Below are 53119 nucleotides of genomic sequence, written 5' to 3' on the forward strand. Positions count from 1 at the left end.
GCACCGCGGCCATAGCGTTCTGGGGAAGCAGTCCAGGACAGCACGGTCGCGCTCGATCGCAAGGCTACGCCTCATCCACTCTCACTGTTCCCCTAAAGGGCGCGGACGACACGCCCGCGCAGTTTACGTTCCTGCCCTTCGGGTGCGTTCGATCGTGGTGGCCCGTGCTTCTGGGACTACCCACCCCAGGAGAACACCATGAAACTCACCGCCGACGATATCCGCTGGATCGAACAAGTCCTCTCCAACGACGAGAATTCAACCGACGAGGAACTGGTCGCCTATTTCCAGCAGAACGGCCTGACCGCCCAGCAGGCGCAGGACGTAGTGGCGCACCGCGACGCCTACCTCAACGAGGTTGTGTTCGACGGGCAGGGCCCGCTGTGGGAGGCGCAGTAATGTTGCGCACCCTCACCGTCCAGCGGCACGGCGACGCCAAACCCCAGCAATGGCTGTTCGACGACGACACCTGCTACCGACGTGCCCGTGAGTTGGCCATAGCCACCGGGATCTATCGCACCGATGGCCAGGACTACATCACCGACTTCGACGAGTTCGCCGCCTGGGTTCGGCGCGATCCCTGATCGCGCTTTCAGAAAACTCTGACCCGAACACGGGTCAGTGGCCGATGACGTTGTATCCGCCCAAGGGAGACACTGTGTCCGCCACCTGCACGGACAGATCGGAACCATCGCCAGCCGGGATTTCACTTGTGAGGGCGCGTCGTCCTCACACCTTCAGGATGAAGAAGTGATCTTTCAGGCGCGACCGTGAAACGGGCCGTCTTCGGACAGGGTGGCACCCTCATTCTTACCGCGCTTCGCGCGGAGGTCTGGGCCATAGGCCCACCTGCCTTCGGCCTCAACCCGGGGCGTTGGTCATGCGCTGGCGGGCTTGTGCCGCCACAACCATTGCGCGCACGTCCTGGGGAAGATCCTGGATGATGACTTCGACCCCGAACGCCTGGGCGGCACGCGCCGCCCACGACTTGCCCAGCAGGAACGCTGCGGCCTCACGGTCCACGAAACAGAACACCACCCGCCAGTCCGGGCCGAGCAACTTGCGCAGGTAAGCCAGCTTCAAAAGATCGCCTTTCACTTTGTGCGCCTGTGCCGGCTTCAATCGCCCCACGCGGGCGAACACTTCCACGACCAGTTTGCGGTCCAGGTCCAAGCCGTCAGGCGCAACGCCCGCGTCGATCGTTAGCCGAGTGCCGGGCACGAAGGAGGCACCCCACAGCGTTTCCAGCGCCGTCAGGACATGGCGTTCGGCAAGCCGTTGATCAGCGCTGTCGGAAGGGTGGTCCATGGAACCGATCTTACGCGTCGACATGGTCTCCCGGGTTTCGACCCAAGTCCTGGCCCGGTCGCGATCGGGCGCAAGGCTACGCCTGATCCTCTCCACTGTTCCCCTAAAGGGCGCGGACGCCACGCCCGCGCAGTTCCGTTCCTCCCTATCGGTGCGTTCGCTCTTGCTCGCCCGAGCCCGTGGGGTCTTCCACCCAGGAGACGCACCATGACGACCTTCGATCAAGACGTATCCCACCTGCGCCAAACCGCCAACGCGGTCCTGTTGAACCGGATCATCGACGCCTGTCCCACCAGTGACGATATCGAGCCCTGGCACACCCTGGACAGCCTGCTGTGGCCCGACCTGTCCGAGAACGAAGACACACGGCGCGAGCAGATCCCCGCCACCTTGGACGAGTACGGCGACGAGTTGCGTCGCTATATCCGTCGCTTCGACGACCTGCGCGCCCGGCGCTTGGACGCCCTGTCGAACTACGACCTGGGTATCGCTTACGCCGGCATTGGCCCCGAGCGGGGCCTGGCGTCGGCACTGCAAGCCGTGGCCAACCATATCGGCCGCACGCGGGCCCAGGTCCTCTGGCTCCTGGGCGAGCAGGACCGCCTGCGGCTCCCGCAACTGGCCCTCTTTTGAGGGCCAATGGCGGCCCCGGGGGCGCCTTGGCTATCCTTGACCCATGAAAAGCGAGACTGCCCCAAGCGAGACCACTTATTGGGAGGATGGCAAAGCCCTTGCCATATCGAGCCTGGGGATCCGTTTGACGGACGCCGGCCAAGTCCGGGACTGGATTTCCAAGTACGTTCAACCCTACGGCATGTTGTCCACCACCGTGGCGGATTTCTGGCTCCGGATCCCGAAGCCCAAAGGGCAGGAGCGGAGGCTGGAACTGGATCCGCCCAGTCCTTTCACTTACCCAGGCCCCAACAATGCCATGCAAGGTCAGCGTGTCAGGATTGAGGAATGGCATGAAGCCTGGAACAAGCGGGTGGGCGTGGAAGCGCGGTACAAGGAACTGGAAGACAAGCACGATCCGGTCAGTCGGCGTATCCGGGCAGAACTGGAACGCGACCAACCCTACCTGGTCTTGAACAGCAGAAAGAGCAAGCGCCGGTACATCGTCGGCTGGGCCGAAGGGATCACGCCTGGACTCATGGATCGAGCGTTCACCGATCCGGATACGCTGGATCTGGAAGACTTGTCCATTGCGGCCGCCTTGCAGCGCCCTTGGTTTGATCGGGACGAGCAAGCCATGTGGCTGGAAATCCTGCGATCACTCCAAGACCAGGCGATCGACGAACAGAAGCGCGAATATGACGAGCGATACAGCGAATTGAAGCGGCAGGTGCTTCAAGGGTGGGTCGAACCCCCGGGTCAAAGTCAGGATTTCTAACTTTGGTTGATCGCGGGCGCCACTTCCACGCCGGTCGAGGCCTTCAAGCACGTTGAAAACTGCAGATCTTTCAATGCTGTAAGACCAACCTGAACCGTGTCCCCAGAGTCGGATTTCTAACCCCGGTTCGTGCAACGTAAGGATCACGATTTCTCCATCCCAACCGATGGAGGTATCACATGATCCACAACAACCTTGCTCCACACACCCCGGCCACTGGCGCGCAAGCGTCCGGTGGCTTTGTCATGGACCACGCTTATTTGGGCGTGCCCACGGCGATTGTTCACCGCCCTTCGATTGCGCCGGTCCTCACCGAGTTGCAGCGCGAACTCGCCTACCTGGTCAGGCAGTGTGGCTGGTCCGTCCTGTTCTTCGATCGCGCCGATCGAGAGTTGATCGTGATCGCCCGCGGTCACCGCGTGGTGGAGGTCAAGATCCCCAGGGGAACGGACTACTTGGTGCGTTCAACCATCCACGGCGTACTGATCCGCCTGAATAGTGAGGTGGGTCATGAGTAACAGAATGTTTAGCCACAAATGGTGCGTCAATGAACTCCTGCGTGGCCTTGATCTGAAAGGTGATGAGCCGGAGACGATCAGGAAGATTGCGGATCACCTGGCTATTTCTTGGGTCAACGCACCGTCATTCCCGCCGAAACAGCCGTTTTATCGTCTGAATGAGTGGTATCAGCAGTACATTTTTTCGGTGTACGGCGTGCTACCTGCAGAGAAAGAGGCGCGCGGTTTCCTGCTGCTGAACGCCTGTAAGGAAGCGGACGACGATCTGGCTATTCGGCTTCTCGAATGCGGAGTCGACCCGTTCGAGAAGGCACCGCGCTGTTGGTCGGCGGCCACCTATATCCGCAAGAACCGGGAAGACATGCCCCAATCCTGGGCCTGGCTGTGCCGGCATGAGTTGGCGAAGAAAGCGGAGGGCAAGCGTCGTAAGCGGGCGTGGGCCAGTGGTGCGTTCGTCGAACGGCGGGCGCTGTGAGTTGCGTATCCGTTCGCACAGGAAGGCTACGGCGAGTCCGGGGTCCGGGGTTGCAAAACCCCGGTTTCAACCCCGGACACCCCAAAAAAACCCTGGAAAACAGGCTTGAGTCCGGGGTGTCCGGGGTTGGCGCCGTTTTCAATCTATGCAAAGGAAAAAGTTTGCACAGGGCCAGGGAGCGGGTGGTGTTGAGTCAAGAAAGTGATTTTTGTTTCGAGAGTAGTCTCAAAAATCGCTTCAACCCCGGACACCCCGGACTCGAGGCTAAAAACAAGGGCTTTTTCTCGAGTCCGGGGTTGAAAAAGCCCGAAATGCAACCCCGGACCCCGGACTCGAGAACAGGTTTCAGGAATACGTTGTATCCGCTGGCTTGCCAGAAACGACAACCAGTGAAATCAAGAGGTTAGAAGTTTTTGCTGTTCGTCTCGCAGGTTTCGTAAACGCTTATTGACGACGAGCAGCCGCTGCATAAGTTCGTTAGACCACTTTCGGAGATCGAAGCAATGACCCAGAAACGTCGCGTTGGCCGTCCGTCCCTGTCCCAGGGTGAACCAACAGTGCCCACCATGATCCGCTTGCCGTCCAGTTTGCGGGAAGTCGTGTCCACCGAAGCCGAACGTCGGGACGTGCCGGTGGGGGCGCTGTTGCGCGAGATGGTGGAAAAGCAGATCACGGCCGAAGTCATGACCGAGGCGTTGCTGGCCCAGGGGCGGGCTAGGAACGAACGGATGAAAAGGCAGGTTGAGCAGGAGTGCGCCTGGGACGAGGCGTTGTTCAAGTCGATCGTGTCGGGCGAAGAACTTGAACTGCCAAAGCCTAAGTGGACCTTGCCGGAAGGCCAGCCATCACCAACTCGCTGGCGACGACACGCATAAAGAAAAACCCCGACGCGGAAACGTCGGGGTTTCGAGAACAACGGGTTCCTGGCTGGGCCCGCAACCAACTACTACGGAGCAGTTATGTCGCACGACCACCATACGAACCATGACGCAGTCGGTCAAGTCCGGCGCGGCGGCTGGCGCCCCAGGGGTGCTGGTGAACGACCTGTCGAACAGGTCGCGTCCAACGTCGTGGACATGACGGGAACGCCGTTGCCGGCGTCGTTTAGCCAGCACGATCTCATGCAGGCCATGGCGATGGCCTTGGAAGCCACGGAAAAGGCACGCCTGAAACGCGAACGCGCCGAAGCACGCAAGGCCGAGAGGCTGGCTGGAATACCGGCGTCCGCACAAGCCGCAGCCACCGCCACAGGACGCAAGCCTGGCTCACCCAGCCTGCCCGCGTTGTTCATTGACGCCGCCAAGGCCGGGAAGTTCGGCGAATGCGCAGCCGAAGTGAAGGAAGACACCATGCTGGTGCGCCGCTGGAACAACTCGTTCTGGGAACTGATGTTTGACACGGCGGGCGTGTCGGAAGCCGTCGATTGGTTGAAGAGCGAGTTCCCCGACGCCCTGGGCATGGGCAAGGCCAAGGACTGCTGGGGCACGCTGTCCCATCACCTGTACAAGCACAAGCCGTTCGTTGAACCCGAACGCGAAGACGACGACCCGGTGGTGTTTCCGCTCGAAGATGGATACATCCATATCACCGCCGAGAATGCGCAGATGAAGGCTCCAGACAAGACCCTGAACCTCACCTTCCAGGTCAAGGCCAAGAGTGGCGTGGCGGTGGGCGAGACGTTCACGCCCCAGGCCGTGCCCGAAGACAGCCGCTTTGGTCGGTATCTGGCCAGTTCCTTGCCCGATCCCGAACTGCGCAACCTGGTCCAGGAGCAGTGCGCCATGTCGTTCCTGCCCAACTCGCACCAGACGGTCGCCTGGTGGGTGGGCGAGGGTGGCGCTGGTAAGGGTACGCTCTCCAAGTTGATCGAAGCCTTCCACCACAAGGTGGCCACGCTCGATCTGCATAAGTTGTCCGAACCTCACCACCTGGAAGCCTTGGTGGGTGCCAGCGTGATCCGCGTCGACGAGGTTGCACAGAAGGGGGTCTGGGGCGAGAAGGAGTTCAAGTCGATCGTGTCGGGCGACGTGTTCATGATCAATCCCAAGCACAAGAAGAACTACACCCACCGCACCACTGCGTACTGGATCATCACCACGAACCAGCCGCCGCTCATTCGAGACGAAAGCGACGGCACGCGCCGCCGCATTATTCCGGTTCCGTGGCTGTCGTCGGCCCGCTTGCGTGGTTCCAGCGAGCAGAACCTGGATCGCAAGATCCTCAAACACGAAGCCCACCTGGTGCTGGGCTGGATCGTCGAAGGCCTGCAGCGCTACCTGCGCCGCGGTGGACCCGTGGCCACCAAGGACCTGCCGGCACCGGTCAAGGAATTGATGACCAAGATCCACCGCCAGAACGACAACGTCGAACAATGGTTCGAGGAATGTGAAGTGGTGCCTGCGGACGCCAAGTACGGGTTCGTCCACACCAAGAAGGAGATCTACGACGACTACGTGCGGTTCACCCAGCAGGACGGCGGCAACGTCCTGCTAGAGGCAAGCTTCTGGATCCGCTTCTGGCGTCGCCCAGGACTCAAGGCTAACGGTGTGATGGAAGGTAAGGGCACGGGACGCGACGAGGTGGGCCACAAGATCCGGATCAAGCAGATCCATAACTTGGCCCTCACGCCGCAGGAAATCGCACAGGTCAAGAAGGACGCCCTTGTCGACGAAGTAGTCCAACAGGGCCGGGTGCGCGTCGAGCAACAGACGGTGAGCGACGATCCGTTTGCTGACCAGGTGAAGACCAGGCAGGTGGACGTGCGGGTGCCCGAGTTCGAGGTGTGGGAGGTCAAGGAGTTGGAGCGCCTGGATCGACTGGCCACCATGACCCATTGATCCATGCCATACTCCAGACACACACTTGCTGGAAACGACAAATGGCCACGTCTGTTGTCGACACCGAAACCGGGCGCAAAACCGCTCGCGTTTCCCCCGCCGTCGCCCGGAAAATCGAACAGGTCTCCGACGCCCACCGGGCCTTGGACGAACGCAAGCCGCCTCGGGCCTGGACCAAGCCCATGGAGCGCGAACGGGTGGACCATGAAGTCCTGGGCCTGATCCAGCACTACGAACAGATCGCGCCCTACCTGTCGGCGCCCACGTTGAAGCTATCTGCCCTAGTTTGCGGTGGATATAAAGCCGACATGAGGTCCTGGCTGCAAATAAAAGGGCCGCCCAACGGACGGCCCCTCTTGCTTTGGGGGTGGTTCGGGCGAAGGTTATGAGGGCTCGGTTTCTTCCAGAAAATACTTGATCCAGCCCCTTACGGTTTGAAGGCGGCGTGGTTGCGTGCTGGCCCCAACCCCCCATCGTTTGAACATGCCTTCTACCAGATCCAGCTTGTGGAGGGTGTTGTAGAACAGAGGCTCACGAAAAATCACACGTGCCATCGCTTCAATCCGTTCTGCGTGTGTCATTCGGTTTACATCCACGCCAAACTCGGTCAATGAAATTGACCAGCCCTCACCATCGGAGCGGCGCCCATCTTCCTTGGAGACCAGACCAATCCAGCGTAGAGCGTTGGCGTAGTAATCAATCTGGCGCGGATCTAGGTCGAACTCCCCCAACAACTCATCTTTGGTCATGGTGGCGCCATCTTGTTTGGCCACCGTTGAAAACATGGCCAAGACTCTTGGGAAGCAGTCAGCCTGGGGGAATGGGGGTGGGTCTTTCAGGGGTGGTGCTGATTTGACTGGATCGACTTGAACTGAGCGGATATCAAAAGACGCGCTGTCAACGAATGTGTAATGCTTTTCATTGGCATGGTCAGGCAACCACAACCCTGGCGCGGAGACGACCGGAATGAAGCGAATGAGCGGTTCTTCGTAGAAACAGATAAAGGACTTTACGGCCTTGGTGTTGGTCTTCTTGGTCTCCCAGGCTAAGTGCGGGTAGGCAACCTGCCGTACACTGAGATTGCTGCGGAAACCAATCTTTGCCTCTACCAGATTGATACTACTGGCACCCTCATAACCTCCATCTACTTCGATCTGTACGCCATCAATAGGGAGATCGACGCCATTCAGGCCGAATGGAAACTTCGGGCTGTGAACGCGACCACGTATCGTCAAATGAACATCCTCGCCGAACACGTCGGCCAAGGCACCTGACGCCAACATGGCGTCGAGCATGACGGCTTCGTGCCGCAAATGCAGTGGATCGATGGTGGTAACGGTTTTGGGTAAATATAGGCGGGTTGCCTTGACGGCTGGGCGACTATTCAATGTCAAGAATGGGTCAAACCTGCCTATGCGATAGAGGCCATTTTTGATTGCCAGGATGGACAAGCCGTTTGAGCGCATGATGTTCGGGCGCTGTTCGTCGAAATCCATCTTGGTCATCAAGCGCGGCTCTTCCTTGCCGAACTTTTTGATATCGGTCGCAGAAATATCGTAGTAGTTGTTGCCCTGTCTATTGAGCGTTTGAAGTATGGGCAGTTGCTGGAAGATAGTATTCCAGGCCGTGTCCACCTTGGTTGTCTTGGACGGTTTGGTGGTGCCGCCTGTTGGGGCGGCACCATTACCATTCTTGGGACTTGATTTCTTGGCTGCCATGCGCTGATGGCTCAGTAGTTCGTAATCAGGACTTCGTTAGCCTCTTTGCCCCGGCGATCGCCCTTACAGTTGATGGCACGGGTGGCGTAGACAGTCTGAATGTTGAACTGCTTGTAGAGGCTGCGTATCAAGTCCGTGTTCGAGTTGGATTGCATGACCTTGACCCCACGCCTAGTCAGCTCGGCAACAGCGCTAGCCAGTTCTTGCTGGTCTTTGAGACCAAATCCGCTCTTGGTGTAGGAGGCAAAGTTGGCAGTCGACGACATTGGCGCATACGGCGGGTCGAGGTAGATGAAATCCCCAGCCTTGGCATTCTCCAGGACGTGCTGGTAACCAGAGTGGAGAATTTCAATATCGTTCTCAGACAGGTAACGATGGATGTTGAGCAAGTTCTCCCTGTCGACAATCTTCGGATTGTCGTAGCGGCCATAGGGCGCATTGAACTGCCCGGACTTGTTCTCCCGATACAGGCCGTTGAAGCACGTCTTGTTGAGGTAAATGAAACGGCTGGCCCGCTGAACGGGCGTCATGGTGGACAAACGCTTGGCGCGCACCGCGTAGAAGTGTTCTTCCGTGTTCTTATGGCGGCTAAGGCTGCGGATCAAGGCTTCCAGATCGTCCTTGATCACCTGATAGCAGTTAACCAACTCTGGATTGATATCAGAGATTGTTGCGTTGGCTGGTTGCTGCGAAAAGAGCAACGCGCCCCCCCCGATAAATGGCTCAAAGTAGCGGCCAGTCATGCTGTTTGGCATGGCGCTAGTGAGGATATCGAGCAGTTGGCGCTTGCCACCCACCCACTTCACGAATGGCCGAATGGCAGGAAGAGTTGTACCGGCCGGCGCAACTGTCTGGGCGGGTCGAGCATTGCCAGGAGTTGTTTGGCGCACAGCCCGCGCCGAAACTTTGTGGATGTGCTGTGAGTTGAGAAAGTCGACGCCTGGAACAAACGGAGAAACGGGTTCCAGGGTGAAGGTGTTTGGATCTGTGTATGACATGGGGGTGGAGGTTCTTTATGACCTCCACCCATACTTTCCATAAATCGAAATCGCGCAATGCGCTGGACTCGGATTTACTGCGAGCCTATACGAGAAATCAAAAACTGCTTACAGGCAACTCAATAAAATAGACTTTACAACGCATTTCAGCGTCGTCTAATGAGAGATCTTGCCTGTGATTTTTACCGGATGCATTGCATCCGTGCCTGCCCTTTCCGGGAGCGATATGCCGACTACGACATGCTGGCGACGCTATATCACATTCTAACAATCGGGCCAGAGTGCTAACGCAGTGGGTACTTGTTCGTCCACGCCACCCACAGCCAGAGGTGGCACCGTAGCCCCTCGATGGTCTTGCTTGTTGTCCATGTTTTCCGGGACAACCTGGCCAGGTCGTTTCTCATCTTCGCGTGCGTGTGGTTGATCTGGAACAGCGGGTCATACGCCGCAGGGTCTTTCTTCGGTGAGTGTTCTGCTTTGTGGTTTGCGCCCGGCAGGTGTCGACGGATCCACTTCGGGTAGGAGGCGTCGCCATCTGTTGTGATGGTGGCGCCAGGCTTCAAGTAGGACTGAAGGTTGGTCAGCAGTTTCGGGATAACCTTGTGCCGGTTGTCCGTCGTCCACCCGTTGGCTTGTCCCTTTGGCATGGTGCTCGAACGTCTCGCGATCGAGAACGCCAACACCTCGCCTGTCTTGGCTCGCAGCAGCACGGGCACGGACACTTGCGCCCAGCGGGCGTGAATGAAGGTTTCAAGTTCATCCATCATCACGTGGCTGGTACCATCGGCCAGCCACAGGTTTTCCATATGCTCCTGGTGGAGTCGTTTCGCCTCGCTGGCCAGGTACTCCACCTTGTCCTGGACGGTCTGTTGGGCGCAGCCCAGCAACACGGCCATACGGCGCATAGACACACCCGATACCGCCAGTTCCAGAATGCGAGCGTTGAGGTCTGGCCGGTGTTGTTGGCGAATGGGTTTGACCTGTGTGGCGCAGAAGTTCTTGCCACAGGCCCGGCATTGATACCGGGGGATGGGCTGGTGATTGTGCTTGGGGCGACGATAGCCGTTCTTGCGATAGAACCTGGCCGGCGGGTTGCGGTGGTTCACGCATTCCGGATTGGGACAGACCGGCCGAGGGTTGCGCATGGGCCGGAGCGTAGCCGAAATCCGGGCCAGATTTATCCCAGTTGGGATAAATAATGGCGTCTAGCGTTCAAATTACGGTGTAGATCGCAGGATGTTCCACCCTGAACTAGGGCAGATAGACGTTGAAGGCCTTGCGCCGCATGTTCCGCGCCCACCCGCACATGCGCTTGCGTGGCCAGGAATACAGCCAGGCCGAACCCAACTATCGCCTGCCCAATGGCAAGAAGTTCTACTGGGGCGGCGTGCGCCGCCTGGCCGATGGCTCGCTGCGCGAGGGTGGGGTGGGGCGCAAACCCCGGATCCTCCAAGACTACGAACAGTCCCCCGCAGGGCAGAAGCGGATCGCCAACGGTGAACCGACGTTCACGCCGATTGCGTAAGCATTCGCAGTAATCGCGTTGCGCTGGCCCGGGTTCCTCCCATGATGGTGGGAGCATAGAGGCTAGCCAATGACACCCGACCCCAACAGCACCGAAACCGAAACCCTCCTGGCCGCAGATCGCTTCTTGATCCAGCGCACCAAGACCGGGTTCCGCATGCAACTTGCCACGAACTTCATGGCAACGGGCAAGTTCTTGTCCACCATTCGGTCCTGCGAACAGTTGGTTGACGAGGCATTGGAGCGAGGGCACAAAGTGATTATCAGGGTGCCCAATGGATCTTCGAGAGTATCGTCAACGCCAAGCGCGTAGTTTCACCGCCAACCTGCGCAACGGAACCAACCCGTTGTACTGGAACTGGCAAGACCCCAACCAACCCATGCCTGATATCGGCGGCGAGCCGCGCGGTGCGTCGGGTTTCCCCTACCAGGGCGACAACGCCCTGCAGTTGCAGATGGCCGCGAAGGCCCAGGGCTTCCAGAGCCCGTACTGGTTCAACTACGACCAGGCCAAGGCGGCTGGCGCCACCGTGCGTCAAGGCGAAGTCGGCACCAAGATCCTGGACTGGATTGGTGGCAAGGACGGCAAGCCTTACGAGCAAGTCATCAAGACCGTGTTCAACGCCGACCAGATCCGGGGCTTGAACCTGCCATTGAACGCAGGCCTGTCCCCTGAACAGCAAGCCATTCGCCAGGAAGGCTTGGACGCGTTGATTGCACCGCGCAAGAAAACGCCCACGCCCCAGCAGTACAACGCACGTCTGGCCGAAGTGCTGGCCGAACAGTTCCCTGACGCCCAGGGCGAGCAGGAACAAGCCGACGTGGTGCTGCGCCGGGAGTTGGCCATGCTGACCGCCCAAGCCCGGCTGGGCTTGCCGCGCGAAGTGGATCCGTCCCTGGTCCACACCATGAAGCCCTTCATTGAGCGTCGCCCGCACTGGAAGAACGTGGATATGGCGATCGACGACGCCAACAAGGCCTTGAACACGATCGGGATCAAGCCTCTGGTGTTCGATAGGGTGCCGCGTAAGGAAGTCCAACCTGACGTGGCGCCCGCCGCCGAGCCGCGCGGCAAGGGTAAATCCAAGGTCAAGAGTCAGGAGAAGGCACAGGCGCAGGCGAAAGATCAGGACATTCCATTCTGACCTGGACTTGAAGTGGCGCGTCGCCACTTTACCTTCAGAAAAATATTGCCCCACCATTCGCAGAAATCAAAACAAGGGCTTGCCGAACATGGCAAGCCTTTTGTTTGTTCATACTCTGTTTAGGCGCGGGTTCGGTCGAGCCGGTTGCATTCGACTTACCGAGCCCTCCCATGAATACTCCCTCCCGCCAGGCCGGCTTCTCGCTGATCGAGTTGTTGCTGGTCCTTGCCATCATCGCGGCCCTTGCGGTCGCCGCCTTCATCATCTATCCCCGCGTCCAATCCGGTCGCAACGCCACCTACGAGAACCAGGTGTTGTCCTCGGCCCAGGCCGGCGTCAAGGCGTTGTTCACCACCAACAACTACGCCAACCTGTCCGCCACCGTTGCCGGTCAAGCCGAGATCTTCCCCAACGCCATGAAAATGTCGGACGGCACGATCCAGAACCAGTGGGGTGGCGTGGTGGCCGTTGGCCCCACCACCGCAGCCGGCGCAACCTCATCCGTCGTTCCCGCCCGCTACTTCTCGTTCGTCTATCCGAACGTCCCCACCGACGTGTGCATTCGCCTGGCCGGTGCGGCCGTGTCGAACTACGGCACTGTCCGCGTGGACGCGGCCAATGGTGGCGCCATCGGTTCGGGCACCGTGGTCCAAGACCTGTATTCCTCCACCCAGGTGGCCCTGGACGAAGCCGCGATCGCCACGGCCTGCCAAGGCACGGGTGGGCAAGCGTCCATCCAGTTCGTCTCGAACTGATCCCGAACTGTTCGGGGTTACGCAAAGGGCGGAATATCCGCCCTTTGTCATTTCTGACCTATCTGCCCTAGTTCAGTGTTGTTTGAACATGCGATCCAGACCGTAGATCAAGCACTCCGGGCCAGTTCTTTATCCCAACTTGAATAATTGGCCTTTTTCTCGGCTAGGCTGCGCACATGCGCAACCCCCGACCGGTCTGCCCCAATACGGCTTGCCAGCACCACCGGAACCCGCCGGCTGACTTCTATCGCAAGCACGGCACTTACCGCCCTCGGCACAACCACCAGCCCGTGCCCCGATACCAGTGCCGGGCCTGTGGCAAGACGTTCTCGGCCACCCAGACCAAGCCGATCGCCCAGCAGCACCGGCCCGCCCTCAACCGGCAGATCTTTCAGTTGGCCGTGTCCGGGGCGACCATGCGGCGCATGGCCACGCTCCTGGAATGTTCCCCACAGACCGTCCAGGCCAAGGTGGAGTATCTAGCCGCGGAGGCCAAGCGGCTTCACCAGGAGCGCATGGAAGCGCTCTGGCAGGCAGATGGCACCGGCCACGTGATGATGGACGAGTTGGAGACGTTCATTCACGCCCGTTGGGCGCAAGTCTCGGTGGCCGTGGTAGTGCGGGCCTGCACGGGGGAGGTGCTGGGATTCACCATCTCTCGCCTGTCCAGCACCATGCCCAAGGGCAAGGCCAACGGTTGGACGACAGACACCCGGGCCAGGCACGTGCCACGACTCCTGACCAGCCTGGCGCCTTACCTGAAACCAGGGGCGAGGTTCACGACCGATGGGGACGCGTCCTACGGCAAGTGGATCAGGGCCAACCTGCCCGGGATCCAGCATGTGCGCTCACACTCGCCCAAGAAAGACCCACATGCATTCGATCCGTTATTCCAGATCAACCTGATCCACGCCAAGATGAGAAACGACCTGGCCAGGCTGTCCCGGAAGACCTGGACGACCAGCAAGACGATCGAGGGGCTACGCAATCACGTCTGGCTTTGGGTGGCGTGGATCAATGGGTATCGGTTGAGGTAATAACAGCCTAGCCTTTTCTTGACCATCTCTGACAACCGATTACGTTGAGGGCTCTTTTCATGGCTCTCTCATTCCAATGTCAACCAAGAAACTACTCTTGTTAGTGTTATTGGTCGTAATCGTGGCGCCATTAGGGCTTGGCGTCGCTATCCATAGGCTGACTGCTGATGAAAGAGCAGCAAAAAAGGAGTATATGGAAAAGTTGAGAATGGAGGCGAATCGGCCGCTTACCCCAGAAGAACTGGATGCAGAGAGAGTTTCTGACATCGAGCGGGCCACCAAGGCCCGGCAAGTAGCGGAAACCAAGGCAACCAACGAAAATTTGGTTCTTGAAAATTGTAAGAAACTTGGGACCATCGCCTTTGCGGCGATGTCCGCCAAACAACAGGGATATAGCCGTTTGTGGGTTATAAACGGGCTAGTCCAGGCATATGGAACCAAAGAATTCAATCCGGCTGTGCCGCGTGTAGTCGATCTTGCCTTCACAGCCGAAAACCAGGATGCAATGCGGTTTGGCAGGAAAGTAATGGGGGACTGCCTAGTCGGCAAGTACGGGGCTAGAGAAGACATGTTCTGACCACAGGGAATCGTCAGAATTATTTTTTTGTTGTTTTTGCGTCTGGTTCGTCGTCTGACCGAGAGTTCTCTTGCTTTCTTCTTCCGACAAATATTCCAGCGAGAAGTGCTATTCCGGTAAGCCCGGCCATGAAGGCGGCAATATCCTTATCTTCCATCGCAAGATCATAGGCTCCACTCATGGCCGCTATTGCCAATCCTGCCGCCATCAACTGACCCAGCAGTCGAGTTGAAACCATGGAAATGGCGAGGATGCCTTCAATCATGCGGCCGTGCCTTCCGTTGCGTTCCGCTTCTTTCAGTAATCTATGTGTAGCGCCCGGGCAAAAGAACTCCAATTCGCGCAGCGTTTCTGGTGCCGGAAAGAATGATCTATGGATATTTTGTTGCACGATAAGTGCGGCAACACGTGGTTCATTCAGAACACCAGGTATCAACTCTGGTTTATCTACCAGAGTTTTCGCAATTTCAAGGGCCCGCCCATTTTCTTCTTGGTGTGCCGCAGGGCCAGGCTTGATTTGCTTATGATTTCTCTTCTTGTTTCTGCGCGACATCACTACCTTGCGGTTGGGATAGACTGGCGGCTTCAACCCCAAGAGCGTCGTTTAGATCCTTGGCTACCTGCGCCCACGAATAAGCACCGATGTTGAAGCGTTGGGATTTTAGCCGCCGAATGTCGTTTCGTAGGGCGTCTTCCTGGTTGAGTCCAATAGAAAGAAACCCTTCGAGAAACGATTCCTTCGCTGTAAAAAAGTCTAGGCGGCGATTTGCTCTGACTGATTGAGAAGTGTGAATTTTCATAGGGCGAAAACTTCGGAGGGTTTTCCCATCATACAAAACGACCCTCAGAAGCCACATGCGCTTACTAGATCTGCGTGCAAATTCGACAAACTGCGTCCATGGCGTTTTGCCTTTGATGGCTTGATCTTTTCTGGTCATGGCGGATCGCATTCGGGGTGGATGGGAGGGCTGGCCTGGGGCGGGGGCGGGAGGGAAATCAACACTAAACTGGGGCAGATGGATTTCTGACCACTTGCCAGAGACGACAACGCCACTAGCCTGGTGTGACCACCCCACCTGGCAAACACATGAAGCGCTCATTTCTCATTCTTTCCCTGGGTCTTGCCGCATTCGGCGCGCAAGCCCAAACGTTCGACCCGCAGTTGGAGTCTTACTCCTGCCACGCCAATGCGGTTGCTTCTGGTTCCAGTTCAACCGCGTGCGGCCCGTTCTCGGAGGCCAGTGGGAATGGGGCGACCGCCTATGGCGATCAAGCCAGGGCAACAGGCCAGGCGTCGACCGCCACCGGCAACTATGCCGAAGCGACTGCACGACAAGCGACCGCGACGGGCGCGGAAAGTGAGGCCACTGGCGAACAGTCAACGGCCACTGGTCATTCTTCATCTGCTTCCGGTTATGGCAGCACTGCGACTGGCGCCCAGGCCAATGCCTCGGGTCATAGCGCAACGGCAACAGGTGTCGCCACCGTCGCCTCTGGCGACGTATCCACCGCCTCGGGTGCCACTGCGCAGGCAACCGGCTACGCCTCGAATGCCTATGGCAATAACGCTCGCGCCACCGCGAACGGCGCGAATGCGTATGGATCGGCAAGCGTAGCGTCAGCCACCAATGCCGTTGCGCTGGGTCAAGGCTCCAATGCCAGTCACGCCAACTCGGTTGCCATCGGCGCAGGGACGCGTACCACCCAGGCCAACGAAGTGGCCATGGGCAATCGCCGTGTCACGCAAGTCGCCAACGGCTCCATTTCTCAGGGTTCGACCGACGCCGTCAATGGTGGCCAGGTCTGGGAGATCCTCCAGAACCTGCCCAACGGCTCCAACTTCGACGAGACCTTGTGGAACGATCGCTGGGACAACATCAACAACCGCTTCGGCGAAGTCGGCAAGCGTATCGACGGCTTGGGTGCGCAGATGGGCGCCATGTCCATGATGGCTGCAGCCCCCGGTGAAGGTGGCTTGTCCGTCGGTGTCGGCTACTCGGGCAGTTCGGCGGCGGTGGCCGTGGGCTGGTCCAAGCGCTTCAACGATCGCGTGTCCATGGCCGTGGGTGCCTCCTTCGGTGGCGGCAACAAGGCGGTAGTGGGCGTCGGCTTGCGGATCGGGGGGCGCTAATGAAAGCCTTCCTGCTCGCGCTCCTGTTGCTCCTGCCATTCGCTTCCCACGCGGGTCAACTCTCATCCGACTTCCGCGGCAAGGTGGTCGACGCTTCGGGTCAGGCCGTTCCCGGTGCCGTCATGCTGGTCGAGCATGTGGAGACTGGACGGATCACGCGTCACGTCGCCAACGCCAAAGGCCGCTGGCACGCGGTCGGCAGGCGATCGGATGGCACCTATCGGGTGTCCTGCTTCGCACCTGGCGCAGACGTTCCCGCTGTCCGCTTCCAGGGGCGCGTGGCCTTGGGACAGATCCATGTCCGCAACTGCGTCCTGGGCGAGTTGAACGCGTCATCGCCGCGCTGGCTGTCCGCCTGGCAGTGGCGGCAGGCCAAGGGCGATCGTTTCGTGTTGTAAGCCTATGAGGATGGGCTTCGAGGGGAAACGGCACCTTCGGGTGCCGTTTCTTTATCTGCGCGGTCATGTTGGCCGCGCCCTTTAGGACGACGAAGTGATTTTCCTGGCAGCGCCTAGCGGCACCGGGCACTTTGCCGTGTCGCGATCCAACGCAAGCCATTCGGCTTCTCCACTCTGTTGCGACCCTTCGGGTGCGTTGCCTCGTTGTGGCCACGGCGACTTGCCCTGCGCACGCCACTTCGGCGCGACCAGGAGAAGCAACATGCGAGTCCCCAAGCCACTGACCACCGAGCAGAGCCGCTTGATCGAGCAAGCCGAAACCCTCATGCGTTCGCGCATTCGCGCCGACAGCACCCAACTCTCCGACCCTTCGGCCGCAGGCAACATGTTCCGCTACCGACTGGCCAACCACGAACGCGAAGTCTTCTCCGTGGCCTTCCTGGATACGCGCCACAAGGTCATCGCCGTGGAAGACCTCTTCGCCGGTACCCTGGACGGCGCAGAAGTCCACCCCAGGGAAATCGCCAAACGCGCCCTGACGCTGGGAGCCGCCGCGATCATCTGCGCCCACAACCATCCCTCGAACAACAACGAGCCAAGCGGCGCCGACCGGGCCGTGACCGCCCGCTTGAAGCAATCGCTGGCACTGGTCGACGTTCGTCTCCTGGACCACTTCGTCGTCACTGCCGATAGCTACACCAGCATGGCCGCGCGAGGCTGGGTCTAACCCAGTCCTTGCGAACCCCACCGCAAAAGTTTTCCGCGCGACTCGCGCAGCGGTGGGGCTTTCGTACCTTGAAGGCTGTTCCCTTCAAGACCACTCCAATGGAAGACGCAATCTCGCTGGCTGACGCCGTCGAAGCCGCCCCTCGCTTTCGCGTGATCAAGACCGAAGAAGGCTTGTGCATTGAGCCAGGCGAGAGTTCGGATCACCTGTTCGACAAGCAGTCCGCTCTGTTCTACGTCCGCCATGCGCTGGAGGATGAGAAGGAAGTGGAAATCCGGGTATGAAGTATTCGGACTTGGCCCAGGCGCAAGCGCAAGTCCTGATCGATTTGATGAAGGAGGGCAAGCCCTTCCTGCCATTCCTGAAACCCGGCGATCCTTCAACGATCAATGGCCTGCCTTACAACCCCACCACCGGAAAAGCCTACCGGGGCGGGAACCGCGTCATGCTGTGGCTTGCCGGCATGGTCAACCACTATGAGGACAATCGGTGGATGACCTACAAGCAGGCGTTGTCTGTTGGCGCCCAGGTGCGCAAAGGGGAGAAGGGTATCCCCTTGCGCAAAGTGATCTTTCCCAATGGCCAGGAAGCGGACAACGCCACGGTTGTACAGCCGCCGCACCCGAAGGGCGCGTCAGTGGAACCTTGGATGGACAAGCCCAGGACCTTCCCGTTCAGTGTATTCAACGCTGAACAGATCGACGGGTTGCCACCGCCACCCAAGCGGCCCGAGTCGACGCCGCATGAACGGCATGAAAGGTGCGAGGCCTTGGTCAAGGCCTCGGGCGCTGTTGTTATTCACGGCGCGAGCAGCCCGCACTATGCGCCCAGGGCGGACAAGATCGGTATGCCGTATCCCGAGCGCTTCCTGGAGCCTGCGGGCTACTACGCGGCGCTCACCCACGAATTGGCGCACTGGTCGGGCCATGAGAGCCGATTGAACCGCGACCTGACGGGCTCGTTCGGATCCGAGTCCTATGCCCGCGAAGAAATGATTGCCGAAACCGCCAGCCATATCATGGGTGTTGAACTGGGCATAGGACACGACCCCACCCAGCACGCGGCGTATATCCATCACTGGATGAAGATCGCCAAGGAAGATCCAAACTTCTTCTATACGGCTGCGACCGCTGCCGAGAAGGTCTGCGACTTCCTGGGCCTGGAACGCTTCACCTACGAACCGTTGCCCCAGATCTTGCCGCCTGCAGAACTCGCAGAAGGCGCCTTGGATCGTCTGCCGGTGCTGGAAACCGCCGTGGCCGTAATCGCCAAGGCCGCGTTGGTACCGCTGGGGATTGCGATGTAGAGCGGAATGGCAAGGACATGGCGGACTTGCCAGGAACGACAATGGCCCAAGAATGGTTAGGTATCCATCCACCTACCAGGTCCGCCATGTCCACTCCCTCCCATCGCCTTCCCCTCCTTGCCGCAGGCGCCACGTTCGTTGCGTTGCTGCTCATCGCCTTTTCGTCCAGCGCCAGTGAAACGCCCAGTCGACAAGAGATCTATCGTCTGGCCGGCGAGCCGGAAGCGCGCGTTGAGAATGGCGTTTGCCATATCCGCGGTGCGTTCTGGCGAAACGGTTACGGTCCCGTCTCTGATCGCGCTATCTCGATCGATACGTTGGACGGCAAGCAACTTGCAGTCGTGCGTACCGATAAGCGAGGCGTGTATGAAACGTCGGTTGCGTTGCCCGAAGGCAAAGGTCAAGTGCTGATTGAAGGCGACGTATTCGAGACCGGTATTAGTGCAGGGATCCGTCGTTCTATCGAAATCAAACGCAATGGCGGTTCGACCCGGAAAGCGAATGTGGAACATCCGAAAATCGCGTGCGTGAAGCCTGTTGTTTCGATCGGTGAACTCACGTCGTTGCTGAAAGCGCCGATGGAAATGCCACGTTGAAACCCGTTGCAATGATATTTCTGTTGCTCGTTCCAACGATACCTTCCCTGGGATTTTCTGCGTTGCTGGTCTGGTTGCATATGCGCATGAAGCGCGATCCTCATTGGCGAACACGGGGCCTGGCATAGCCAACGCGCCCGTCGTCTAACGATCGATCACGGATCGACCCCTGCGGGGCTTCGGTCCCTGGCCCAGGATCAAACGGCTTCGCCGTGTGCCAACCGCCGTCGCTCTTTCTGTCAATGGTCGCTCTAGCGGCCCGTGTCCTCGTACCTGCGGGCCGCGCCAGCCGCTAGTGCTTCCTCCATTGACAGCGCGCCGCCTGCCGGCTGTTGGTCTCCATTCCGAGACATTCGCGGGGCTTGTCCCGGACTGGAACCAGCAATGAAAGAGAAGGCAACATGGTGGTGTACGACGTGCGGCAGCCGGGATATCCGGCATGACGCCATCGTGCAGTTCGATCCGGAGAGTGGGGAGTTCGACGTTCTGTCCGTTCTGGATGGAGTGTGGTGCGAAGCGTGCGAGGAACACCGAGCCGGGCAGGGCGATCCTGCTTTCAGCATTCCCCCGGCCTTCACTGTGGTGGTGGCGATCAATGAAGGCCCCAGCCTAGGGGCAGTCCTGCTGCAGCGTCCATTGGCCGACGACGACTCACTGGACTTGCGGGCCGTGGCCGACGAAGTCGCCCGGTCCCGAGGGCAGGCCATCGACGAGCAAGACGGCGAGGTTCCCGACTGTGCGGGGGATATCCGGGTGGAGTTCCGCCACGACCCCGACAACACGGTGTCGATCTTCTCGGGCCGCTCCTACTACTTCGCGAGGGCCGCATGATCAACGGTCCGCTTGATCTGGCTTTCATGGCCATTGGCGTTGACGCCGCGTTCCGCGACCCCACGACCGGGAACTACGACGGCGGGGAGTTGGAACTGGTGGCAGAAGTGCTGGCCTTCCAGCCGTTGCTGGACGCCCACTATCAAGCCTATTTCGTGCCCGAGGGTTTCCCCGGTTGCTGGGCTTACGAAGTAGCGGAGTCGTTCGGCGACTGGTGCGCCCGCCAGTTGATGGCAGGCCACACCGTTGACCAGAAGTCGATCAACGCATGGCTGGACGAGAACGCCCCGGGTGTTGAAACACGATCTTCGGAACTGAAGGGGAAGGCGGCATGAGTTGGCAACAAGCCCTGCAGGCGTATGACGCCCACCTGGCCGAGGACGGGCGCATTGTCCGACGCGGCACGACGTTCGGCGTGCGGATCGTCGAGAAGAAAAACCGGCTCCGCATTGAAGCCGTTTCCGGGTCGCTGCTGGCCAGCGACCCCATCACCGAGCGAACCGTTGAGCGGTTCGTCGAGACTTTTTGGTTCTGGAGCAAACAGTAATGGCCACCTATCAGTTCAACGTCCGGATCAACAAGATCGTGCCCCACACGGCCACGCTCACCGTTGAAGCCGACAACATTGCCGACGCCATCGAGCAGGTCAGGCACAGCGATTGCGCGGGCGCCTTGTGGTCCCCGGAAGGCAATGGCTACTGGGGCGACGACCTGGTGGTGGACACCATGAAGAGGACGGCCAGCCCCGCACTGGACTTCAACGTCCAGGGCGAGCCCGTCGATGAACTGTCGCTTGCGTGGTTCAGGCGTCAGGAAGCCAAGCGGGTGGCCGCATGAAGCACCGGAAAGGCCCGATTGCGCCCGGCTACGTCCGGCGCATTTCTCCCACGGCTTGCTCCGTCATGCCGTTCACCGGGTCAACGGTGGACGACATGAGCCAGTTGCGCCTGCTGGCACAGCAGTACGCCAAGCAGGTGCCGTTTGGTCTGGATTGGCCGGTCAACTTCTGGGCCGACAAGATCGGCTGGGAAACCGAAGACCAAGCCGCACGCGTGTGGCTCAACCACTACTTCCAGTCCCACAACCCACAGAGCAACACAAGGCACTGACATGAACACCCAAACCTTCCATGGCCCTGACGGTTGGACTGTCGTGGCTGACCGCCGCCAAGTGTTTCCGGACGATCCAGGGCAGGGCACGCCCTTGATGGTCTACGCCCCCGGTGCCCGTGCTAGCGGCACTCTCCACCGTGTCCTGGACACCGCAGAAACCGACACCAACACCGGACAGATCGAACCCGTTACGGGCCGCGTCATGGCGTGGCTGGAACAGATCGAAGATCAAGCCAACGAGTGGATATTCCAATGAGCGACGACGACAACGTGATCAACCTGCAGCGCAAACGGATGGAAGCCTTCTGGGGCGAGCCGATTTCGGTCTACACCCGGGCCCAAGCCCTGGACGATGGAACGCTGTGCGACCTGACCCCTATCGCCCCGCGCTACGGGTTCAAGATCCCCATGGCCTGCACCAGCGGGGTGTGGCACGCCCTGGAATGGAACGAGCAGGACGAGGCCCGAAAGGACAACGCCACGGGCCAGTCCACCGAAGGCCGGCTGCACGACGTTCTGTCGTTGGCTGGGTTGGCCGCGCGGGAAGCGGCGCAGAAGGAGCCGACCAGCACCGTCTACTTCGACGTGCTGATGGTGCCAAGGTCCGGCAGCGTATCGGTGGCGCTCAACCAGCAGTTCATTCTGGTGGTGGGGCCGGGCGACCAGGGTGAGCCCGTCTTGACCCTGATGTTGCCGGGGGAGGACTGATCAAGGATGAACCGAACGAAGCCGCCGCAAGGCGGCTTTCTATTTTGCGTAACCGCTCAATGGTGCCGCCTTGCCAAAAAAGACAACGGTCAAACAATGGTTATGTGCTAGCAACTTCTAGCAGACCATTAGGAGACTTCCATGATTGACGTTCAAGCCATTATTCGACGCGCCCACGCCTTCGGCTATGACATGTGGCATACACGCCACGGATGGGTTTTGGAGCGGGATCACAAGGCCTGCACGCTTGGCAAAATCGAGGCCGTGCGCAACTTCTTGAACAACCAAGTATTGCGCTGATCATGCGCCAGGCCGTGCTGGACCAACTGTTGCCCGCAGCGATCATGCGCCTGCACCGGGAAGGCTATTTGCCGAAGGGTATAGCCAACCTATTGAACTGCCCGGTGGCGGTGGCGGAAGACGTGATCCAGCGTCGGTTTGCCCAACAGGTCCAGGTCATGCGCCCGGAAAATCCGATGGTGGATACCAAGGTCCTGGTCAAGGCGAGGAAGGACGAAGAGCGGACACGGGCGCGAGAGCAGAAGCGTCTGGAGCATGTTGCTCGGATCGAGGCCGAACGCGCCCTGCGTCAAGCCGTGGTCAAGGCACGCCAAGAGGAACGCGAACGCCTGCGGGAAGAGCAGAAGGAACGGTCCCGGCTTGCGAAGGAAGCGCAGCGCGCACTGGCGAATGAACGCCAGGCCCAAGAGGCGCGGGCGCGTCCAACGCAACTGGAGCAGATCTTGGACTATCGGGCGCAAGGCCTGTCCCAGAAGGAAACGGCGGAAATCTTGGGTGTCGACTACTGGTTCGTCCATCGCGTGCTGATGAAGCACGAACTGGCTTGTATCGGCGTCCGGGTGCAACCGAAGCGGAAACCGAGGCCGAAAAGAGAACAGAAACCGAAGCAGGTCGTTCGGCCCAAGCAAGTCCTGGCAACGACCAGTAATACGCCATGCCCGAAATGCCACTCGACCCACACCGCCAAGTTCGGCACGCGCCCGGTCAAGCACTCCGCCATGGTCATTCAGCGCTTCATCTGCCGCGGATGTGGCGAAAGGTTCAGTGAGAACGCAAACAAGTGGCATTACGGCGACCATCGGCCCGATCTGACGCAGCCCATATTACGAGCCACGCTGGCAGGCAAAACTCATGAAGGCATGGTGGCCGAGTTCCAATGCGGTGGCGAAACGATCCCGCGCAAGATCCGTCGAATGGCGGAACACGCCCGCAAACACCATGTGGCCTTCACCTGTACCGACCAAGCCGCCTGGCTCACTGCCATCACGACCGGCACGGAAATGAAGAGCGCCAAGTCCGACTTCCTCTACCTGGTGGTAGGAGCGGAAACCGGCGAGGTCTTGGAGTTCAACTTCTCCCGGCAACTCACTCATCGCCACCTCGATACCTTGGCCGACGTTGCCCGGATTTCCTATCCGGGATTGACCATCACCCAGACGCCACCCGAGGACGGGCCCGCTCAAGCGACGGTCGCAGCCCTGACCGAGTTCAGCGACAAGGCGCTGAAGAAGGTCAGGAACATTCAGTCGGCAGGAGAACGCATGTACCTGTGGATGGGAGATCGGCGGGGCTTGTTCCAGGATTGAACTGGATCGCAAGACCTGACTTGCCAGAAAGGACAAGCATATTAGCCTGGTACGAAACCATCCACAGGCTTGTCATGTTCGCCCGCCAACCCGACCACGACCCCAAGCAGACCCGCGCCCTACAAGACGCTATCCGTGCGGGCAAGGTGCGTGCGCTCCACGCCCTGATCAAGAAGGGCGTCTACGTCGACGGTATCGCGTTCGACCTGGCCCGCTCCCACATGCCCAAGGAAGTTCCACGGCTCCGGGATCACATGCGCAAGGCCTACTATGGCGAATAACGCAAAGATCGTGGAACTGCGACGCTCGGGCAAGTCCTTCCGCCAAATTGCGGATGAAGTGGGCTTGTCCAAGGAGCGTGTTCGTCAAATCCTGGACGCCGAGGGCGACCCCTGGACGGCCCGGGCGCGCAAGCGCTCCATTTCCTCGCGCCGCACCACTGTCATTCGCTTGTTCCACAAGGGACTGTCCCAGGAAGCCATTGCCGAGGAACTGGGCCTGCGTTCCCGCTCCTACGTTGGCAGGGTGCTGCGGGAGGAAGGCTTGTCCTCGCGAACCGTACAGGTCGCCAAGCGTAAAGCGTGGTTGATGTCCTTGGACGCCGATATCCTGGCAATGCGGAAGCAGGGCCTGTCCTTCAAGACCATTGCCGAACGGCTGGATCTGAAGAACCCCATGCTGGTCTCCCAATCTTTGGCACGCCAGGGCGTAATCTGGCGCAGTCCCATCGATCGGGACGAGGTGGTGCGCTTGCGCCACGAAGGCCTGACGCCCAAGGAAATCTCCGAGCAACTGGGGGCCAGTCGGCGCCAGGTGCTTTACGCCCTGCAGCAGGCCAATCTGGCGCAGCGACGCGGAAAGCGAACGTAAGCCTGGAACCGAATTAGGAAGCCGCCGCCAGGTGGCTTTTTTTATGCGTATAGATTCGCTAGTTAGGACTTGCCAAGGACGACAATGGATAAAGAATGGTTATGTGCTAGCAACTGCTATCACTCCTGAAACCAACACGACCATGAAGACGAAATCCTCCAACGCCAACCTCTACCTCTACACCTTCCTTTCCCTCCTGATGGGTCTGGTCTCCCTCGTAGATCCGGCCTCCCTGGGTCAGCGCGCCATGGACCACCAGAAGGAACGCGCCGAGCAGGCCGTGAAGGCTTGGGGCCTGTAATGACACGCCATATCGCGGTGGCCTCACCCAAAGGAGGCGTAGGCAAGACCCTGATCGCCCTCCAGTTGGCCGGCTACTACGCCGTCCAGGGCCAACGCGTAGCGCTGATCGACCACGACCCGCAGGGGTCATCCCTGATCTTCGGCAAGGTCGCCCAAAATGCCGGCGTCGAACTGCCGTTCGTGCCCACCACGGCGATGGCTTCGGGGTTCGACCTCTACATTCACGACTACCCACCGGGGCTGGCGAACCACTATGCGCCCTCCCAACTGGTCATCGTTCCGACCTTGCTGGACGCGGCTAGTTTCCTGGTGCACACGCGGGGCGTGAAGTATTTCCAGGAGTTGGGGCTGCGCGTGGTGCCTGTTGCACAGCGCGTTCGCACCGACCGGAAAGAGCAGCGCGATCTGTTGAAGCACTTTTCCGAGGGCGTGGTCCTGCGCGACCGTGCCTTGTATGCCAACTGTTATGGCAAAGGGCTCACCGTCGCGTCGGCGCGTGGACTGCCTCACCTGGGGAAAGCCCAGAGCGAAATCGCACACCTCGCGCAGGTGGTGGAGCGGGAGGTACAGAAATGACCCGTGCCCTGATCTGCCGTCCCGACGGCTCCATCGTCGAACTCGACCTGGCTGTGGCCACGCCCGAGGAAGCCGACGCCGCTATTACCGATCATCGTGAACTGGAACTGGTGCGGGCCTTGGCCCGTGCAGTCCTGGAAAACCGGGAGAACAATCATGAGTTGGACTGACCTCAACGTCGACGACGTGGCCGAGGTGTCGTATCCCGGACGGGATCGCACACTGCTGGTTCACCGTGAGCCGGGCCCACCCAAGATCATCGTCCAGGCCTTGCCAGCCAAGGCCCACAAGGTGGTGTTCCTGCGGGTGCCTGACGAGTTTCTGGAACGCCTCAATCGCACGATCCTGGGATCCAAGAGCGCCGCGATCTACGCCCTGATGGAAGAAGCCTTGACCGAGTTGGAGCAAGGGCAGGAGCGGTGGCGGGTGATCACCCGCGACAGCGTGTAAGAGCGTGGATTGGAACTAGAAGATCCCGGCCACTGACGTGGCATGAATGTGTCGAACAAGCGCCTCGAAATCGGGGCGTTTTTCTTTTTCTATTCCGCGTACAAAATCGCACGATTGTCTTTCCTGACCACTTGTCAAAAAGAACAACGGATCAATAATGGTTATGTGCTAGCAACTGCTATCACCACACTACCAGGAGCCCAGACATGAGCCTTTTTGATCGTATCGCCCACTCGCAAGAACACTCTTTCATCGCCCTGCGCACCAACGGCCTGTTGGCCGTGGCGCTGACCGGCCTGGCCATGCTGACGGCCACCGTCCTTCCCCTCATCGCTGGCTAACAGGAGACCGACGCCATGAACAACTTCACCACCAATATCGCCCGCTCGACGCTCCGCTTTGAGAAGCCCCAGCCCGGCTGCTACACCGGCACCTTCGATATCACGCTGACCCGCTAACCCGAGACCACCCCATGACTACCTCGACGACCACCAACCTCATCTTCGCCACCGTCGCCTCCTGGGTTCTCCTGCCGGCATTCGCCGCAGGCATGGCCTGGCTGGGCTACGACCTCACCAAACTGATCTGGGTGCTGGCGGCTCTGGCAACTGCCTCTGTGCTGTTCGAGACGCCCCGCGAATGGATCCTCGACCGCTTCCAGTAAACCCATGCGCATTCTCGAACACCACGTCTGTCCGATTTCCGGCCACACCTACGCCGTCATCGTGAACCCCATCGCCGGAGGCCTGGCTGGTCAACCTGCATATTGCTACCGCCTGATCTGTGCGCTGATCCCGGACTGGATCTTCCAGATCAACACCACCCGATCGGTCTCCCGCACGCCAGGGATCCTGATCTACAAAGAGTTCGACGTGTTGGAACCCCTGGTAGGGACACCCGGCACCGAGGAAGCCATTGCCGCTCTTCTCCGCGAAGCCCGAAACCTGGGCAGCGTCCTGCGCGGCGCCCACCACCTTGTCCCAAGGAAACTGACATGAACCACGCCCGCTATACCCGTCTTGTAGACGCCATCCAGACCCAACGGCTGCAGACCGTCCAGGACGCCTTGGCTGAACTGCGCGCCGTCGCCAAGACCTTCCAACCCCACTATCAGGTAGGCGAGAACCCGTCGGAGTTCGACCTGGACTGGACGTTGACCAACGCCCGGTCGGAGGAAGACCTAACCCCCATGGCCGTGCTGTGCCACCTGTACGCCATGATGAAAACGAAGGGCGACGTGGCTTCCTGTGATCGCCTGAACGCGATTGCCGAATGGCTGATCGCGCATGGCGCTGACCCGTTCCTGGACCAGGCCAGGCCCTTGTTCGCCGACGGTCGCCGCGGCACGGGCGCCTCGATCGTCCAGACCTTCGGTCGCGCCAACTTGCCCAGTGCCGTTCAAGCCGCGATCAATGCCGTGAACGACAGCACCGGGGAAGACGCCAGGGTTCTGCGCTACTGGTTGAGGCTGGGCATTGCCGCCTGACCGTGTACCTTCGAGTACGCCGCCCAGTAGCGGTTGACGTAGTAGCGCGTCTCTTCCAACTCCCCCGGCAACCCCATCGCCTGCTGGTCGCGTAGCCGACCCATCGCCTGGTCGAAATCCACTTCGGCCTGTTTCAGGAACAACACATCGGCCTTGGCTTGGGCCTTCGCCCGACGCTCGGCCACCAGTTTCCGTTGCCGCATTGCACGCGGTCCCACTTCACGCCGGGACGCATTCAACGGGACTTGCACACCTGCGACCTTGCGTAGCCGCAACTCCCCGACGCTGGCCGAGGTAAGCCACCAGTAGTCCTGGAAGTCGCGCAACCGAGACCTGCGACCGACCCCGACCACCCACGCGTTCGCTTCAATCAGTTGCCACACCACCCGACGGAAGGCGTCGTCCTCCAACCGGTAGACGGTCAGCCGTGGCGACTTGTTCAGGGGCGTGCCCGCCACCTGGGCCAGCAGTCGGGCTAGCCCTTTCGACTGGGTATCGCCATAGCGGCTGGAGACGCCGACGTAGCAGGAACCATCGTCAGCTTGGGCGGCATAGACGCGCGAACGGGGCAGGGCATGACGTTGAGCCAGCGCCGAACGGTAAGCGGCCAGCGTAGTGGAAGGGGGCAGGGGTGCGAGGTGATTTTGGGCTAGCAGGAGAACGGCGTGGCGTTGAGCCGCGAGGTCAGCGGGCAGGTTGGGGACGGTTAGCAGATCGGTGGAGGCGCGCACTTGTTGGCAGCGACGGCAGCACACGAACAGGTTATCGACAGTGAGCGGGCCACCCAAGGACGTGTGAACCAGCGAGGCGAGCGACGGGAAGTTGGGGCCGTTGGAGGTGGTGGGATCGTAGGCGATGGAACAGAGCGGGCAGCGTGAGCCAGCATGGGCAAGACGTTTGCGACGGGCGTATTTGGGTGGGCAGAGACGACGGCGAACATCGAGCGGAGCAATGGCCGATTGGAATTGAGCGAGCGACATTGAGGCGGCAACGGGAACCATTGGAACCTGAACGAGTAGCGATGGAAGCAGTGTAGGGGGCTTGTTGTGTGTGGCAAGCGAACGGTTGAACCGATGGAAAAACGCGCCGGCCAACAACCACTGGTGGAGCGTTAGTGGTTGTTGGCCGGAAGAGCAAAGGCGGCGAGCAGAGCGAAAAAGGCTTGAGGTGGCTGGCGTTGTGGTGGCTCGACGATGGAGCGACGAGACCAGCGACAACAGCAAGCCGAGAGCATGGACAACACGCACCATGGTGTTTTTTCCACTGCACTAGAACGCGAACCTAAAAACCAGGTGCAAGCCCTTGTCCCGCAAGGCTTATCGCCACATTTAGAAGCCCAATAGAAGCGACCCCCGAATAACGGCCTTCCAGCCTTGTTGCGAAGGGGTTTGCGAACCTTTAGAAGCAGACTTGCCAAGGATGACAAGCGCCGTAAGGTGGAATGAACACCTTCCACCCATTGTGCGACGCATGAGCAAGAAAGGAACCACCGCTTCGATCTGGATGAACGAGCAGGAGTTGGCCCGCTATCAAGCGCTGGCTGACGCTCGCGGCGTATCCATCTCGCAACTGTTCAAGCAGTCGACCGATCAAGCGCTGGCCTCCACCGACGCCACCCAGGACATGCGCGCCTTCGCCGCCGACCTACGCGCCGACCTGTCCCGCGTGCTGGAACGACTACTGGAAGCCGACGCCCTGCAAGCCCAGGAGCGCGCCCGCTTCCTGGATGAACAACGCCATGTGCTGGGCAATTTCCTGTCCGATCTCAAGGCGTCCCAGCGCGAGGCCGTGAAGGAAGCGTTCTTGTACGGCCAGACCAAACCCCGCACGGCGGCGCCCGCCGATCACGGCCACCACTCCGTCCCCCAACTCAAAGGCAACCAATGAAAACCTCCGTTCTCTCCCTCACGCTGGCTGCTGTCCTGACCGCGTCGGTTCCGGCGCTGGCCCAGGACTCGGCCCCTGCCGACAACACCGAACAACCCGCCAAGCCCAAGGCCGACAAGAAGCGGATCTTCAAGTCCGGCGCCATCGGCTGCGCTGCAGGTGGCGCGCTCGCGTTCCTGACCGGCAAGAAGGACAAGGCCCTGGCTGCGTGCGCCGTCGGTGCCGTCGTCGGATCGGTTGCGTCCTACAAGAAGCAGTTGGACGAAGCCCGCGCCCTGCAGCAAGAAGCCCAGGCCGCTGGCATTCCCGCCACCGTCACCACCAAGCAAGTCCAGGCGAAGTCGGGCGAGCAGGTGGAAGCACTGGACGCGATCACCTTGCCCTACAACCCCGCCAGCATGACGGCCCGCGATCCCGAGACCGTCCGCGTCCTGGACAAGATCGCCGCGCTCGCCAAGAAGTCGAAGGAGCCGTTGTCGATCGAGAGCCACGGCAAGAACGAGAAGGCCTGCCAGATCCCGCTGGCCGAACTGTCGGCGCGTGGTTCCTTCCCGCCCGCCAAGGCTGTCGACAAGTGCGGGCAGGGCAAGTCCCAGATCGTGATCACGCCCGTTCCAGATCTGACCTGATCCACCAGCCGGCCCTTCGGGGCTGGCCCCTTGAGACCCCCACCATGAACTACTACGAGCAACACGTCTTCGCCTTCCTGGTCGCCTACTGCGTCGAGCAGTACCGCCGCCAACGCGCCCGCCAGATCGTCGCCGACCGTCTGCTGACCATCGCCAAGTCCACCGCACGCTCATGAACAACGCCGACGACTTCCTGGATCTGTTCGCCACCCCGGCACCCAAGCCCGCGCCGGCACTCGCGATCGTGGAAGAAGCGAAGCCGTCCATGTTCGACGGGGTGCTGGACGAGTTCGAGGTGCAGGCCACGGAGGCCGAGCCCCTCCAGGATCCAGCGCCGGAGATTGCGCAGGAACAACAGTCGGAGGCAGAAGCACCGGAGGAAGCCCAGCCCGAACCTGAAGTCGCCGATCCTGCTATTGGCTACGACATGACGATGAATGCTCCCATGGACGTGTCCGTACTCATGGCGGTGGCAGAGCCCGAAGATCGGGATCGTCTGCGAGGATCCGCCTTCGATCGGTTGGTGGAACGCGGCGAGCGTGAACCTGCCCAGGACCGAGCCGAAGCAGTGGACCACCTCGTTCAGGATTGGCACGCCAGCCCCGAACCGGTCGAACAGCGCATGGGGTTGGTCCACTCCCCGGAAGACCGGTCTGCCGTCCTGAACGCGTTGCCCGCCACGGTGCCGGCGTCCGCCGTGCGTGTGGTCAAGCCGCAGCGCAGTCGCCGTCCGCTCGGGATCGGCGCGTGCGTGGCGGTCCTGGCGATCGCCGGGGCGGTGGCTTGGATACATACTAATAAGGAGTCCGCGTCCGCAGTCGTGGTCGAGGCCCCAGTCCAGGCGCCGAAGGTCGAAGCGCCCCCTGCGCCAGCACCTATCGTGGTGGCCCCTCCAGTGATCGAGCCGCCGAAAGTCGAAACCGCGGTTGTGGTCGAACCTGTCCCCGAGTCGTCCAAGGTTGAACCCGTGGCCACGCCTGACCCCGTGCCTGTGAAGTCCGTACCCAAGCCCGTAGCCAAGAAGTCTGCGAAGAAGCCAGCGCCCAAGCCCGCGAAGCAGGAAGCACCCGCCAAGACCTGGCAGGACGACGCGATGGACAAGTTGGACGATCTGGAAAAGCGCTTGTAGGTTCGCAAGTTCAGACTTGCCAAAAAAGACAACGCCTCTACCTTGGTCATACCACTGACCAAGGTATTTTTTCATGAGCGAACTACCCCCGTCCGACTATGGACGTGCCCGCTGGGCCCATATCAGTCTTGCTGGCCGTGTGCTGGACTTTTACGGTCGCCATTGCTTGGGCGCACCCAAACCCGAACAGATCCCCGGCGACAACGACGCCGTCAAGGCACTGCTAGCCGAGCGCTTTCATGCGCTTCCCGTTGAGCGCAAGCCCGCCAAGTTCTCTGACGGGTTCGGCAAGGGCGCGAAGTGGAACACGCAGGTGCGCTACTTCGAGCACCGCCTGGTTGGGTACGTCATGCCGATCGTGACCGCGCTGCTGTGTACGGTCCTGGTGGGTTCGGCCGGTCTGGTCCAGAAGACGTTTGCGGGTGCGGAGAAGTGGAATAACCAGCGCAAGGCCGAGAACGCGGCCGAAGAAGCGCGGGAGTACGCCGCCAAGCGCGAAGGCTTGAAGAAGGAGTGGGCGGCCGAGGTGGCCGGTTATTCCGCCCAGAAGTGCCTGGACGAAGTTTCGGATCTGCGCGTGCGGGATACGGACGAGAAGCGCGACCGCTACGCCGTCCTGCAGTCCGGTTGCGTCGACAAGACCCAAGCCATCGTCGATATCGGCAAGTCGTGGTCGATCTCGCAGTGCGCGGATTTCGCGATCGAAGGCAACAAACAGATCAACGAACAGAAGGGCCAGCAAACCTGGGTGGACAGCCTGGTGTTCCAGCAGGGGTGCCTGTCGGTTCATGACCAGCAGGCGCTTCTCAAACTCGTCAACCCCAAGTAAGGCCACCCATGAAACTGTCTGACTACCTCTCTCTTTACACCGTGGCCAACCTGTTCACCCAGGTGGCCGAACGTGTGTCCGCCCTGGTCCATCGGCGTCCCTACAACCCGGTCGAGGCCAACGCCCGAGGCTGGGTCTATGCCCGTGCCCAGGAGTCATTCGACTACCTGACGCCCACCAGCGACATGGTCAACCGTGCGCCGCCCAAGGAAGGCGAACCCTTGATGTACGTCGAGCCAAAAGATCATGCCGAACTGGCACGGCTGGGTGCGACCGAACGGAATGGCAAGTGGTACATGCCTGCGAAGATCAGCAACGAGGACCGTTGGGTGTTCGTGAACTGGTTTGCTCGCGCCACCCCCGACCTGGCCACCAACGCTCTGGATAACGCATTCACGGTCGATGGGCGAAGCACCAACGGCTACCAGGAACCCAGCGATATTTACGAAGGCAGCGACAGTTCTGCCACCGGCATTGTCATGGGTGTGCTCGCCGTGTTGCCCGCCGCCATGTTCGTTGTCTACCAGATCCCCTGGTTGGGGCCGCTGGTTGCGCTGGGCTTGGGCCTGCCCTTGATGGCGCTACACGCTTACACCATTTACCAGGCCGAAGACGCCTTGACCTTGTTCAAGGTGCTGGCGCTATCCCTGGGACTTCCGCTGTTGGGGGGCGCGTTCTCCGGGTCGCAGTTCACGCCACAAGGCGCGATCTTGCCGATCGGGGTGCTGTCCATCCTGGCCTTCCTGCTGGCCTTCATCGGATCGGGTGCGACTACCGGCAAGACCGAAACGCCACTGGTCACCAAGTTCAACCGCTTCCTCCACGCCATGGGCATGGTCTTCGTGTTGGTGGCGGTCAACTTTGCCTTGTCCTTGTTGCCGTCGTCGCTGGACGCGTTCAAGACGCTGGGTCTGTTCCTGCCCGCGTGCGCGTATCCCTTCTACTACATGAAGAGCAACGAGCGGGCACGCACGGCCACCTTGCTCCTGCAAAGCCTGTACAAGGCTGGTCCCACCCATGGCGGTGGTTCGGATACGGGCAAGTTGGCACCCGCACGCCTTGAACAGATCCGCGAAGCGGCGCGCGACACCACGCCCATCATTCCGCTGGCCATCGCCCAGGGCGTCACCGGCAAGATGGATCTGCCCAGTGCGCCCGACGAAGGCCAGGTCATGGGTCTGTCCATGTTGGACTTCTCCATGCACCTGATGGTCTGGGGCAGGAGCGGTAAGGGTAAGACTTCATCCTTCCTTCGCCCCGTCGCCCTGCGCATGAAAATGTTGCCAGAGCAGATCGGCGCCATCCTGTCGGATGGCAAGGGCTCGATGGTGGAAGACATGCGTGACTTCCTCGATATCGTGATCGAGCCAGGGCTCAAGTTCGCCCCGTTCCAAGGCATGGATCCGGAAACGGTGGCCGAGGCCTTCAACGAAGCCACGGACGACGGGATCAAGGGCGAAGCGATCTGGACAGACGGTGCCGACAACTTCCACCTGTTCGCCCTGACCATCCTCCATGCCCTGGTGGAGCACGAGAAGGCGGGCAAGGTGGAGAAGGACCTGCAGGTGAAGTCCTACGAACTCCAGATCGACTACCTGTTGTGCCAGCAGGAAGAGAACCGCCGCTTGAAGTTGGACAACCGGCTGGTGGAAGAACAACTGCGCTCGATCGAGACCGCAGCCGACAGTAGCAAGAAGTTCATCGCTTCCACCCGCCAGTTCAAGTGGACGCCAGCGTGCTACTCCACCATCGCCAATATCCTGGCCACGCCGCAAATCATGCGCGGTGGGTTGGGGCGCCCCAACCAGGACGCACTCGATCTGTTCCTGTTCCTGGGCGCACGGCCCATGGAACTGCCCGGACAGGAGCCCGCCGAGTTCGAGGCCGAGAAGAAGAAGTACGACGAGCGCAAGTTGCTGGAACCCACCACGATCCACCCGGCATTCCTGGAGCAGGGCCGTGTGTTGGCGCGTGCCGTGGATTACTTCACTCGCACCTGGCCCAACACCGACGACAAGCAGCGCTCGTCCTTCATGATCAATGTCAATCGCGACATTCTGTCCTTCCTGAAATCGGACAAGTTGCGCGGCGGCATGATCGACGGCGTTGACCACGGCGAGACCGCCTGGGCCGATACCGAAGAAGGCGTTGACGTATTGCGCGTCCTGTATGGCGAGTGGTTGGGGATCAACCTGCCCACGACCCAGTTCAAGAAGAGCGGCAAGATCATCGCCAAACTGGTCAAGACCAAGATCTTCAAGGCGATCAAGATCCGCAGCGAGAAGTACGGTTCTGACTGGGCCAAGGCCACGGGCCAATGCTCGGTCATGGACATGGTCGACGAATGCCAGTTCATGGTCTCACCCCTGGAAGCCGATCTGACTTCGATGGCGCGCTCCATGGGCCTGTTCTTCGTCTACGCCACGCAGAAGATCGAAGGCCTGGTCAAGTTGATGAAGAGCGAAGAGGCCACGATCAACTTCCTGGAAGACTTCGCGTCGCAGGTCGCTTTCGACACGTCCGCAGCCACGCTGGAGTATCTGAAGCAGCGGGCAGGCGAGGCCAAGAGGCTGATGGTGCAAGCGCCACCGCAAGCCATCATGGACGTGAAGCGCGCCATCCTGACGCAAGAGAACACGATCTACCACGACCCCAACCACGCGGGCGCCAAGATGTTGCGCGACCTCGATCGCCGCGGTGGTGCCCGCATGCAGGTGGTGGTGGAAGGCATGACGCCGTATCGCGGTCTGACCCGTCGTGTTCCGCTGTCCGAGCAGCGCGACCAGACCTATATCCCCGTCCACATGAGCGGCACGCTGGAAGTGGGGCCGATCCTCGAAACCTGGCAGATGACCGACAAGTTGTCGGTGCGTGGTTCAGTCCTGTGCATGTTGAACCGTGCGGGTCATGCCCGGATCGACTTCGCCACTGTCGAGTCCATGAGCGTCCAGCATGTGAAAGACACCCTAGCCGCACACCGCAAATCCCTTTCCCCCTGATCCGGAGTTCGCATGTCCACCTATATCGACAACCACAACAAGCAAGAACACCTGGATCGGGCGTACCGCAAGTACGAACCCCAGTACAACGCCGCCTTTGCGTCAGATCCCAGCCCGGCCCATCGCAAGTACGACGCGATGGCTCCGCTGGACGATCCGCAGTGGAAGCGTCTGGAAGCCTATCGGGGCAACGACAAGGACGCCTATCACGCGCACCGTGACCACCCCGGCGATCCGCTGGCCGTACCCACCGCCAAGGAGGCCGCCATGTGGGAGGCCAACCAGGCCGACCACTGGCGCGTGGAGCGCGAACCAGGCTATGCCGATCATGCCATGAGCCACAACAAGTGGCTGGCCATGTCGCCCGAGCAACGCCACTCCGATCGTGCCGCCGCCTTTTTCGACCATGTCGAAGCCCAGCATGGTGCGGGCTATGACCAGTACGCCACCAAGGCCGGCAACAACGCTGTCACCAAGGACGCCTACCTCAACAACATGGCTGTGGTGGAGTACGAAAAGATGGCGGCGCGCAGCCAACAGCAACAGCAGGCACCCAAGCAAGAAGCCGCCCAACAGTCAGCTCCGAAGCAGGCCACGCCGCAGCAAGAGGCCAAGCCCACACGCTTGAACAGCGCCGCGTTCCAGGAAGCACCCAATCAGGAGCAAGCCGCGCCCGCCGCTGAACAGCAGGCGGAGGTAGCCCAGGAGTCGAAGAAGTCGCGAATGTCGCTGGCGGACTTCCAGGGCAGCACGTCCGAGTACGTCGCACAACGTCGTCCGGAAATCGTCGCCAAGTCGGACGACGAGATCAAGCAGACCAAGCAGGAAGCCGCAGCCGAACACCGGAAGTTGGAACTGGGCGAAGTCCAGAATCAGGCGGCCAAGGTCGATGGCTACAACCGCGTGCAATCCAGCCTGGACGAAGTGCGCACCGCCCGCAGGCAGGCAAGCCTGGCAGAGGCACAAGACCGTAATCGAGGACAAGACAGATGAAGACAGGAGCGAGGGCCCTAATCTTCCTAACCACTCTACTGACGATCACCACCGCCAACGCCAAGATCCCCAAGATCGACGGCATGAGCCGCGTGACCCACGCCCATGCCGAGCAGGCCTTGGCTTGTTCCAAGAAACTTGGGCGCAACCCCGACCTGTTGATCGTGGCCGATATGCGCCTGGGATCCGGCGACAAGCGCTTGTGGGCGATTGACACCCGGACCGGCAAAACCATTGTGAACACCGAGGTCGCGCATGGCCGCGGCTCCGACCCCGGCAGCAAGGGCAGGGCGCAGGTGTTCTCGAACACGCCCGGTTCGCTCATGACTTCGGTGGGCCTGTACTCCATTGCCGAAGCCTACAAGGGCAAGGATGGCCATATCACTACCCGCCGAAGGCTCGACGGCCTCATGCCCGGGTTCAACGACAACGCCCGCGAGCGTGCCGTTGTCCTGCACCCCGCGCGCTACGTGCGCGATGGCTGGGCCGGACATTCCGAAGGCTGTCCGGCTGTGTCGTATGCCGTGATGGAGCAGTTGAACGATCGCGGCCTGGATAACGCAGTTCTCTGGATCGAGGGCGACGTGGAAGGCCTGTCCGAAGCCGTAGCCACCTGTTCCGGTACGAAGATCCGCAAGCGGTTCCGTTGGCCCTGGCAGAAGAAACTGCCCGTCCAGCCGGAATGGTCGCCGGAGTCTACCGAAGCGTTCAATCCGTATTTCCAGGTGGTGTACGACAACTTCTGTCCGTCACCGGAACTGACCGCCTCGCTGTCGTGGTGGGCGGGCCAGCCCATCTACGCCGAGGCGGCGGGCCAGCGCTGGACCTTGCGGTTCTGATCACAAAGCCGCGCCTTTACGGGCGCGGTTTTCCTTCCATCCTGCCACCATGAAGCAAGCGATCTACGACTCCTTTGGCGCCCCCGGCAAGCACGTCGACTCCAGTATTCGTGTGCGTCGCTGGGACCTGGGGCTTGCCTATGGTGCGTTGGGATCGGCCCTGGGGTTTTTCCCGATTGCCCGATGGGGCATGGGGTGGCATGACACGTTCCGTGCGCTCTCACTCGATCCTGCGTTCTACTCCCGGATCGACAACCTGCAGTGGGCCCAAGACTGGACCACGCTTGCCATGGCCACCACCACAGGAGTGATTGCTGGCGGTGGACTTGCGTATGCCGGCCTCATCCCGCGATCGAACCAATGGGTGGTCAGTGGCGTGCGCTTGCTGGAAGGCAAGGACGCCAGGAAGGAAGCCCGTCGCCGCTCGCCGTCCATGAAGGATCGCCTCACCGATCCGTTCGGCTTACCGCTTCACCCCGATCTGTGGTTGTCGAAGAAAACGCTGTCGCGCCACATGCTCATCTATGGATCGGTGGGATCGGGCAAGACCCAGATCTTGCTGGCCATGCTGCAACCGCTGATGGCCAACCAGAAGGCCAAGTTGTTCCTGTACGACGTAAAGGGCGACTTCACCGCGAAGTTTCCGCAAGCCAAAATTTGTTCGCCATTCGACACTCGTTCGATGACCTGGTGGGTCGCCCGCGACGTTAGAACCAGCACGCAAGCCGCCGCCTTTGCCGACAGCCTCATTCCCGAGGACAGCGGATCCGGAAAATTCTGGACGCAGGCCGCCAGGCAACTCTTGTTGGGCGTCGTGCGCTCGCTGCAGAACGAGAACCCTGAGCAATGGACATGGACGGATCTGGCGCAGCGCGTGTCCATGCGCGCTGCAGAAATGGCGCCGATCCTCGACAAGAACTACCGCAAAGCCTACGGCTTGATTTCCAACACCGAAGGCCAGACCGCATTCAACGTGATCGCTACCTTGAACGGCTACACCAAAGTGATCGACGACCTGGCCCGTGCCTGGCCGAACTACGACACCGCGCTCAATGGGGCCGGTACCAAGGACAAGATCGAAGGCGTGCCCCTTGCCTACGTGGGAAAGCCGGTCAAGCCGATCAAGGCGAACTACCCGAAGGACGAGGACTGGAAGCGGGCGAGTAAGCAGTACCAGGAACAAAACAAGGCACGCCAAGCCTGGCACGCCGACTTCACGAAACGCCGTCATGTCTTCTCCGTCACCGACTGGGCGGCCGACAACTACAAGGGCCCCACCAAGATCATCGTGCAGTCCGGCCCGGACTCTGGACTCACGTCGGCGTATATCGCCGCCCTGATCAATGTCGCTGTGCCCTCGATCGTCTCCCCGCAACTGCCCGACAATGAAGGCGGGCGCTTCCTGGGCTTCTACTTCGACGAAATGTCCAGTATCGGAAAAATCGACTTCGCCCCGTTGGTCGACAAGGGCCGATCCAAAGGGGTTGTGGTGGTGGCTGGCATTCAAGACTTGGCGCAGTTGAAGGAACTCTATGGCGATAACCAGGTGAAGGCCCTGTCAGGCATGGTAGGAACTCACATCGTTTGTCAGATCCAGATGGGCGAGACCCGCGAAGAACTATCCAAACTGCTGGGCACGCAGAAGGTCGCACGGTTGGACAATCACCCCGACGCCCGGTTGAACAACGAAGGGCAACCGGTGGTCTACCCGGCGCAACTCACCGACATGCTTGGTTTCCGGAAAACCAGGAAGGCCCCGTTCTTTGAGATCCGCGCCCTGGTCCAGCAGGGCGGGGACTTGCTCTTGCTCAACTTCCCGGGCCAACCCTTGAAGGACTGGCGCAAGGGCCAGGAACCTGCGGCCTGGACCACGCGAGCAGCCGGTTTCGAGAAGCCGCGCGAGGATCTGACGGGCGAGGCGGTGCTTGCCGGCAAGGAGATGGGCGAGCAACTGGATCAAGGCGAACTGGATCGCTTGTTCCGCTGATTTTGCGGGCAAGTTCGTAGCGCCAAACTTGCCAGAAACGACAATGGCACAAGAATGGTCCTCACCACCTGGAGGGCCGTCATGCGATCACTATTGAACTGGTTTTTCGAGATTGTGCTGGTGCTGGGCTACGCCATCTTGGCGGTGCTGTTTGCACTGAACGACAAAGTATTCATGGCCTTGTGTTCGGCCCTGTTCTCGGGTGCGTTCGGCTACCTCTTCTTTCAAGTCCGCTTCTGTCGCAGGCGGTGGTCATGAGCCTGTTCAATGCCCACGGCCATTTCGTACCGCTAGCCCAGTTCCGCGCGGCCCTGGCCAAGGGTGCGAACCCCAACCAGTTGTGGATCTCGTCCCGCGGATCGGCGGACTACACCATTCGCGTGCCCGTGATCGTGGCCGCCCAATCCCAGGATGGCTTGCCCTTTCTCTTGGCCTTACTGGATGACCCGCGAACCGATATCGAAGCGCGCAACCTGGAAGGTCGTTCGGCCTTGATGATGGCCGCCTGTCATGGCCTTGAACCGCACGCCGCACTGTTGTTGTCCCGTGGCGCCAATCTCCACGCCAAGGACACCTACGGACGCACGGCACTCCACCATGCCACCCAATGCGAAAACGAGGCCATGTTGCGTCTTCTGCTGAACGCTGGCGCGAACCCCAACGATACGAACCAGGCAGGACGGGCCGCACTGCATGAAGTGATGATGGCGTACACCCGGTTCCCCCAGCCCTTGGAAACGAAGATACGGCTTTTGCTGGACTGCGGTGCGCATGTCGATCATCGAGGCGCCATGGGAATGACGCCCTTGTATACCGCTGCTGGTAGCGGGTGGTCGAGGATAGTGGCCATGTTGCTTTCCGCAGGCGCCAATCCACAACTACGCGCAGACTGTGGGCTTACCGCCATGGAACTGGTACTGAAACGCTTGGCTACGTTTCCAGGCGTTCACGAACCCGGTTTGACCGCGACCTTGGCTGTATTGGAAGCCCATGCGCGCCGCGGTGCCTTGGCTTGCCTGGCCCAGATGGAACACCGCATGGGTTCGCTTCAGCGCGCCCTGTGAGTTGCCAGCCACAACAAGTCCTGGATACTGGAACATGCTCAAACTCACGGCCCTGACCGCTACCGGACACAACGCTCGCGGCGACAACGTCATCGAGTACCTGACCGAGACCCAGTCACTACGAGACTTGGCCGGCTACTACGTGGGTGCGGAAGGCCTGGAAGAGGACACCATGCGCTGGCGTGGGCATGGCGCGGCCATGCTCAATCTGTCAGGCACACCCGACAAGGCGCAAATGATCGAGTTGGCGGCGGGCTATTCCCCCGACGGCTTGAAGACGAAGTTGTGCCAGAACGCCGGCAAGGGGCCGGAGAAAGTACTCAAGATTGACCCCCAGACACTGCAACCCCGATTGCTGGCCAACGGGCACCCGGAGTTCGTCTGGAAGGGGGGCCACCAGGTGGGCTACGACTGCGTGTTCAACGCGCCCAAATCCGTATCGCTGCTGTTGGCTATGGCCGACCCCGACGAGCGCGGCAAGATCCTGGCCGCGCACCGCCGCGCCGTCGACCAGGGGCTGGAGTACATGGAAAGCAAGGTCGAAACCCGGTTGGGCAAGGGTGGTAAGGACGTGGTGGGCGTCGATGGATTGGTGATTACCTCCTGCGACCATCTCGCCAACAGGAATTTGGAACCTCACCTGCACACCCATAACTTGCTGTTCGGCGTGGCCTTGCGCCCCGATGGCAAGTGGGGTGGGTGGGAGAGTTCGGAAATGTACCGCCACCAGAAAGCCGCCGACACCATCTACATGGCGCACCTGGCCCAGAACTTGCGAGATCTGGGCTACGGGATCGAACAGACCGCCGAACTGGATCCCGATCAGCAGGACACGGGCGTGCGTGCATGGAAAGTCGCTGGGATCGACGACGCCACCATTGCGGCGTTCTCCACGCGCAAGCAGGAAATCGTGGACGCCATGACCGAAGGCCTGACCCACCAGGAAGCGTGGGCACAGACCCGTGCGCACAAGGACGAGCCCAGCCCGGAAGAACTGTTCTCAACCTGGGAGCGCGTCATCCCAGCCATGGGGCAGAGCAACGACCTGGCGCAGTTGAAGGCCCTTCCCGATATCCAGGCGCCATTCCGTTCAGACGAACAGATCCTTGAAGCCTTGCACGCGACCACCGCGATCGTGGCCGAGAAGGACATTCTGTGGGAGGTCAGCCGGGCGCGTGCAGGTCAAGGCCCCGACGCCCTCAAGGCCGACGTGGAGCGCTTGAAGGAAAGCATGGTGGCCATCGCCCCGGAACGGCAAGCCGCGATCGACCAGGGCAATCACGTCTCGCGTCGCTACTCCGAAACCCGCTTCGCGTGGTCCAAGATCGTGGACTGGGAGCAGGAAGTCCAAGCCAGGGCCGACGCCCGCAAGGACGACACCGCCGTCCGCGTGCCCGATCGGATCCTGGACAAGGTGATCAAGGACTACCAGCAGGAGAAGGGTTTCACCCTGTCCGACGAGCAACTCGAGGCAGTCCACCACTTGTGTGCCGACAGCGGCGGACACGCTGTCATGGCGGGCGTGGCCGGTGCCGGTAAAACGACGGTGGCCGATCTGTACAAGCGTTGCTTTGAGGCCAATGGCCAGGAGTTGATCGGTGCGTGCGTTTCACGTAAGGCTGCGGGCAAGTTGAAGGAAGAGAGCGGCATGGAGGCCATGTCCGTCACCAAGTTGCTCATGAAGTTGGACAACGGCCACAAGCTCACGAAAGACATTCCAGGACTCACCGCCAAGTCAGTGGTGGTGCTGGACGAAGCCGGCATGGTCGATACCGAAGCGGTGCGCCGCCTCATGCGCCACGTCGATGACGCAGGCGCCAAACTGATCCTGCAAGGGGACATGAAGCAACTGCAGGCCATCGGCGCTGGCGCCGGCATGGCCCTGGTGTCCGAGCGCTTGGGCCAGACGGAACTCTCCGAGATCCGCCGCCAGAAGAACGCGGACGACCGTGATATTGCCATTGCGTTCTACGATCGCGACGCCCAGGGACGGGTCATCCTGGACAACCGCGCCGAACCGAAATCGCGCGCCGAAGTCGTGGCCAAGGGCGCAACGCTGTGGAAGAAGTTGGAAGCGCGCGGCGCGATAGACGCCTACAACACCCGGGGCGAAGCCGCCGACGCCTTGGTGCGCGACTGGATGGACAGTCCGCACGCCATCGACAACCGTCTGGTGCTGGTCCACACCCACGAAGACAGCGCCTTGCTCACTGGCAAGTTCCGCGATGGGCTACGTGACCGCAGCGTCCTGACCGGCGAGGATCACACCTTCCAGGCCAGGCGCGACAAGCGCTTGTACGACATGACGGTGGCTGTGGGCGATCGGGTGCGGATCACCAAGAACGACAGCCAGCGCGGCGTGGATAACGGCGACATGTGCGTGGTTGAAAGCGTCTCGCGTACCGACACCGGATCCCTGGCCTTGGGCCTGCGAGTGGAAGGCAAGGCAGGGCAACCCAGTTTCCTGCTGGCCGTGGACACGGGCGAATGGAACCACTTGCAGGCCGGCTACTGCCGCACCGTTCACGACGCACAGGGGCAGGGCAAGCCCGCCGTCTTCCATTTCGCCAACGCCTCGATGGTCGACAACCAATCAGCGCTGGTCGCGTTCACGCGCCTCACGTCCGACCGCTACCGCATGTATGGGGCGGACGTGGAACTGGAGCAGGTCAAGAACCGACTGGGCGCGGATCGCTTGAAGCAGAACGCGATCCAGGAAGGCTTCTGGGCCGAGAACGCCAAGCCGCGGCGCACGACCCTGGAACAGGACTACGACCGCGTGCTGCAACAGCAACCGACGCGCGGGCTTGAGCGCTAGGCCTTCGGCCAGCCCACGAGCAACCAGGTTCGCCACGCCTCAAGTCGGCGCAAGGTTCCCATCTTCCGGCCCAGGTTCACTCGCACGTTGGGCGGGAGGACATAGACCTGATAACCCTTCAAGTGGGCCACCCAGCGCCAGACGAACTCACGCTGTTCGGCGTCCATGTAGGTGCCCGTGATCGTTTCCAGCCGGATCATGCGGAAATCCCGCAGCCAGCCACCCGAGGGCGCGGCGTGCTGCTGACCACGCTGTTTCATGTTCACGGTCTGGCCCACGTAGACGGCGCGTTCGTTGTCGAACACCAGCGCATACAAGTGGCGGGTCTTGCGCTGGAAGTGGCTCTTGCGGACCCACTGGCTCATGGGCGTGGCGGCAGTTCGACACCCTGGCGCTTGCGCTCTTCCGGGGTGGGTAGTTTCACCGCCACCCCGATCGCTTCGATGATCGAAAGATCCAACGACCACGCCTGCTGGGAGCGCTGCGACCACACGGCGTAGGCCTGCCGCAAATGCTGTTCCAACTCCCATTCGGTCCAGCCGTTGACCTTCAAGAGGTGCGCGCGAGCCGCAGGTTCCTGGCCCGTGGCCACCGATCGACCGAAATGGATGGCCTGGTGGCACGCAGGACAAATGCAGGTCAAGCGCTTCAACCGCTGAACCCCGTCCGCGAACTCAAACCGTTCGTGCGCTTCCAGGAAAACCTGTGCCGCAGGGTCGGCCTTGGCCGCGCAGACTTCGCATTGAAAGCCCGCGCGGGCCTTCACGCCGTCGGCGATCCGTTTCCAATCGTCTGACGACACCGAACTGCGCACATTGGTGTGCCAGCAGGTGGACGGGATCAAATCGACCGACAAGCGCGGGGTGGAACCCCACGTCCGGTCTTCTCCCGGAAACACCTGGGGCAGGCGCTTCCAGTGTTCGGCCATCCGCTGTTCGGTGGTCGGGTCAGGGGCGTACCAGAGTTTGTGGTCGTGGTCGTAGCGGGCGCCCAGGCCCTTGGCCTGTTCCTTGTCCGCGAAGGGCAGTTGGAAGTAAATCGTCATCCGGTCCAGGATGAGGCGATTGTCGTTCCTGGCAAGTGTGTCAAACCATCATCACGAACAACTAGATCCCAGAAACAAAACACCCCCGGCGAACCGGGGGTGCGGGCAGCATAGAGCCCAGCGGCGTGGGCGAGGGACGCACGTCGCCCCTCTAGGGTGGCGAGGCGGCGTCTGGTGTCAAGGCGGCACGGCGACGACCGACGTAAGACGCCGGATTTTCACGAAGCGCCGCCACGGCTTCGGGGAACAGGAACTCGATCAATGACTGATAACGATGGGTTGGCACGAAGGCTGGGACGGCGTCGATCCAGGCCTGGTGGTATTCGCGGACCTTGTTCGACCATGCCCGCCGATCGCCACGCTCCATGAGCAAGGCGCCCCGATCGTAGAACCCCATCATGGCGGTAAAGACCCACAGCGCCGGCTTGTGCGAGTTGAACAAGGTGTTGGCCAACTCAATGAGGTAGCGCTGTTCGCAGCCCACGGGCCGGCCTAGTTTTGCCGAGTACGACGCCTGCAGGAGGGGGAATAGCGGATCGAAACGCACATGCTCGGGCAAGTCGAAACCCCGCAACTTGAACCTGGCCCGGACGACCGACCAGAAGTCATTGTTATTCACATGGTTGGGGTAGCCACGCATGAAGTCTTCCATGAGTGTGCGCAACGACGGGTCGGATTGGTAGTCCACCGTGGGCGGCAGGGGTTCGCGCGGAAGGGGTTCGATCACAGTCCGCCTGGGCGTCAGTGCCTCCACCTGGGCGTCCAGCGGCGCACGGGCCGCGTCGTAATCGAAGAAATAGGCGCGGGGAACGCGCCCATCCTTCACGTCGAACCGCAACTGGTCAAAGAACACGACCTGCCGATGGTGTCGGTGTTCGATGGTGGATCCTTCCAGATAAGGCTCTTGCCAGGCGCATTCCATCGCGAAGCGTCCTTCGCGGACAGAAAGTGCCAACGTGTCCTCATTGACCAGGAAGGCGTTGCGATTGTTGTTGAAGAAAATGTCGTCTTCGGCTTGTCGGAAGGCGCCAATGGCCAGATCGCGGAAGAACCAGATCAGATTGCCCACGTTCTTGCGGTAGAAGGCCTGGCGCTGTGCCACCACTTCCACGAAGGTGGTGGACAACTGGACTTCCAGCGCAATGCGCTCGGTGCCGTGGATGGTCTGCACATCGGGCTTTCGCCAGCGCACCCCATCCAGTCCAAACCAGGTGGCTTCTGTCTGGGTGTTGGTGAAGGTTGGATCCGCGGCCAGGCTCGCGACGATCAGCGCCTTATAGGCTCGGTGCGCTTCGCTTTCCTTGGTGTTGGCGTAGACCATCGCGCAGATGGCGTCGTGGGTCATGCCCTTGGTGCCGCCACACTCTTCACTGCGGAACCGGTGCTTGAGGTAGAAGCGATCCTCCCGTTCCTTGTCCATGGGCTTGGACCGCAACACCATGGGCTTGCGACAGCGCTGGCATACGTACCGGACCTTGTCTTCCAACAGGTCATGTTCCAGGGCAAGGCGCTTGTTCTGGATCAGGTCGCCGTAGTCGCCTTCTCCGATGAACTGGTGGAGCGTCAGGCTCTGCCCCGTGGACAGGTCCAGGACGCCATGGAAGGGCTGGTGAGCCAGGGCAATGCGGCGAGGGGAGGGTGTGTCTTCCATGTCGTCTACCCATCCTACGGTCTGGCTTCTCACCCGTTGAGACGGTCGTGTGCCCGGTCCACAATCGGGGCAAAGGGGAACCCATGCCATCCAAAGCCAGCCTGACCTTCGAGCACGCCATTCAAGACGCCCTCGATCTGGTCAACCACTTCGACCGTCTCAACTCCCAGCCACCCCCGCCCGAGAACGGAGTCCTCAAACGGGCCAGCCTGGTCATGGCGCTTGCGGCACTCGAAACCTATTTCGAGGATCGGTTAGTGGAAGCGGTGGACGCCGTGGCGGGTGGAGCAGGGCACCTGTCCGATTTCATGCGGGACAGCCTGGCCAACGACCTCAAATATTTCCATACGCCCAGCACCGATCGAGTACGGCCCCTGTTTCAGAAGTACCTGGGCCTCGATATCACCGACGGCTGGCGTTGGAACATGATGGAGCCTGCAGCGGCTCGAACCGAGTTGAACCGCCTGGCCAAAAAGCGAGGCGATATCGCTCACCGATCGGGCCGACCCGCCAATGGGGTGCCGGCCAAGCACGCCGTGTCTAGGGACGACCTGCGCCGGCATATTCATTTCATCCGGCAGGTGGTCCTGGCCACCGACGCGGTGTTGGCCAAGCCCTAATCGGGCCGTCCAACACACCCCGCTATCGATCAAACCCACGCCGTTATCTGGGCGATAGTGGCGTATGTTCACCCGCTGGGTTTTGCCAAAACTTTAGCTAAAGCCGCCTTGGCTAAACCCGTGGCTAAAGGAACTTCCACCAAGAGTTCCGCATGGGAAATGACGCTGTTTAGCCACTTCCAGGGTCACTTGTCTCACGGTGTTTCAGGCTGTTTCTTTTGTCTTAGCCATTCTTTTGCCACAGCGGCATTGAACTGTGCTAGATTCTGTTTGCAACGCCCCAAAGCGTTGATCTACAAAAGAAAAACGACACGCTAAAAATCGGCACGCGCATACTGCTTCATCATTGGCGTATGAGCAGCGATCTCGGCTTCGGTGAGCGGCGGTGTCTTTTGCATTTCTTCCTATCAAGCCCAGGCATGCGAGCCGTCCATGGCCGGCCGGCAGGATGGCGCGGGCGTGGCTGAGCCTTTCGCCACGGCCGGCGCCGGTCGTCGGGGCTGCATCTTATCAGGACGCCCGGGCGTATCAGTCCGCCGGGTGGATCGCCGGATAGCTGCCGGTGCCTTCGGGCCAGGGGGTCAGGACTTCGAAACCGTCCGGCGTGACGGCCACCATGTGCTCCCACTGGGCCGACAGCGAATGGTCCTTGGTGACGACGGTCCAGCCGTCGGCGAGGGTCCGGGTTTCGCGCTTGCCGGCATTGATCATCGGTTCGATCGTGAACACCATGCCCGGCTCCAGCCGCAGGCCTTCGCCGCGGCGGCCGTAGTGCAGGACCTGCGGTGCGTCGTGGTAGATCTTGCCGATGCCGTGGCCGCAGTATTCACGCACGACGGAAAAGCGTTCGCGGTGCGCCACGGTCTGGATCGCGTGGCCGACGTCGCCCAGCGTGGCGCCCGGGCGCACCGCGCGGATGCCGGCGACCATCGCCTCGTAGGTGGTGAGCACCAGGCGGCGCGCCAGCGGGCCGGGTTCGCCGACGAAATACATCCGGCTGGTGTCGCCGTACCAGCCGTCCTTGATGACGGCGACGTCGATGTTGATGATGTCGCCTTTCCTGAGGATCCTGGCGGGCGAGGGGATGCCGTGGCAGACCACGTGGTTGACCGAGGCGCAGACGGTCTTGGGGTAGCCGTGGTAGCCGATGTTGGCCGGAATGGCACCCTGCACGCCGACGATGTGGTCGTGGCAGATGCGGTCGAGTTCCTCGGTGCTGACACCCGGCTTGACGTGCGGAGCGACGAGGCTCAGCACTTCGGCCGCCAGGCGGCCGGCGGCGCGCGACAGCGCGATTTCTTCGGGGGCCTTGATGGAAACCGTGCTGTTCATCGGGCTTGGTTCTGTTCCGTGTGTCCTGCGGCCGGCTTTTCGCCTGCCAGGTGCTCGCGATAACGGGCGATGAGGCCCGCGGTGCTGGCGTCGTGGGGGTGGAGATCGGCGGGGGCGGCGAGATCGTCCAGCACGCGGGCGGCGAGCTGCTTGCCGAGCTCCACGCCCCACTGGTCGAAGGAGTTGAGCCCCCACACCACGCCCTGCACGAAAGTGCGATGTTCGTACAGGGCGACCAGCGCTCCGAGCGCGAAGGGGCTGAGGCGCTCCATCAGCAGGGTGTTGCTGGGGCGGTTGCCGGCAAAGACGCGGTGCGGCAGCAGTGCGCGGATCTGCGCTTCGGCCAGGCCGGCAGCCCGCATCTCGGCCTCCACTTCGTCCGCCGGTTTGCCGCTCATCAGCGCTTCGGCCTGCGCGACCATGTTGGCGAAGGCGATGCGATGGTGCTGCTCCAGTCCGGTCTCGGCTTGCAGCACGCCGATGAAATCGACCGGGACGAGCTGGCTGCCCTGGTGCAGCATCTGGAAATAGGCATGCTGGCCGTTGATGCCGGATTCGCCCCAGATCACCGGGCTGGTCTGGCAGTCCACCGGACTGCCGTCGCTTCTGACCGACTTGCCGTTCGACTCCATGTCGAGCTGCTGCAGGAAGGCGGGCAGGCGGTGCAGACGCTGGTGGTAGGGGGCGATGAGCTGGCTGGGCGCGCCGAGGAAATCGACGTTCCAGATGCCCAGCAGCGCCATGATCACGGGCAGGTTGCGCTCGAACGGTGCGTCGATGAAATGCCGGTCCATGGCGTGCGCGCCGGCCAGCAGTTCGTCGAAAGCCGCGGCGCCGATCTGCAGCACGATGGGCAGGCCGATTGCGCTCCACAGCGAATAGCGGCCGCCGACCCAGTCCCAGAAGCCGAACATGTTGTCGCGGGCGATGCCGAAGCGTGCGACTGCGTCGGCATGGGTGGACACGGCGACGAAGTGGCGGGGGATCGCGACTTCGCCGCCGGTGCGCTCGATCAGCCAGTTGCGCGCGGTATGGGCGTTGGTCAGCGTTTCCTGGGTGGTGAAGGTTTTGGAGGCGACGATGAACAGCGTGGTGGCGGGATCGACGGTACGCAGCACGTCGCCGATCTGCACGCCGTCCACGTTCGAGACGAAATGCATCCGCAGACGCGGGTGAGCATTGCATTTCAGCGCTTCGCAGGCCATCAGCGGACCGAGATCGGAGCCGCCGATGCCGATGTTGACGACGTCGGTGATGGCGCGCCCGTCGTGTCCGCGCCAGTTGCCGTCGCGCACGGCTTCGGCGAAACGGTGGATGCGTTCGCGTACTGCGGCGATGTCGGCGACGACGTCGCGTCCATCCACGATCAAAGGCTGGTCTGCCGGCCGGCGCAAGGCGGTGTGCAGCACGGCACGGTTCTCGGTGAGGTTGATGCGCTCGCCGTCGAACATCGCGGTGCGTCGTTCGGCCAGCTGCGCCTCGCGCGCCAGGGCGAAAAGCAGCGCCAGGGTTTCATCGCTGACGCGGTTCTTCGAATAATCGAGGAACAGGCCACAGGCTTCGGCCTGCATGCGCGCGGCGCGCGCGGGATCGGCAGCGAACAGCTGCTTGAGATGGCATTCGCCGATCCCGTCGCGATGGGCAAGCAGAGCCTGCCACGCCGGAGACCGGGCGGAGGAGGTGCCAGAGGGGGCGAAATGCGGAGTCGGGTGGATGGTCATCGGTGCATCGAGGCGAGTCGAGCGGGCAAGAGTCCGAAAGCAGCCGGCATTGTGCCCGTTTTGCCGTGCCGCAGCCTGCCCGCATCGGATTTGCCGCCGTAACGAGTTGTTTACAATACTGCAGCCGATGCTGCCGGATGCGGTGCCCGGGTGCGATGGGGGCACTGATATACTCGCGCCATTCTCCGTTCCAGACCCGGACCTTCCCGCGGCATGCCACTCAATATTCCCAATTCCCTGACTTGGGCCCGCATCGTACTCATTCCGATCTTCGTCGGCGTGTTCTACCTGCCGGACAGCCTGCTGTCCGTACACAGCAAGAACCTGGTCGCGACCGCGCTGTTTGCCGCCGCGGCGATCACCGACTGGTTCGACGGCTACCTCGCCCGCGCGCTCGGCCAGACCTCGGCCTTCGGCGCCTTTCTCGATCCGGTCGCGGACAAGCTGATGGTGGCGGCAGCGCTGATCCTGCTGGTCGAGCTGTCGCGCGTCGATGCGATCATCGCCGTCATCATCATCGGCCGCGAGATCACCATTTCCGCGCTGCGCGAATGGATGGCGCGGGTCGGCAAGTCCGCCAGCGTGGCCGTGGCCTACGTCGGCAAGCTCAAGACTGCCGCGCAGATGGCGGCGATTCCGCTGCTGCTGTACGACGCGCCGCTGCTGTCGATCGACATTCGCATGCTGGGCAGCGTGCTGCTCTACGTTGCCGCCGCATTGACCCTGTGGTCGATGGGCTACTACCTGCAGCGTGCCATTCCGCTGCTGACTGCCGGGCAGGGAGGCAAGTAGCGGCAAAGCTCGGGAAGGCGATTCCGTGCTTGACAGCCTGAAATCGCCGCCTATAATGGCGCTCTTTCCCGAGCGGGAATAGCTCAGTTGGTAGAGCGCAACCTTGCCAAGGTTGAGGTCGCGAGTTCGAGACTCGTTTCCCGCTCCAAGCATTCCGGCGGCAGATCAACGATCTGCCGCACAAGCCAAAAGGCGCGATGGCAGAGTGGTTATGCAGCGGCCTGCAAAGCCGTGTACCCCGGTTCGATTCCGAGTCGCGCCTCCATAAATAGCAGTTGATTCAAGCACATAGCCCGCCATGAGCGGGCTTTTTGTTGTCCGTGAGCGGCCTCGGGCGCGGCCGTTTCAAGTTTGCCGCCAAGTCGATTAAAATCGTCGGGAATTCGGCGTCGGCAGCTGCCCATGTGCGTTTCCGGCCCCGCATCCGTTTTCCGTGCTTTCAGTCCAATCCATTCCGGAGTCCGTCCAAAAATGTTCAGCCGCCTGCGTGAAGATCTGGCCAGCGTTCGCGAACGCGATCCTGCAGCCCGCTCCACGTTCGAGGTGCTGACCTGTTATCCGGGAGTGCATGCGCTGATGTTCCATCGTCTCGCTCATGGGGCGTGGCGCCGGCAATGGTTCTGGCTGGGCCGTTTCCTGAGCCACATCAGCCGTTTCCTGACCGGGATCGAAATCCACCCCGGCGCGATCATCGGCCGACGGGTCTTCATCGATCACGGCATGGGCGTGGTCATCGGTGAAACGGCGGAGATCGGCGACGACTGCACGATCTACCAGGCCGTCACGCTGGGCGGTACCTCGCTCTACCGCGGCACCAAACGGCATCCGACGCTGGGCAAGGGAGTGGTGGTCGGCGCCGGCGCCAAGGTGCTGGGCGGTTTCACCGTCGGCGACGGCGCCAAGATCGGCTCGAACGCAGTGGTCGTGAAGCCGGTGCCCGCCGGTGCGACGGCTGTCGGCAACCCGGCCCGGATCGTCGATGCCGAGCGCGACGCGCAACGTGAACAGAAGGCGGAGCAGATGGGCTTCAGCGCCTATGGCGTTACCCGCGACATGGACGACCCCGTGTCCAAGGCGCTGCACGGCTTGCTGGACCATGCGGTCGAAACCGATCGCCGCCTGCAGGCGATGGCCGCCCGGCTCGAGGCGGCCGGCCTGCAGCTCGATTCATCGGTCGAGGCGAAGGATGATTTCGATGCCTCTCGCCTGTCGCGGATGGTGGATTGAAGTCATCGACCTCTCTCTATATAGTTGACCGTTTTTGTCGGGATAAGTATAGTTGACCGAAACGTTCGGGTATTCAGGATGCGTGGCGTCCTTGCCGGGCGACTCAAGGTTTCGGAGAGATGATGCGATGAGATTGACGACCAAGGGACGTTTCGCCGTGACGGCGATGATCGATCTGGCGGCGCGCCAGAACGACGGTCCGGTGACGCTGGCCGGCATCGCCGAGCGGCAGAAGATCTCGCTGTCCTACCTCGAACAGCTGTTCGGCAAGCTGCGCCGCCACGATCTGGTCAGCAGCGTGCGCGGCCCGGGCGGCGGCTATCGTCTGGTGCGCAGCATGGACGAGATCACGGTGGCGGACATCATCATCGCCGTGGACGAGCCGCTGGATGCCACGCAGTGCGGCGGCAAGCAGAACTGCCATGACGCGCAGCGCTGCATGACGCACGATCTGTGGGCCAACCTGAACAAGCGCATGTATGCCTACCTCGACTCCGTGACCTTGCGTGCGCTCGTCGAGCGCCAGGTCAAGCCGGATTCCGACATGGCGGTCCTGAAGAACATCCGCCGCCGTGCCACGCTGCAGGCGCGCGAAATCGCGGCAGCTTGAGGGCCGGGATGAGTTTTGCCCCGGTCTATCTCGACTGGAACGCCACGACGCCGCTCGATCCGCAGGTGCGCGAAGCCATGCTGCCCTGGCTGGGCGCAGCCGAACCGATCCGTTTCGGCAATGCGTCGAGCCGGCACGAATACGGCAGGCAGGCGCGTGCGGCCGTCGATGAGGCGCGTGCACGCGTGGCTGCGGCAGTCGGCGCTCACGCGACCGAGGTGATCTTCACCAGCGGCGGCTCGGAAGCGAACAACCTCTTCCTGAAAGGCGCGGCGGCCTGTCTGAGACCCGGTACGGTCGCCGTCAGTGCGATCGAGCATCCCTGTGTGCGCGAACCGGCGAAGCAGTTGCAGCGAACCGGCTGGACGCTGAAGGAAATCGCGGTCGACGCGCATGGCATGATCGATGCGGCCGACTGGGCCGCAATGCTGCAAGCCAGGCCGGCGCTGGTGTCGGTGATGCTGGCCAACAACGAGACGGGCGTGCTGCAGGACATTGCCGCGCTGGCGACCGAGGCGCGCAAGCCGGGCGCTTGGTTCCACACCGACGCGGTGCAGGCGCTGGGCAAGGTCGAGCTGGATTTCCGTGCGCTGGGCGTCAATGCGATGACGCTGTCGGCGCACAAGGTCGGCGGCCCGCTCGGTGCGGGCGCGCTGGTGGTGGACAAGCGTGTCGAGCTGGCGCCGCTGATCGCCGGAGGCGGGCAGGAGCGCGGGCTGCGCTCCGGCACCGAGAACGTGGCGGCGATCGTCGGCTTCGGTGTCGCCTGCGAACGGGCGGTGGCGCGCCGCGAAGACGAGGCGCAGCGACTGGCGCTGCTGCGCGGCGAGATCGAGACAGGTCTGGCCGCGCTCGGTGCCACCGTGTTTTCACGGGCAGCGCAGCGCCTGCCGAATACGGTATTTTTCGCCTTCGGCAACATCGACGGCGAAACCCTGGTGGGCAAGCTGGACCGCGCGGGCTTTGCCTGCGCCAGCGGTTCGGCGTGTTCGAGCGCCCAGCCCGAGCCGTCGCATACGCTGCTGGCAATGGGCGTCGATCCGGCGGTGGCGCGCGGCGCGGTGCGCGTCAGCCTGGGGCGCACGACCACGGCGGACGACGTGGCGCGATTCGTCGCGACCCTGTCGCGCGTGGTCGAAGATTTGAGAAAATTGGCGTCGGTGGCGGGCTGAACCGCGGCGGCGTTCGAAACCTGACAACAACACAAACCCCTCTGCGGAGAGATGCAATGCTGAAGTTCCCGATCTACCTCGACTACTCTGCGACAACGCCGGTGGATCCGCGCGTGGCGGCGAAGATGATCCCGTGGCTGACCGAACATTTCGGCAACCCGGCAAGCCGCTCGCACGCCTACGGCTGGGAAGCCGAGCAGGCGGTCGAGGAAGCGCGCGAACAGGTCGCGGCGCTGGTCGGGGCCGATGCCAAGGAAATCGTCTGGACCTCGGGCGCGACCGAGTCGAACAACCTCGCGATCAAGGGCGTGGCGCATTTCTACCAGGGCAAGGGCAAGCACGTCATCACCGTCAAGACCGAACACAAGGCAGTGCTCGACACCGTGCGCGAA

General features: G+C 61.4%; 70 protein-coding genes and 2 tRNA genes (2 of these 72 running past the window's edge). 60 read left to right on the forward strand and 12 right to left on the reverse strand.

Annotated elements, in window-relative coordinates; translation table 11 throughout:
* From NX068_RS01330 to NX068_RS01340, 3 genes are all read left to right on the forward strand, one after another.
* Positions 1 to 15: the 3' end of a DUF4942 domain-containing protein gene (locus NX068_RS01330; protein ID WP_263459487.1), read on the forward strand. 720 nt of this gene lie to the left of the window's left edge; only the last 15 of its 735 coding nucleotides appear in the window; the start codon falls outside the window, past its left edge; the stop codon is at positions 13 to 15.
* A gap of 183 nt (positions 16 to 198) precedes the next feature.
* Positions 199 to 399, forward strand: a complete 201-nt coding sequence (locus NX068_RS01335; protein WP_263459488.1) for a hypothetical protein — start codon at positions 199 to 201, stop codon at positions 397 to 399.
* Positions 399 to 584: a hypothetical protein gene (locus NX068_RS01340; RefSeq protein WP_263459489.1), complete on the forward strand. Its 186-nt coding sequence runs from the start codon at positions 399 to 401 to the stop codon at positions 582 to 584. The genes NX068_RS01335 and NX068_RS01340 overlap by 1 nt, the downstream gene beginning before the upstream one ends.
* Before the next feature lie 277 nt (positions 585 to 861).
* On the opposite strand, the gene NX068_RS01345 is transcribed toward NX068_RS01340, so the two are convergent.
* A complete protein-coding gene (locus NX068_RS01345; RefSeq protein ID WP_263459490.1) occupies positions 862 to 1332 on the reverse strand; it encodes a hypothetical protein in 471 nt (156 codons plus the stop codon).
* Between the two features lie 183 nt (positions 1333 to 1515).
* On the opposite strand from NX068_RS01345, the gene NX068_RS01350 reads away from it, so the two are divergent.
* The 7 genes from NX068_RS01350 (at position 1516) to NX068_RS01380 (ending at position 6917) form a co-directional block, all read left to right on the forward strand.
* Entirely contained in the window at positions 1516 to 1941 is a 426-nt protein-coding gene (locus NX068_RS01350) for a hypothetical protein (protein WP_263459491.1), read from the forward strand.
* Between the two features lie 43 nt (positions 1942 to 1984).
* Positions 1985 to 2698, forward strand: a complete 714-nt coding sequence (locus NX068_RS01355) for a hypothetical protein (protein WP_263459492.1) — start codon at positions 1985 to 1987, stop codon at positions 2696 to 2698.
* Positions 2699 to 2877: 179 nt separating this feature from the next.
* Positions 2878 to 3216, forward strand: a complete 339-nt coding sequence (locus NX068_RS01360) for a hypothetical protein (RefSeq protein WP_263459493.1) — start codon at positions 2878 to 2880, stop codon at positions 3214 to 3216.
* A 4-nt stretch (positions 3217 to 3220) separates the two neighbouring features.
* Positions 3221 to 3691, forward strand: coding sequence for a hypothetical protein (locus tag NX068_RS01365; RefSeq protein WP_263459494.1), 471 nt, complete (start codon positions 3221 to 3223; stop codon positions 3689 to 3691).
* A gap of 503 nt (positions 3692 to 4194) precedes the next feature.
* Positions 4195 to 4566, forward strand: coding sequence for a hypothetical protein (locus NX068_RS01370; RefSeq protein ID WP_263459495.1), 372 nt, complete (start codon positions 4195 to 4197; stop codon positions 4564 to 4566).
* A gap of 84 nt (positions 4567 to 4650) precedes the next feature.
* On the forward strand, positions 4651 to 6528 hold the full coding sequence (locus tag NX068_RS01375; RefSeq protein ID WP_263459496.1) for a DUF5906 domain-containing protein: 1878 nt from the start codon (positions 4651 to 4653) through the stop codon (positions 6526 to 6528).
* Positions 6529 to 6569: 41 nt separating this feature from the next.
* The gene (locus NX068_RS01380) at positions 6570 to 6917 is read left to right on the forward strand and encodes a hypothetical protein (RefSeq protein ID WP_263459497.1); all 348 of its coding nucleotides are present in this window, start codon (positions 6570 to 6572) and stop codon (positions 6915 to 6917) included.
* On the opposite strand, the gene NX068_RS01385 is transcribed toward NX068_RS01380, so the two are convergent.
* From NX068_RS01385 to NX068_RS01395, 3 genes are all read right to left on the reverse strand, one after another.
* A complete protein-coding gene (locus tag NX068_RS01385) occupies positions 6912 to 8246 on the reverse strand; it encodes a type II restriction enzyme (protein ID WP_263459498.1) in 1335 nt (444 codons plus the stop codon). The two genes, NX068_RS01380 and NX068_RS01385, sit on opposite strands and share 6 nt — an antisense overlap.
* 11 nt (positions 8247 to 8257) lie before the next feature.
* Positions 8258 to 9244, reverse strand: coding sequence for a DNA adenine methylase (locus NX068_RS01390; protein WP_263459499.1), 987 nt, complete (start codon positions 9242 to 9244; stop codon positions 8258 to 8260).
* Positions 9245 to 9528: 284 nt separating this feature from the next.
* Positions 9529 to 10350, reverse strand: a complete 822-nt coding sequence (locus NX068_RS01395) for a hypothetical protein (RefSeq protein ID WP_263459500.1) — start codon at positions 10348 to 10350, stop codon at positions 9529 to 9531.
* A 179-nt stretch (positions 10351 to 10529) separates the two neighbouring features.
* Between NX068_RS01395 and NX068_RS01400 the strand changes: the two genes are divergently transcribed.
* The 5 genes from NX068_RS01400 (at position 10530) to NX068_RS01420 (ending at position 14282) form a co-directional block, all read left to right on the forward strand.
* On the forward strand, positions 10530 to 10769 hold the full coding sequence (locus NX068_RS01400) for a hypothetical protein (RefSeq protein WP_263459501.1): 240 nt from the start codon (positions 10530 to 10532) through the stop codon (positions 10767 to 10769).
* A gap of 274 nt (positions 10770 to 11043) precedes the next feature.
* Entirely contained in the window at positions 11044 to 11913 is an 870-nt protein-coding gene (locus tag NX068_RS01405; protein WP_263459502.1) for an ArdC-like ssDNA-binding domain-containing protein, read from the forward strand.
* Between the two features lie 170 nt (positions 11914 to 12083).
* Entirely contained in the window at positions 12084 to 12668 is a 585-nt protein-coding gene (locus tag NX068_RS01410) for a type 4 pilus major pilin (protein ID WP_263459503.1), read from the forward strand.
* Between the two features lie 176 nt (positions 12669 to 12844).
* Positions 12845 to 13705 carry a hypothetical protein gene (locus NX068_RS01415; RefSeq protein WP_263459504.1) on the forward strand — a complete coding sequence of 287 codons (861 nt, stop codon included), beginning with the start codon at positions 12845 to 12847 and terminating at the stop codon, positions 13703 to 13705.
* Positions 13706 to 13781: 76 nt separating this feature from the next.
* A complete protein-coding gene (locus NX068_RS01420) occupies positions 13782 to 14282 on the forward strand; it encodes a hypothetical protein (protein WP_263459505.1) in 501 nt (166 codons plus the stop codon).
* Between the two features lie 19 nt (positions 14283 to 14301).
* Here the strand turns inward: NX068_RS01420 and NX068_RS01425 are convergent, their stop codons facing one another.
* Positions 14302 to 14835 (reverse strand): hypothetical protein, encoded by a 534-nt coding sequence (locus tag NX068_RS01425; protein WP_263459506.1) that lies wholly within the window; start codon positions 14833 to 14835, stop codon positions 14302 to 14304.
* The gene (locus NX068_RS01430) at positions 14804 to 15220 is read right to left on the reverse strand and encodes a hypothetical protein (RefSeq protein WP_263459507.1); all 417 of its coding nucleotides are present in this window, start codon (positions 15218 to 15220) and stop codon (positions 14804 to 14806) included. Before NX068_RS01430 ends, NX068_RS01425 begins: the two co-directional genes overlap by 32 nt.
* A gap of 149 nt (positions 15221 to 15369) precedes the next feature.
* On the opposite strand from NX068_RS01430, the gene NX068_RS01435 reads away from it, so the two are divergent.
* The 25 genes from NX068_RS01435 (at position 15370) to NX068_RS01555 (ending at position 27383) form a co-directional block, all read left to right on the forward strand.
* Positions 15370 to 16413: a YadA-like family protein gene (locus NX068_RS01435; RefSeq protein ID WP_263459508.1), complete on the forward strand. Its 1044-nt coding sequence runs from the start codon at positions 15370 to 15372 to the stop codon at positions 16411 to 16413.
* Positions 16413 to 16811, forward strand: a complete 399-nt coding sequence (locus tag NX068_RS01440) for a carboxypeptidase-like regulatory domain-containing protein (RefSeq protein ID WP_263459509.1) — start codon at positions 16413 to 16415, stop codon at positions 16809 to 16811. Before NX068_RS01435 ends, NX068_RS01440 begins: the two co-directional genes overlap by 1 nt.
* Positions 16812 to 17073: 262 nt before the next feature.
* The gene (locus tag NX068_RS01445; protein WP_263459510.1) at positions 17074 to 17538 is read left to right on the forward strand and encodes a JAB domain-containing protein; all 465 of its coding nucleotides are present in this window, start codon (positions 17074 to 17076) and stop codon (positions 17536 to 17538) included.
* A gap of 98 nt (positions 17539 to 17636) precedes the next feature.
* Positions 17637 to 17822 carry a hypothetical protein gene (locus NX068_RS01450; protein WP_263459511.1) on the forward strand — a complete coding sequence of 62 codons (186 nt, stop codon included), beginning with the start codon at positions 17637 to 17639 and terminating at the stop codon, positions 17820 to 17822.
* Positions 17819 to 18844, forward strand: coding sequence for an ArdC family protein (locus NX068_RS01455; protein WP_263459512.1), 1026 nt, complete (start codon positions 17819 to 17821; stop codon positions 18842 to 18844). The genes NX068_RS01450 and NX068_RS01455 overlap by 4 nt, the downstream gene beginning before the upstream one ends.
* 86 nt (positions 18845 to 18930) lie before the next feature.
* On the forward strand, positions 18931 to 19440 hold the full coding sequence (locus NX068_RS01460; protein ID WP_263459513.1) for a hypothetical protein: 510 nt from the start codon (positions 18931 to 18933) through the stop codon (positions 19438 to 19440).
* A gap of 384 nt (positions 19441 to 19824) precedes the next feature.
* A complete protein-coding gene (locus tag NX068_RS01465; protein WP_263459514.1) occupies positions 19825 to 20271 on the forward strand; it encodes a hypothetical protein in 447 nt (148 codons plus the stop codon).
* Complete coding sequence (locus NX068_RS01470; RefSeq protein ID WP_263459515.1) at positions 20268 to 20606, forward strand: phage terminase small subunit; 339 nt, start codon at positions 20268 to 20270, stop codon at positions 20604 to 20606. Before NX068_RS01465 ends, NX068_RS01470 begins: the two co-directional genes overlap by 4 nt.
* Positions 20603 to 20818 (forward strand): hypothetical protein, encoded by a 216-nt coding sequence (locus NX068_RS01475; protein WP_263459516.1) that lies wholly within the window; start codon positions 20603 to 20605, stop codon positions 20816 to 20818. The genes NX068_RS01470 and NX068_RS01475 overlap by 4 nt, the downstream gene beginning before the upstream one ends.
* A complete protein-coding gene (locus NX068_RS01480) occupies positions 20818 to 21108 on the forward strand; it encodes a hypothetical protein (protein WP_263459517.1) in 291 nt (96 codons plus the stop codon). Before NX068_RS01475 ends, NX068_RS01480 begins: the two co-directional genes overlap by 1 nt.
* A 65-nt stretch (positions 21109 to 21173) precedes the next feature.
* Positions 21174 to 21380, forward strand: coding sequence for a hypothetical protein (locus NX068_RS01485; RefSeq protein ID WP_263459518.1), 207 nt, complete (start codon positions 21174 to 21176; stop codon positions 21378 to 21380).
* 1 nt (position 21381) lies between these two features.
* On the forward strand, positions 21382 to 21639 hold the full coding sequence (locus tag NX068_RS01490) for a hypothetical protein (RefSeq protein ID WP_263459519.1): 258 nt from the start codon (positions 21382 to 21384) through the stop codon (positions 21637 to 21639).
* Positions 21636 to 22091, forward strand: a complete 456-nt coding sequence (locus NX068_RS01495) for a DUF6573 family protein (protein WP_263459520.1) — start codon at positions 21636 to 21638, stop codon at positions 22089 to 22091. The genes NX068_RS01490 and NX068_RS01495 overlap by 4 nt, the downstream gene beginning before the upstream one ends.
* Positions 22092 to 22232: 141 nt before the next feature.
* Positions 22233 to 22391, forward strand: a complete 159-nt coding sequence (locus tag NX068_RS01500; RefSeq protein ID WP_263459521.1) for a hypothetical protein — start codon at positions 22233 to 22235, stop codon at positions 22389 to 22391.
* Positions 22392 to 22393: 2 nt separating this feature from the next.
* Complete coding sequence (locus NX068_RS01505) at positions 22394 to 23698, forward strand: hypothetical protein (protein ID WP_263459522.1); 1305 nt, start codon at positions 22394 to 22396, stop codon at positions 23696 to 23698.
* A 74-nt stretch (positions 23699 to 23772) separates the two neighbouring features.
* Positions 23773 to 23979 (forward strand): hypothetical protein, encoded by a 207-nt coding sequence (locus NX068_RS01510; RefSeq protein WP_263459523.1) that lies wholly within the window; start codon positions 23773 to 23775, stop codon positions 23977 to 23979.
* 10 nt (positions 23980 to 23989) lie between these two features.
* Complete coding sequence (locus NX068_RS01515) at positions 23990 to 24568, forward strand: hypothetical protein (RefSeq protein WP_263459524.1); 579 nt, start codon at positions 23990 to 23992, stop codon at positions 24566 to 24568.
* A gap of 142 nt (positions 24569 to 24710) precedes the next feature.
* Positions 24711 to 24869, forward strand: a complete 159-nt coding sequence (locus NX068_RS01520; RefSeq protein ID WP_263459525.1) for a hypothetical protein — start codon at positions 24711 to 24713, stop codon at positions 24867 to 24869.
* Positions 24869 to 25447, forward strand: a complete 579-nt coding sequence (locus tag NX068_RS01525) for a nucleotide-binding protein (RefSeq protein ID WP_263459526.1) — start codon at positions 24869 to 24871, stop codon at positions 25445 to 25447. The genes NX068_RS01520 and NX068_RS01525 overlap by 1 nt, the downstream gene beginning before the upstream one ends.
* Positions 25444 to 25617 (forward strand): hypothetical protein, encoded by a 174-nt coding sequence (locus tag NX068_RS01530; RefSeq protein ID WP_263459527.1) that lies wholly within the window; start codon positions 25444 to 25446, stop codon positions 25615 to 25617. Before NX068_RS01525 ends, NX068_RS01530 begins: the two co-directional genes overlap by 4 nt.
* Positions 25604 to 25897, forward strand: a complete 294-nt coding sequence (locus tag NX068_RS01535) for a hypothetical protein (protein ID WP_263459528.1) — start codon at positions 25604 to 25606, stop codon at positions 25895 to 25897. The genes NX068_RS01530 and NX068_RS01535 overlap by 14 nt, the downstream gene beginning before the upstream one ends.
* A gap of 206 nt (positions 25898 to 26103) precedes the next feature.
* Positions 26104 to 26238, forward strand: coding sequence for a hypothetical protein (locus NX068_RS01540; protein ID WP_263459529.1), 135 nt, complete (start codon positions 26104 to 26106; stop codon positions 26236 to 26238).
* A 131-nt stretch (positions 26239 to 26369) separates the two neighbouring features.
* The gene (locus NX068_RS01545) at positions 26370 to 26561 is read left to right on the forward strand and encodes a hypothetical protein (protein ID WP_263459530.1); all 192 of its coding nucleotides are present in this window, start codon (positions 26370 to 26372) and stop codon (positions 26559 to 26561) included.
* A 4-nt stretch (positions 26562 to 26565) separates the two neighbouring features.
* Positions 26566 to 26895 (forward strand): hypothetical protein, encoded by a 330-nt coding sequence (locus tag NX068_RS01550; protein WP_263459531.1) that lies wholly within the window; start codon positions 26566 to 26568, stop codon positions 26893 to 26895.
* The gene (locus NX068_RS01555) at positions 26892 to 27383 is read left to right on the forward strand and encodes a hypothetical protein (RefSeq protein WP_263459532.1); all 492 of its coding nucleotides are present in this window, start codon (positions 26892 to 26894) and stop codon (positions 27381 to 27383) included. Before NX068_RS01550 ends, NX068_RS01555 begins: the two co-directional genes overlap by 4 nt.
* Here NX068_RS01555 and NX068_RS01560 read toward each other — a convergent pair.
* On the reverse strand, positions 27353 to 28384 hold the full coding sequence (locus tag NX068_RS01560; protein WP_263459533.1) for a hypothetical protein: 1032 nt from the start codon (positions 28382 to 28384) through the stop codon (positions 27353 to 27355). The two genes, NX068_RS01555 and NX068_RS01560, sit on opposite strands and share 31 nt — an antisense overlap.
* 469 nt (positions 28385 to 28853) lie before the next feature.
* Here NX068_RS01560 and NX068_RS01565 point away from each other — a divergent pair, with 469 nt between their 5' ends.
* The 12 genes from NX068_RS01565 (at position 28854) to mobF (ending at position 42557) form a co-directional block, all read left to right on the forward strand.
* On the forward strand, positions 28854 to 29270 hold the full coding sequence (locus tag NX068_RS01565; RefSeq protein WP_263459534.1) for a hypothetical protein: 417 nt from the start codon (positions 28854 to 28856) through the stop codon (positions 29268 to 29270).
* Positions 29267 to 29899, forward strand: coding sequence for a hypothetical protein (locus tag NX068_RS01570; RefSeq protein ID WP_263459535.1), 633 nt, complete (start codon positions 29267 to 29269; stop codon positions 29897 to 29899). The genes NX068_RS01565 and NX068_RS01570 overlap by 4 nt, the downstream gene beginning before the upstream one ends.
* A gap of 44 nt (positions 29900 to 29943) precedes the next feature.
* Positions 29944 to 30075, forward strand: coding sequence for a hypothetical protein (locus NX068_RS01575; protein WP_263459536.1), 132 nt, complete (start codon positions 29944 to 29946; stop codon positions 30073 to 30075).
* On the forward strand, positions 30072 to 31028 hold the full coding sequence (locus NX068_RS01580) for a ribonuclease E domain-containing protein (protein WP_263459537.1): 957 nt from the start codon (positions 30072 to 30074) through the stop codon (positions 31026 to 31028). Before NX068_RS01575 ends, NX068_RS01580 begins: the two co-directional genes overlap by 4 nt.
* Before the next feature lie 73 nt (positions 31029 to 31101).
* The gene (locus NX068_RS01585) at positions 31102 to 31857 is read left to right on the forward strand and encodes a hypothetical protein (RefSeq protein WP_263459538.1); all 756 of its coding nucleotides are present in this window, start codon (positions 31102 to 31104) and stop codon (positions 31855 to 31857) included.
* Between the two features lie 8 nt (positions 31858 to 31865).
* The gene (locus tag NX068_RS01590; RefSeq protein ID WP_263459539.1) at positions 31866 to 34856 is read left to right on the forward strand and encodes a type IV secretory system conjugative DNA transfer family protein; all 2991 of its coding nucleotides are present in this window, start codon (positions 31866 to 31868) and stop codon (positions 34854 to 34856) included.
* A gap of 12 nt (positions 34857 to 34868) precedes the next feature.
* On the forward strand, positions 34869 to 35849 hold the full coding sequence (locus tag NX068_RS01595; protein ID WP_263459540.1) for a hypothetical protein: 981 nt from the start codon (positions 34869 to 34871) through the stop codon (positions 35847 to 35849).
* Positions 35846 to 36688 (forward strand): murein L,D-transpeptidase catalytic domain-containing protein, encoded by an 843-nt coding sequence (locus NX068_RS01600; RefSeq protein ID WP_263459541.1) that lies wholly within the window; start codon positions 35846 to 35848, stop codon positions 36686 to 36688. Before NX068_RS01595 ends, NX068_RS01600 begins: the two co-directional genes overlap by 4 nt.
* Before the next feature lie 49 nt (positions 36689 to 36737).
* A complete protein-coding gene (locus tag NX068_RS01605) occupies positions 36738 to 38675 on the forward strand; it encodes a type IV secretion system DNA-binding domain-containing protein (protein WP_263459542.1) in 1938 nt (645 codons plus the stop codon).
* An 81-nt stretch (positions 38676 to 38756) separates the two neighbouring features.
* Complete coding sequence (locus tag NX068_RS01610; protein WP_263459543.1) at positions 38757 to 38933, forward strand: hypothetical protein; 177 nt, start codon at positions 38757 to 38759, stop codon at positions 38931 to 38933.
* On the forward strand, positions 38930 to 39739 hold the full coding sequence (locus tag NX068_RS01615; protein WP_263459544.1) for an ankyrin repeat domain-containing protein: 810 nt from the start codon (positions 38930 to 38932) through the stop codon (positions 39737 to 39739). The genes NX068_RS01610 and NX068_RS01615 overlap by 4 nt, the downstream gene beginning before the upstream one ends.
* 34 nt (positions 39740 to 39773) lie before the next feature.
* Positions 39774 to 42557: a MobF family relaxase gene (gene mobF, locus NX068_RS01620; protein WP_263459545.1), complete on the forward strand. Its 2784-nt coding sequence runs from the start codon at positions 39774 to 39776 to the stop codon at positions 42555 to 42557.
* On the opposite strand, the gene NX068_RS01625 is transcribed toward mobF, so the two are convergent.
* From NX068_RS01625 to NX068_RS01635, 3 genes are all read right to left on the reverse strand, one after another.
* Positions 42554 to 42922 (reverse strand): GIY-YIG nuclease family protein, encoded by a 369-nt coding sequence (locus NX068_RS01625; RefSeq protein WP_263459546.1) that lies wholly within the window; start codon positions 42920 to 42922, stop codon positions 42554 to 42556. The genes mobF and NX068_RS01625 overlap by 4 nt on opposite strands.
* Positions 42919 to 43602 (reverse strand): DUF5710 domain-containing protein, encoded by a 684-nt coding sequence (locus tag NX068_RS01630; RefSeq protein ID WP_263459547.1) that lies wholly within the window; start codon positions 43600 to 43602, stop codon positions 42919 to 42921. The genes NX068_RS01625 and NX068_RS01630 overlap by 4 nt, the downstream gene beginning before the upstream one ends.
* Positions 43603 to 43753: 151 nt before the next feature.
* The gene (locus NX068_RS01635) at positions 43754 to 45253 is read right to left on the reverse strand and encodes a DUF6035 family protein (protein WP_263459548.1); all 1500 of its coding nucleotides are present in this window, start codon (positions 45251 to 45253) and stop codon (positions 43754 to 43756) included.
* Positions 45254 to 45336: 83 nt separating this feature from the next.
* Here NX068_RS01635 and NX068_RS01640 point away from each other — a divergent pair, with 83 nt between their 5' ends.
* Positions 45337 to 45873 (forward strand): HEPN domain-containing protein, encoded by a 537-nt coding sequence (locus NX068_RS01640; protein WP_263459549.1) that lies wholly within the window; start codon positions 45337 to 45339, stop codon positions 45871 to 45873.
* Positions 45874 to 46401: 528 nt separating this feature from the next.
* Here the strand turns inward: NX068_RS01640 and map are convergent.
* Both map and pgi read right to left on the reverse strand, forming a co-directional pair.
* Entirely contained in the window at positions 46402 to 47205 is an 804-nt protein-coding gene (gene map, locus NX068_RS01645) for a type I methionyl aminopeptidase (protein ID WP_263459550.1), read from the reverse strand.
* Positions 47202 to 48926 (reverse strand): glucose-6-phosphate isomerase, encoded by a 1725-nt coding sequence (gene pgi / locus NX068_RS01650; protein ID WP_263459551.1) that lies wholly within the window; start codon positions 48924 to 48926, stop codon positions 47202 to 47204. The genes map and pgi overlap by 4 nt, the downstream gene beginning before the upstream one ends.
* 213 nt (positions 48927 to 49139) lie before the next feature.
* Here pgi and pgsA point away from each other — a divergent pair, with 213 nt between their 5' ends.
* The 7 genes from pgsA to NX068_RS01685 form a co-directional block, all read left to right on the forward strand.
* Positions 49140 to 49718, forward strand: coding sequence for a CDP-diacylglycerol--glycerol-3-phosphate 3-phosphatidyltransferase (gene pgsA / locus NX068_RS01655; RefSeq protein ID WP_263459552.1), 579 nt, complete (start codon positions 49140 to 49142; stop codon positions 49716 to 49718).
* 72 nt (positions 49719 to 49790) lie between these two features.
* Positions 49791 to 49866, forward strand: a tRNA-Gly gene (locus NX068_RS01660).
* 43 nt (positions 49867 to 49909) lie between these two features.
* Positions 49910 to 49983, forward strand: a tRNA-Cys gene (locus NX068_RS01665).
* A gap of 206 nt (positions 49984 to 50189) precedes the next feature.
* Entirely contained in the window at positions 50190 to 50945 is a 756-nt protein-coding gene (gene cysE / locus NX068_RS01670) for a serine O-acetyltransferase (protein ID WP_263459553.1), read from the forward strand.
* A gap of 127 nt (positions 50946 to 51072) precedes the next feature.
* Positions 51073 to 51555, forward strand: a complete 483-nt coding sequence (iscR, locus tag NX068_RS01675) for a Fe-S cluster assembly transcriptional regulator IscR (protein ID WP_263459554.1) — start codon at positions 51073 to 51075, stop codon at positions 51553 to 51555.
* An 8-nt stretch (positions 51556 to 51563) separates the two neighbouring features.
* Positions 51564 to 52727 carry a cysteine desulfurase family protein gene (locus tag NX068_RS01680; protein WP_263459555.1) on the forward strand — a complete coding sequence of 388 codons (1164 nt, stop codon included), beginning with the start codon at positions 51564 to 51566 and terminating at the stop codon, positions 52725 to 52727.
* A 56-nt stretch (positions 52728 to 52783) separates the two neighbouring features.
* Positions 52784 to 53119, forward strand: the beginning of a protein-coding gene (locus NX068_RS01685; RefSeq protein WP_442806668.1) for an IscS subfamily cysteine desulfurase. It continues 876 nt past the right edge of the window; the window shows 336 of its 1212 coding nt (coding positions 1–336); it begins with the start codon at positions 52784 to 52786; its stop codon lies off the right edge, out of view.

Origin of the sequence: Thauera carbonicopians (assembly GCF_025699485.1) — a bacterium.
Lineage (GTDB): Bacteria > Pseudomonadota > Gammaproteobacteria > Burkholderiales > Rhodocyclaceae > Thauera.

Bases quoted from the DNA above. Each gene is read 5' to 3' on its own strand.
- NX068_RS01365 (WP_263459494.1), top strand. From the start codon at position 3,221: ATGTTTAGCCACAAATGGTGCGTCAATGAACTCCTGCGTGGCCTTGAT.
- NX068_RS01555 (WP_263459532.1), top strand. From the start codon at position 26,892: ATGAACCACGCCCGCTATACCCGTCTTGTAGACGCCATCCAGACCCAA.
- NX068_RS01410 (WP_263459503.1), top strand. From the start codon at position 12,084: ATGAATACTCCCTCCCGCCAGGCCGGCTTCTCGCTGATCGAGTTGTTG.
- NX068_RS01425 (WP_263459506.1), bottom strand. From the start codon at position 14,835: ATGTCGCGCAGAAACAAGAAGAGAAATCATAAGCAAATCAAGCCTGGC.
- NX068_RS01480 (WP_263459517.1), top strand. From the start codon at position 20,818: ATGGCCACCTATCAGTTCAACGTCCGGATCAACAAGATCGTGCCCCAC.
- map (WP_263459550.1), bottom strand. From the start codon at position 47,205: ATGAACAGCACGGTTTCCATCAAGGCCCCCGAAGAAATCGCGCTGTCG.
- NX068_RS01460 (WP_263459513.1), top strand. From the start codon at position 18,931: ATGTCCACTCCCTCCCATCGCCTTCCCCTCCTTGCCGCAGGCGCCACG.
- NX068_RS01470 (WP_263459515.1), top strand. From the start codon at position 20,268: ATGATCAACGGTCCGCTTGATCTGGCTTTCATGGCCATTGGCGTTGAC.
- NX068_RS01455 (WP_263459512.1), top strand. From the start codon at position 17,819: ATGAAGTATTCGGACTTGGCCCAGGCGCAAGCGCAAGTCCTGATCGAT.
- NX068_RS01520 (WP_263459525.1), top strand. From the start codon at position 24,711: ATGAAGACGAAATCCTCCAACGCCAACCTCTACCTCTACACCTTCCTT.
- NX068_RS01350 (WP_263459491.1), top strand. From the start codon at position 1,516: ATGACGACCTTCGATCAAGACGTATCCCACCTGCGCCAAACCGCCAAC.
- NX068_RS01445 (WP_263459510.1), top strand. From the start codon at position 17,074: ATGCGAGTCCCCAAGCCACTGACCACCGAGCAGAGCCGCTTGATCGAG.
- NX068_RS01415 (WP_263459504.1), top strand. From the start codon at position 12,845: ATGCGCAACCCCCGACCGGTCTGCCCCAATACGGCTTGCCAGCACCAC.
- NX068_RS01485 (WP_263459518.1), top strand. From the start codon at position 21,174: ATGCCGTTCACCGGGTCAACGGTGGACGACATGAGCCAGTTGCGCCTG.
- NX068_RS01495 (WP_263459520.1), top strand. From the start codon at position 21,636: ATGAGCGACGACGACAACGTGATCAACCTGCAGCGCAAACGGATGGAA.
- NX068_RS01490 (WP_263459519.1), top strand. From the start codon at position 21,382: ATGAACACCCAAACCTTCCATGGCCCTGACGGTTGGACTGTCGTGGCT.
- NX068_RS01580 (WP_263459537.1), top strand. From the start codon at position 30,072: ATGAACAACGCCGACGACTTCCTGGATCTGTTCGCCACCCCGGCACCC.
- NX068_RS01370 (WP_263459495.1), top strand. From the start codon at position 4,195: ATGACCCAGAAACGTCGCGTTGGCCGTCCGTCCCTGTCCCAGGGTGAA.
- NX068_RS01625 (WP_263459546.1), bottom strand. From the start codon at position 42,922: ATGAGCCAGTGGGTCCGCAAGAGCCACTTCCAGCGCAAGACCCGCCAC.
- NX068_RS01405 (WP_263459502.1), top strand. From the start codon at position 11,044: ATGGATCTTCGAGAGTATCGTCAACGCCAAGCGCGTAGTTTCACCGCC.
- NX068_RS01640 (WP_263459549.1), top strand. From the start codon at position 45,337: ATGCCATCCAAAGCCAGCCTGACCTTCGAGCACGCCATTCAAGACGCC.
- NX068_RS01380 (WP_263459497.1), top strand. From the start codon at position 6,570: ATGGCCACGTCTGTTGTCGACACCGAAACCGGGCGCAAAACCGCTCGC.
- NX068_RS01430 (WP_263459507.1), bottom strand. From the start codon at position 15,220: ATGACCAGAAAAGATCAAGCCATCAAAGGCAAAACGCCATGGACGCAG.
- NX068_RS01435 (WP_263459508.1), top strand. From the start codon at position 15,370: ATGAAGCGCTCATTTCTCATTCTTTCCCTGGGTCTTGCCGCATTCGGC.
- NX068_RS01355 (WP_263459492.1), top strand. From the start codon at position 1,985: ATGAAAAGCGAGACTGCCCCAAGCGAGACCACTTATTGGGAGGATGGC.
- NX068_RS01510 (WP_263459523.1), top strand. From the start codon at position 23,773: ATGTTCGCCCGCCAACCCGACCACGACCCCAAGCAGACCCGCGCCCTA.
- NX068_RS01420 (WP_263459505.1), top strand. From the start codon at position 13,782: ATGTCAACCAAGAAACTACTCTTGTTAGTGTTATTGGTCGTAATCGTG.
- NX068_RS01610 (WP_263459543.1), top strand. From the start codon at position 38,757: ATGCGATCACTATTGAACTGGTTTTTCGAGATTGTGCTGGTGCTGGGC.
- NX068_RS01535 (WP_263459528.1), top strand. From the start codon at position 25,604: ATGAGTTGGACTGACCTCAACGTCGACGACGTGGCCGAGGTGTCGTAT.
- NX068_RS01525 (WP_263459526.1), top strand. From the start codon at position 24,869: ATGACACGCCATATCGCGGTGGCCTCACCCAAAGGAGGCGTAGGCAAG.
- iscR (WP_263459554.1), top strand. From the start codon at position 51,073: ATGAGATTGACGACCAAGGGACGTTTCGCCGTGACGGCGATGATCGAT.
- NX068_RS01560 (WP_263459533.1), bottom strand. From the start codon at position 28,384: ATGGTTCCCGTTGCCGCCTCAATGTCGCTCGCTCAATTCCAATCGGCC.
- NX068_RS01390 (WP_263459499.1), bottom strand. From the start codon at position 9,244: ATGTCATACACAGATCCAAACACCTTCACCCTGGAACCCGTTTCTCCG.
- NX068_RS01575 (WP_263459536.1), top strand. From the start codon at position 29,944: ATGAACTACTACGAGCAACACGTCTTCGCCTTCCTGGTCGCCTACTGC.
- NX068_RS01630 (WP_263459547.1), bottom strand. From the start codon at position 43,602: ATGACGATTTACTTCCAACTGCCCTTCGCGGACAAGGAACAGGCCAAG.
- NX068_RS01385 (WP_263459498.1), bottom strand. From the start codon at position 8,246: ATGGCAGCCAAGAAATCAAGTCCCAAGAATGGTAATGGTGCCGCCCCA.
- NX068_RS01585 (WP_263459538.1), top strand. From the start codon at position 31,102: ATGAGCGAACTACCCCCGTCCGACTATGGACGTGCCCGCTGGGCCCAT.
- NX068_RS01605 (WP_263459542.1), top strand. From the start codon at position 36,738: ATGAAGCAAGCGATCTACGACTCCTTTGGCGCCCCCGGCAAGCACGTC.
- NX068_RS01340 (WP_263459489.1), top strand. From the start codon at position 399: ATGTTGCGCACCCTCACCGTCCAGCGGCACGGCGACGCCAAACCCCAG.
- NX068_RS01530 (WP_263459527.1), top strand. From the start codon at position 25,444: ATGACCCGTGCCCTGATCTGCCGTCCCGACGGCTCCATCGTCGAACTC.
- NX068_RS01505 (WP_263459522.1), top strand. From the start codon at position 22,394: ATGCGCCAGGCCGTGCTGGACCAACTGTTGCCCGCAGCGATCATGCGC.
- mobF (WP_263459545.1), top strand. From the start codon at position 39,774: ATGCTCAAACTCACGGCCCTGACCGCTACCGGACACAACGCTCGCGGC.
- NX068_RS01550 (WP_263459531.1), top strand. From the start codon at position 26,566: ATGCGCATTCTCGAACACCACGTCTGTCCGATTTCCGGCCACACCTAC.
- NX068_RS01615 (WP_263459544.1), top strand. From the start codon at position 38,930: ATGAGCCTGTTCAATGCCCACGGCCATTTCGTACCGCTAGCCCAGTTC.
- NX068_RS01540 (WP_263459529.1), top strand. From the start codon at position 26,104: ATGAGCCTTTTTGATCGTATCGCCCACTCGCAAGAACACTCTTTCATC.
- NX068_RS01345 (WP_263459490.1), bottom strand. From the start codon at position 1,332: ATGTCGACGCGTAAGATCGGTTCCATGGACCACCCTTCCGACAGCGCT.
- NX068_RS01500 (WP_263459521.1), top strand. From the start codon at position 22,233: ATGATTGACGTTCAAGCCATTATTCGACGCGCCCACGCCTTCGGCTAT.
- NX068_RS01590 (WP_263459539.1), top strand. From the start codon at position 31,866: ATGAAACTGTCTGACTACCTCTCTCTTTACACCGTGGCCAACCTGTTC.
- NX068_RS01450 (WP_263459511.1), top strand. From the start codon at position 17,637: ATGGAAGACGCAATCTCGCTGGCTGACGCCGTCGAAGCCGCCCCTCGC.
- NX068_RS01440 (WP_263459509.1), top strand. From the start codon at position 16,413: ATGAAAGCCTTCCTGCTCGCGCTCCTGTTGCTCCTGCCATTCGCTTCC.
- NX068_RS01465 (WP_263459514.1), top strand. From the start codon at position 19,825: ATGAAAGAGAAGGCAACATGGTGGTGTACGACGTGCGGCAGCCGGGAT.
- NX068_RS01545 (WP_263459530.1), top strand. From the start codon at position 26,370: ATGACTACCTCGACGACCACCAACCTCATCTTCGCCACCGTCGCCTCC.
- NX068_RS01335 (WP_263459488.1), top strand. From the start codon at position 199: ATGAAACTCACCGCCGACGATATCCGCTGGATCGAACAAGTCCTCTCC.
- pgi (WP_263459551.1), bottom strand. From the start codon at position 48,926: ATGACCATCCACCCGACTCCGCATTTCGCCCCCTCTGGCACCTCCTCC.
- NX068_RS01635 (WP_263459548.1), bottom strand. From the start codon at position 45,253: ATGGAAGACACACCCTCCCCTCGCCGCATTGCCCTGGCTCACCAGCCC.
- NX068_RS01360 (WP_263459493.1), top strand. From the start codon at position 2,878: ATGATCCACAACAACCTTGCTCCACACACCCCGGCCACTGGCGCGCAA.
- NX068_RS01680 (WP_263459555.1), top strand. From the start codon at position 51,564: ATGAGTTTTGCCCCGGTCTATCTCGACTGGAACGCCACGACGCCGCTC.
- NX068_RS01400 (WP_263459501.1), top strand. From the start codon at position 10,530: ATGTTCCGCGCCCACCCGCACATGCGCTTGCGTGGCCAGGAATACAGC.
- NX068_RS01475 (WP_263459516.1), top strand. From the start codon at position 20,603: ATGAGTTGGCAACAAGCCCTGCAGGCGTATGACGCCCACCTGGCCGAG.
- NX068_RS01595 (WP_263459540.1), top strand. From the start codon at position 34,869: ATGTCCACCTATATCGACAACCACAACAAGCAAGAACACCTGGATCGG.
- NX068_RS01600 (WP_263459541.1), top strand. From the start codon at position 35,846: ATGAAGACAGGAGCGAGGGCCCTAATCTTCCTAACCACTCTACTGACG.
- NX068_RS01570 (WP_263459535.1), top strand. From the start codon at position 29,267: ATGAAAACCTCCGTTCTCTCCCTCACGCTGGCTGCTGTCCTGACCGCG.
- pgsA (WP_263459552.1), top strand. From the start codon at position 49,140: ATGCCACTCAATATTCCCAATTCCCTGACTTGGGCCCGCATCGTACTC.
- cysE (WP_263459553.1), top strand. From the start codon at position 50,190: ATGTTCAGCCGCCTGCGTGAAGATCTGGCCAGCGTTCGCGAACGCGAT.
- NX068_RS01375 (WP_263459496.1), top strand. From the start codon at position 4,651: ATGTCGCACGACCACCATACGAACCATGACGCAGTCGGTCAAGTCCGG.
- NX068_RS01565 (WP_263459534.1), top strand. From the start codon at position 28,854: ATGAGCAAGAAAGGAACCACCGCTTCGATCTGGATGAACGAGCAGGAG.